Here is a 57,671-nt window from a genome sequence, read left to right as displayed (position 1 = left end):
CGGTGGTCCATTCAGCGCTACGCGCAGGGCTGACAATGCGACAATTTGGGTTGCACCCGTGCAGAAGTGCTGTTTTAACCGCTGATAGTTGGGTTTTGTCGAATATAAAACAACTCCTATTGATTGCAATACTAATTTTGTATTGATTAATTCCTAGGTTGATAATTGATTTTAATATCTCATGCTTAATAGCATTGGTATTGATAGATTCTTGTTTTCAGAATGATAAAGATGGAATTGCTGATTTGTGATGCCATTTTTTTGGCTCAAAAAAACATAAAAATTGGAATATATAAATAATTGACCTGATTTTAGAAAAAAGCACACATAAACACCTTTCATGCAACGAGAATTACAATTAGGCCGCAAGCTGTTGGCCGTGGTTGGCAAACAACGTTTCAATCACCTGCTGCGCACAGGAGCTTTGGCGTTGTTGCTGGCGGGCACGGGCCGGCAGCAGGCGGCTGCCCAGGCGGGCAAAAGTGGGGTTGGCACGATAGCTACTACCAATGCCATCGTGAACGAATACACTGCCCTGACGGCCAACGCGACTACGGGCGCTACTACCATCACGGTAGCCAGCAGCTTGCTGAACGCCAATAACCGCTTCGCCGCTCCGCTGGCGGCCGGCGACCTGCTGCTGCTGGTGCAGCCCCAGGGAGCCGCCATCAGCACCGCCGATGATGCTACCTACGGCACCGTGACGGCCCTCAACAATGCCGGCCGCTACCAGCTGGTTGAAGTTGCTGCAGTACCCACGGCCACTACTATTGCGCTGAGCTGCAAGTTATTCAGCTCGTACACCACGGCGGGCCATGCCCAGGTAGTGCGCGTGCCGCGCTACACCACGCTCACCGTAAACACCAACATCAGCGTGAAAGCGCAGGCCTGGAATGGTACTACGGGTGGTGTGCTGGCCATCGAAGCCACCGGCGACGTGACGCTGGCTACCGGCGCTACGCTCGACGTGTCGGCCCTAGGCTTTCGGGGTGGCGCGTTGGAGCAGAACACCGACGCGGCCCCCAACAATGACCTTGGCTACCGCTCGACGGCCAGTACCTACGCGGCTGAGAAAGGCGAGAGCATAGCCGGCACCATTGCCGAGTATGATGCGCTGAATGGCCGCTACGGGCGCGGTGCCCCGGCCAACGGCGGCGGCGGCGGCAACTCGCACAACGCGGCCGGCGGCGGCGGTGCCAACGTGGCCGTGGCCGGGGCCACCTACACCGGCACCGGCAACCCCGACCGGGGCGCCGGCAATGCCTACGACGCGGCCTGGAACCTGGAGGCGGCCAACTTTGCCACCTCAATATCTTCCGGTGGCGGGCGCGGCGGCTACAGCTACTCCAGCACCAACCAGGATGCCCTGACGCTGGCTACCGGCCAGGCGGCCTGGGGCGGCGACAACCGCCAGAACAAAGGCGGCTTCGGCGGCCACCCCATGGTGAGCAGCGGCCGGGCCTTCTTCGGTGGCGGCGGCGGTGCCGGCGACTCGAACAACAACAGCGGCACGGCCGGCGCGGCCGGTGGCGGCTTTATCTACCTGGTAGCGGGTGGGGCCGTAACCGGCGGCTCGCTGCTGGCCGATGGCGGCTCGGTGACGGTGGTAAGCAACAATGACGGCGCAGGCGGCGGTGGCGGCGGCGGCAGCGTGGTGGTGAACTCGACCAACCTGACTACCACGTCATTGCTGGTCCGGGGTGGCAAGGGTGGCAGCCAGAGCGCCCTTGCCGCAGAGGCGGAGGGCGCGGGCGGCGGCGGCGGCGGCGGCCTGGTGAGCTATACCAACGGCGCACCCACCACCGACGTTAGCGGCGGCCTGAACGGAACCACGCTCTCAGGGTCGCTCACTGAATTTCCGCCCAACGGCGGCACCCGGGGCGGCGCAGGTCGCGCCGATGCCGGTGCCTGCTCGGTAGCGCTGTGCCAGTCGGTGGCTGATGTGGCCACCAGCATCAGCTTCGGTACCAATCCCTTGCCCGCCAATCAGCAGGCGGTTATCAATGTGACTTTCATCAACAATGGCCCCGACGCGGCGGATAATGTGACGCGCTTCGTGCAACTGCCCGCCGGCCTGGGCGCGGGTGCCGTGACGGTGACCACCAGCACGGGTTCGGGTAGCTATGATAATGCGACTGGTCAGGTGACGTTCACCGCGGTAACAACCCTGGCCAACGGGGCCAATGCCAACGCGACCATCAACTACACGCCTTCCGTGGCGGGCACCGTCGCAATAACGTCCACCATCAGCACTACTACTTCGGAAGCGTGCCAGTTGGACGACGACAACTCGGGTACCAACAACTTGGTGGTGATTTACCCCGCCGATTTGAATGTGACGCTGAGCGGCCCCAGCACAGTGGCAGCGGCCTCCGCTGTTACGTATACGGCTATCGTGCAGAATATTACCCCGTCTGGTGGCTCCGGCACGGCCGATGCTACTAGCACGGTGCTCACGGTGCAGCTGGCCAAGGCCCTGCTCATCACGGATTTCCCGGCCGGTACGACGTATAATTTCGATACGGGTATTGCCACGCTGGCCATTGGGCAGGTGAACCGGGGCACGTCGCAGAGCTTCGCCTTCACCTTCACGCTGCCCAACAACAACCAGTCCGTGGCGGGCGTGGCTTCGGCCACGGCCTTTGAGCCCGACCCGGACGCGACCAACAACAACGGCGTGGCCAGCACTATGCGCGTGGCTACCACCGTAACCATGCCCGCCGGTACCGGCACCTGCGCCGGCACCACCTACGATGGCACGACTGCTACGCAGGGCCTGTATGCCGAATATTTCAAGGGCTATTTCAACGACGTCCTCACGTTCTTCGACTCGCCCAAAGTAGCTGATATGAAGCGCTCAGAGGGCAGTGTGAACTATACTGCCAGCAATGCCTGGGGCGATTTGTCGGCGGCTTTTGGCAGCGGCTCGGTCACCAACCCCGACCAGTACAGCGTTCGCTATCGGGGCTACCTCACCATTACTACGGCGGGTAGCTACACCTTTACCCTTTACAGCGACGATGCTTCTTACCTGTGGCTTGACAACTCGGCCCGCGCCACCCCGCTGGTTGCGGCCAATGCCGCAGTGAACGACGGCAATCTGCACGGCCCGAAATCGGTGACCAGTGTGGCCATTACTATGGGGGCCGGGGCGCACCCGCTGCTGGCCCTCTACGGGGAAAATACTGGCGGTAATGTGTTCCGTATTTCTTATTCGGGCCCCGATACGGGCAATGCCACGGTCGTGATTCCTACGAGCGCCATGTGCAACCGCCAGTTCAGCGGCCCGCTGCCGGTGACGCTCACTGCTTTCACGGCCAAGGCCGAAAGCCGCGCCGCCCGCCTGAACTGGAACACCGCCACGGAGCTGCACAACGACCATTTTGACCTGGAGCGCAGCCGCGACGGCGTGACTTTCCAGAAGTTGGCCGAAGTGAAAGGCGCGGGCTCCAGCACTATTTCGCATGACTATAGCTACCTCGATGCCAACGCCGCCGAAATGGGCGGGGGCAAGGTGTACTACCGCCTGCGCCAGGTGGACCTGGACGGCACCAGCGAATACTCGCCGGTGCGGACGGTGGCATTTGGCGTGGGTGCGGCGGGCTTCGTGCTGTTTCCCAACCCGGCACAGCAGCGCGTGGGCCTGCAGCTGAGCCTGGCCACGGCCGGCACCATCAGCCTCACCGATTTGGCTGGCCGCGTGGTAATGCAGCAGACCATTGAGGCCGGAGCCACCCAGCCTTCGCTCGACCTCAGCACGGTGGCCACCGGTATCTACGTGGTGCAGGTGGTGCAGAATGGCCAGCGCTTCACGCAGAAGCTGGTGCACACCGGCAACTAAGCAGAACGGTCATTCCGACGGAGGAGGAATCTGGGTAAAGCCGTTGAACGGTAATCATCAGATTCCTCCTCCGTCGGAATGACCGTTTTGCATTTAGGCACAAAAAAGGCCGTTTCCTCGTTGGAAATGGTCTTTTTTGTGCCTAAATGATTTCACCTGCCGCCGTATATCCGGTTAGCTCTCCGTTTTCAATAACACCACCTGCGTCTTATCGGCTACGCTGATTTTACGGCGGAAGTCGAGGTAGCCGGCGTAAGCGGTTTTGGGCAGGTGGCCGCGCTTCAGCTCCAGCCGGCGGATATACTGAATGGTGCCATCGGGCAGGGTGGCGTACTGGCTGGCGTAGGTGCCGTAAGCGGTGCTGAGCTGCACGGGGGCGGGCAGAGTTTCGGGCTGGAAGCCGGTGGGCAGGTGCAGCCGCACGGTATCGGCGTGCAGGCTGGCGTGGTCGAGCCACAGGTCGGACTGGCGCTCGCCCACTTGCGCGGGCAGGGCGGGCAGGCGGCTCAGCAGGTTGGGGTTGATGAACACCCGCTTGCCGCTGGGCAGGGCAAAGCCCGGCAGGGTCAGCGCCAGGTGCTCGACCACTCCTGGCAGCGGGCCGGCCGGCGCGGCGGCCAGGCTCAGCTTGGTAAGGGTGAACGTGGACAGCCGCAGGTGGTCGGTGACGTACTTTTTCTGTTCTACCGGCCCCAGCTCGTTCAGCAGGGCGGCATACAGGTCCTGCTCCTGGCCGGTGCGCAGGGTGCGGGCCGTGGCCGTGGCGCTGCCCGCAGCATCCAGAAACAGGTCGAGGCGGCGCACCTGGCGATTCTCGGCGGTGCCGTAGCGGGGCGTAGCCACCAGCTTGCCGCCCTCGGGCGTGAGCAGCAGCGCGTGGCGGTTGCCCGTGAAGCTGCCCATGTAGCCGAAGGCATTGGTTTGGCTGGTGCACTCCAGCCACAGCGTGTCGGCCCGGTCGCCTTTGGCCGGCGGCACGCACACAATAACGTGGTTGAACTGGGTGCTGGGAAAGTCGGCCCGGATATCGGGCTCGTCCGGCCCGGCTTTCACCAGGGCCACGCAGGCGGGTACGCCTGCCGCCTTCAGCAAGGCCACCGTGTAGTTGCTCAGGGCCTTGCAGTCGCCGTAGCCGTTGCTGGCCACCGAACTGGCCGGGAAGGTCTGCCAGCCCCCCAGGCCCAGCTGCACCGAGATGTAGCGGGTACTGCCCTGCAGCATTTCGTACACGCGCTGGGCGCGGGCGCGGGCATCGGGGGCGTCGCGCACCAGCGCCTGCACCTTGGCCAGGGTGGCGGGCGGCAGCACGTCGCGGCCGGCGTTCAGCTCGTAGCTCCACAGCCCAAGGTTCTGCCAGGAGGCCGCCGAACCTTTGTGGCCCTGCACCTCGAAGGTGCCGGGGGCCATGGCCACGGTCGGCGTCAGGTCGGCCAGCAGCGGAGCGGCTTCTTCCTCGTCCACGGCCGGCAGGTTGGCCAGGTGCCACTCGTAGGTTTCCTGGCCGCTGGTGCTGGTGTGGGCCACGGTGGTGCCGGCGGGCAGCTGCCGCTCCTGGTAGCGCAGGGGCAGGGCGGTGGGCGTGGTCACGCGTAGGGTGGCGCTTTGCACGGCCAGGCCTTCGGCTTCCTGCGGCTGCCAGTGCGGGTAGAATAATGCGTTGTCCGACACCGTTTCGTAGTCAAATTCTACGGTGTAGGGCGTTTGGGGCTGGCGCAGGTCGGCGTAGCGAATCCGGACATCGGTCATCAAATCGTTGCCGCCCACGCCCTGGTCGTGGATTTCGGCGGCCCGCAGCTGGTGCAGCAGGCGGCCGTCGGCGTCGTACACGGCCCCGTGCAGGTAGCTCAACGATTCGAGGTCGTAGTAATACTCGCCGTGCCGGCCAAAGTCGTCGCCGGCATCGCTGAGCACCGTCACCACGCGGTGTACGGTGTGCACCAGCCGCCCCGCCGATTTCACGGTCACTACCTCATCATTGGCCCGCAACACGGCGTTGGCCCCTTCGCGCAGGGCCGCCGGAATATCAGCCACCGCATATTTGGGCGCGGGCGCCGCCGGGCGCACCAGAAAGCTGCCAAGTGGCAGCACGGCCAGAAAAGAGAGCAGAGCTTTCATTGGATTGTGAGTTAAGGGTTAAGAGTTAAAGGTTAGGAGTTCAGCGTTAAAGGTTAGGGATTGCCGAGCGCAGTTTCAACTCTTAACTCATCTAGGCTTTCTTCTTGATAATGAGCTTCTCGCCTTGCTTTTCGAGCATCAGGCGGTAGAACTCGCGGAGCTGGGTGTATTCCTCGGCCGCGTACACGGGCTTGCGTAGGCTCATGCGACTCATGAGCTGCACCACGCCGGGCGCGCCGGCCGTGATGGTACACATGAAGCGCCCACCGTCCCCGGGCAGCTCCACAATGGCGGGCTTCGGCATTTCGGCCAGCTCGTAGCCGGCGGGCAGGGTCAGGGTTACCATCGTGGTTTCGTCCTGCGGCGCGCCAAAGTCCACGGGAAACAGCCGGTCATCGTGCCGGAAGGGGTTTTGCTCGGCGCTGAACTCGCGCAATGGGCTCAGATAGAGCAGGTCGGCGGTGGCGTTATCGTCGGCGGGCTGGGTGAATTCGTAGTCGAACGCCAGGGGTTTGTCCACGCTTTCGCGTTCGCCCACGGTCAGCTTGGGCACGGTCCAGCCGCTGTGCGGGCGGGTCATCTGGGCCAGGTATTTCTTCTCGCCCAGGCTGCTTAGCTCCTGGCGGGCCTCGGCGCCGGCGTAGCCGCCGTGCTCCTCGTGCACCTTGCCCGTGAGGCCGCCCTTAGCGTCCATGGTCAGGGCTACCTGCTGGTAGTGCACGTAGCGTTGGGCCGGGTTGAGGTCGACCCAGCGGTCATCTTCGGGTTTTTTCATGATGAGGCGGCCGGCCTGGTTCAGGCAGCGCTTGGGCAGCACACCGCAGGGGAGCAGGGGCTCGGTGGCATCCACCAACAGGTCTTTGCCATCGGCCAGCGGCACCAGCGCCATCACGTAGTTGAAGCGCGACAGCATGGGCTGGGTCTGGTCTACGCGGCCGTGGCTGCGGGTGCTCAGCAGCAGCGGATTGGCCGGAATGTCCGCCATGCGCAGGGCCGAGATAAGCAGCAGGTTCACATCGGCCGCCGTGCCGTGATGGGTATCAAAGGCTTTGCGTAGCGATGCCGTGGTGGCGTAGTGGTCGGTGCCGTCGTAGCGCACGGCGGCCATCACCACTTCGCGCACGGCGGCGGCGCGGGCCGCCAGGTCAGGGTATTTGGCCACCAGCGGCATAATCTGGTCTTTCAGAAAGCCACCCCGGTCCAGCTGCCCGCCAAAGTTATCCATGCCCAGCAGCTCCATGTCGATTTTGGCCCAGGTGCCGGATACATTTTTGTAGGCCTGATTCGGAAACTGCTCGCCGGCCAGCTGAAAGGTGATGCGGTCCAGGTAATCTTCCGACGTGGTCATGAACGGCTCGTCGCGGAAAGCCGGGACGTCCTTCATCACCCAGTCATAGTTGGTGGCGCGCGCCGACACGGCGTCGTTGGTAGCCGCCTCGCGGCTGGTCATCAAGCCGCTGCCTGAGAATCCCCCCGCCGTGTGTATCGTAAACTGTATCGCGCTCTCATTCCGGGTCTGCACGGCCAGCGGGTGGTAGCCCTGTTGCAGCATTTTGTAGTGGAAATACTCCGGAATGATGGCCCGAAACTCGCTCCAGCGCACGGGAATATCCCGCTGAAACGTCCAGTCCTGAAAATTGAACAGGAAGTCGGAAATAACCGTGTAGTTGTACTCAATCACCGAGCCCTCGCGCACATCGGGCAGCGTAAACTTGCACACCCGCACGTTGGCCGTCAGGTCCTCGGTGAAGGTGTTGGAGCCGTCCAGCTTGGTTTTCACTACCTGGCCATTCACCAGGTTGTAGGTGGTGCCGCGCAGGCCGGTGATTTTCTCCTGGCTGTCGCCGCGGTGGTAGAGCGATATTTCCACTGTGGCCGCGTCGTAGCCGGATTTTTTCAGGATTTTGATGCGCGTGGTACGCTCCGATATCAGCTGAAAATCGTTGTTGTTGTACTGGAAATTGGTGGTGCCGTAGTCGCAGAGTACCACGGCTGCGGCGGCCGAGTCGCCCACGAACGGCGCGGCCGTGAAGTCTTTGGGGTCGGGCTTACCGAATTTGATGGGTTCGGTCTGGGCCTGGGCCGTGAGGCTGGCCAGTACCATAGCGGCCAACGCCGCCGGGTAGCGTAACGAGTGCTTCATGAGTAGAAGGGGTGGGGGGAAAGTGATGGGAAATGATGGAGTTGTTTATTGAACGTCATGCTGAGCGCAGTCGAAGCATGACGTTCAATTGATTACAGATAGAAACCCGCTGCTCAGCTGCCAGCCTTCTTCTGAATGATGAGCTTTTCGCCCTGCTTTTCCAGCATCAGGCGGTACAGCTCGCGCAGGTTAGGGTACTGCTCGGCGCTGTACACGGCATTGCGGAGCGTGAGGCGGCTGGTGAGCGTCACCGCCCCCGGGGCGGCGGCCACGCTGCACATAAAGCGGCCGCCGCCCTCGGGCAGGTCTACCACGGCGGGCTTGGGCACGGCGGCCAGCTCGTAGCCGGCCGGCAGGGTCAGGTTGATAACCAGCGTTTCGTCCTGCGCCAGGCCAAAATCGACGGGGAAGTCCCGCTGCTCGCGCCGGAACGGGTTCTGGCCCAGGCCAAACTCGCTCAGCGGGCTCAGGTAGAGCGCGCCGGCGGCGGCGGGGCCCTCGGCGGGCTGCGCAAATTCGTAGTCCAGCACCAGGGGCTTCTCCACGTTGTCGGTTTGGGCCAGGGCGGGCTTGCTCAGCGTCCAGCTTTCGTGGCGCTGGGCGGCGGTGGCCAGGTATTTTTTCTCGCCCTGGCTGGCCAGTCGGGCGCGGGCTTCGGCCCCGGCATAGCCGCCGTGCTCGTCGTGCACCTTGCCCGTGAGGCCGCCCCGGGCATCCAGGGCGAGGGCCACCTGTTGGTAGTGCACGCGGCGCAGGGTAGGTGCCAGGTCCACCCAGCGGCTGTCTTCCGGCTTTTTGGTAATGAGGCGGGCCACCCGGTTGAGGCAGCGCTGGGGCAGCACGCCGCAGGGGAGCAGGGGCTCGGTGGCATCCACCAGCAAGTCTTTGCCATCGGCCAGTGGCACCAGCGCCATCACGTAGTTGAAGCGGTCCAGCAGCGGGTATTCCTTGCTCACGGAGCCGTGGTCGCGGGTGCTCAGCAGCAGCGGCTGGGCCTCGATGCCGGCCTCGCGCAGGGCGGCGATGAGCAGCAGGTTCACCTCGGCCGAGGTGCCCCGGTGGGCCTCGTAGGCCTTGCGCAGCGGTTCGGGCGCAAAGTAGTGGTCGGTGCCGTCGTAGCGCACGGCGGCCATCACGAGCTGGCGCACGGCGGCGGCGCGGTCGGTTATCACCGGGTATTTGGCGGCCAGGCCCTGCAATTGGGACTGCATGAAGCCGATGTGGCCCAGGCGGCCACCAAACTCCTCCTCGGCCAGCAGGCTGGCGTTGATTTTCTCCCAGGTGCCGGTCAGGTCGTGGTAGGGCGCGTCGGGCCACTGCTCGCCGGCGAGCTCAAAATCGAGCCGGGCCACGTAGTCCTGGGCCGTGGTCATAAACGGCTCTTCGCCAAAGGCTGCCACGTCTTTCAGGGCCCAGGTGTGCTCCGCAGTGGGCGCGCTCACGGTGAGCGTGCCCACCTTCTGGCCGGCGCTGATGCCCGCGCCCGCCGGAATCTTATCATCGATTACCAGGTTGGTCGAGCCCACCGTGGCCTTGTTCACGGCAAAAGCCTGCGCGCCCTGATAAATGATTTTGTAGCGGTAAAACGACGGGATGCTCACCCGGTATTCGCTCCAGCGCACCGGAATGTCGCGCTGAAACGTCCAGTCCTGAAAGTTGAACAGGAAATCCGACGTCAGGGTGTAGGCAAATTCCACCACCGAGCCCACGCGCACGTTGGGCAGCGTAAACTTCTGCACATTGACGGTGGGCGTGCGCTTTTCCAGAAACGCGCCGCTGGTTTCGAGGCGGGTTTTCTCCACGGCGTTGTTCACCAGGTTGTAGGTGAAGCCCCGCAGGTTCGACACCTTTTCCTGGTTGTCGTCGCGGTGGTAGAGCGGGATTTCGACGGTGGCGTACTCGTAGCCGGGCTTTTTGAGGATTTTGATGCGCGTCACCCGCTCAAAAATCACCTGGAAACCGCCGCCCTGTCCCTTCAGGCGCGACCGGCCAAAATCGCACAGCACCACGGCCGCCGCCGCGCTATCGCCCACAAAAGGCGCGGCCGTGAGGTCACGGCTATCAATCACCCCAAACTTAATGGGCTCATTCTGAGCACGGGCCGAATAGCCGGTAATCAGCAAAAAAGCCCACGCGAGGCCCAGCCAGCGGTCCGGCCGTAGAGATGCTTGCATGCAGAAAAAAGAATGGAGTAGACAATCTTTGAACCCCTAAAACTAAGGGAATCAAATCGAAAATCATCTATTTTTCATCTTCCTTTTTTTTCGAAGCTGTTCAAATCAGCAAAAGCTTTCACTACGATGTAAAGACGCAACTTTGCGCCTCGTCGCTAGCGCCTCAAATCCGGATTGTGTTGAACGGGAATGCCCGAACGGAGCGACCGACGAGCCACGAAGTGCTGCGTTGCCGCATCGTTTGGCCAGACCTTCGCGGCGCTATTACACCACTTCCTCGGCCGAAGGCTCGGGCACGGCATCGGCGGCGGCTGAGTGGCCGGCGGGGCGGTCGGCGGGCACCCGCAGCAGGTACCCCAGCGCCGCCAGCACGCACAGTAGGCTGAGGGCGTGCACGTAGGGCAGGTGGGTGGCGTGGTTGCTGAAAATCCAGCCCGCCGCCAGCGCGCCCAGCCCGATGCCGGCTTCGAGGGCGATGTACATGGTGGCCACGGCTCGGCCCCGGCGCAGCGGGTCGCTCAGGTCGATGGTCCAGGCGTAGAGGGTGGGCGAGTTCAGGCCCGTGCCCAGCCCAAACACCACCGCGCCCAGCAAAAACACCGGGATGGAGGGCGTCCAGACCAGGATGGCCAGCCCCACGGCCAGCAGCGTCGTAGACCAGCGCAGCACCGGCACCCGTCCGTATTTGTCCGACGACTTGCCCGCCACCAGCCGCACCACCAGCGAGGCAATGGTGTAGCACAGGTAAAACCAGCCCTTGTGCGAGCCCGTGAGGCCCAGCAGCCGGCTCTGGTCGGGAATCACGGTGAGCACCGCCCCAAACGGAAACAGGCACAGCAGCGTGGTGAGGGCCGCCGGCAGCACCCGGGGCTCCAGCACCTCGCCCCAGTTCAGCTTCAGCAGTCCGAAGCTGAACTTTTGCCGCTGGGCCGGGGGGAGGGTTTCGGTGAGGGTGCCCTGCACCGCCAGCGAGAGCAGCGCCACCCCACTCGACACGTAAAACATCACGTTCAGCGAGAATTGCGTGGCCAGCCACGAGCCCAGGGCCGGGCCGGCGGCCATGCCCAGGCTGCCCGTCACGCCGAGCAGGCCCATGGCCTCGCCGCGCCGTGCCACGGGCACGATGTCGGCGATGAACGCGGCCGTGCCCGTGGGCTTGAAGCCCGTGCTGAACCCGTGCAGCAGCCGCAGCCCCAGAAACCCCGTGACCGTGAGCGCCCACGGGTAGAAAAAACCGCAGATAAAGCACACCAGCGAGCCAAAGACCATCACTGGAATGCGCCCCACGGTATCGGCCAGCTTACCCGAAAACGGCCGGCTCAGCCCGGCGGTGAGCGTGAAGAGGGCAATGATGAAGCCCTTATACTCGCCCCCGCCCAGCCGGGTGAGGTGGTCGGGCAACTCGGGCAGCAGCAGGTTGAAGCTGAGGAAAAACAGAAACGACGACAGGCACATGAGCCAGAAGCCGAGCGTGTAGGGGCGGGAAGCAGCAGGAACGGGCATGGGTGCCGCAAAGGTCGGCATTGCGCGGGGGATGCTGGCGGTAGCTGGCATGGCTGGCGCGAGTTTAGCGCCGTCTAACTCGTGACCAGATTTCGGGCGAGGCTGTGCCTCGCATCAGAACGGTCCGGTAGAACGGTTCGGCCCCGGCTTGTCGCTGGCGCGGCAGGGGAGGCGCAGCCTCCCCGTCATGATTGGCCACGAGTTACGCGGCGCTAAACTCGCGCCAGATAGGGAGGTGGGGCTTCTTCGGAAAGATACTCCGCCTTTTCCTCGAACGCAGCACCCTAACTTGCGGCCCCGCCGGTGCCATTTTCGCCGGCCGAGCCGCTGGCATTCCGTCTTCCTCGTCCCTTCTGGCACCCGCCCAACCGGTTCAGGCCCGTGCCGTGACTACCCCGGCCGAAACCCCGCCCAGCCTAAGCCGCAAGGCCCGCCGCCCGCCCCATGACTATCCTCCTGAGCTGCCTGTTGTTTCTCAATCTGCTGTGTTTCCTGCTCTTTGTCCTGGATAAACGCAAAGCCCAACGGGGCCAGCGGCGCATTGCCGAAAAAACGCTGCACCTCGCCACGCTGCCGGGCGCGGCCCCCGGCGCGTGGGCAGCAATCTTACTGTTGCACCATAAAAACCGCAAAGCCGCTTTCTGGGGCGTTACCCTGGCGCTGACGCTGCTGCAAGGGGCGGTGCTCTATTTCGCGTGGCCCTATTTCCAGGTACCGTTTTAGCCGCGTCAACCGGCTGTCTGCGGGGAACTGAGCCTATAGCAGCGCCCGCATCGGTGGAATCATTCGTGCAAGGTTGGGGCTAGTAATAACTTTCGGCGGGCTGTGACACTAAGGAGCCTCAGCCGTTAGAGGGGCTGGGGCTTCGGGAGGATACCCCACTGGATGAATGATGCCTCCTCGCAGACGCGCGCCAGCGGGAGCTTTTTTTCGGGGGATAATTTGAACGCCTTTGTTTTTCAGAAAAACTACCGTTTGGCTGAACGGCCCTGCGGTACCTTAAAAAGCAATGCGCACTCGCAGCGTGTCCAAGGGAGCAAGCGTGAACGACTTATCGTATCTGCTTTTAACGCCTTTCTCATTCGTAATCTCCCAGAGCACCATTTCCTGTCGGTTGGCGAGGTAGCGCACGACGACGGTCGTGTCACGGGGTACGGCCAGGTACATCCCGCCGCCGCCCCAGCCCCATAGGCTAAACCACGCCCGGCTTTTGGGCAATTCATCCACCAAGTCGAGACGGACCCAGCCGGGAGCAGCAGCGGGCACGGCTACGCCTTCGTTTTTGGCACCCCCGCGCAGGCCCGGGGCAAGGGTCCAATCGGTGTAGTAGCCCAGCCCGCCATCCTCGGCCCGCAACACATACTCGTGCCCGGCCTCGGCCTGGAAGCCGAACGAAAACCGGCCCTGCCCGTCCACCGCCTGCGGGCTGCCCTGCGGGGCGTAGGTCCCCCCGCCACTGAGCAGGTTGCCCCCGCCAGTGGCCTGCGCCCGCTGCCAGAGCTGCACCTGCGGCGGGCGCGGCACGGCCTGCCCGCCGCCCTCGCCCACCACCTGCCCGCTCACCGTCGTTGGGCCCGAGGGGTCCTTGCCGCAGCCAGCCAGCAGCAACGCCGCTACGGCGAGGCAGCAATTCCAGGAAACAGGCGGCGGTGTCATTGGCTGGGGAAGGGTTCGGGGCAAATCTACACCGGCCCGAAGGGGCAGTCAATCTGAAAGTGCCAATCCAAGGACGCCGCACTGGCAAATAAACGACCATAACCGTCTAAACAAAAAATGATTAAGTGCACAAAAAAGGACTTTTCGACTACACTTTTTGGCTACTTTTGGTAAATTACTAGCAGGGCCTAAGAACCGAGTGGCCAACAAGCTGCTGTAATGCTTCAAAAGTTTAAGAAACTTGTCTACGAATCAACGTTTACGAAACGTCATGGAGACATGAGTTTCGTAAACGACAGTGTCTCCAAAAAACGTCCGTGTGCTGGAGACTTTTTGGCGCGCATAAGTAGGCGAATGGCTGTAGCGCGGACTACAAAGTCCGCGCTACAGGCTGCCAAAACGGCCGCCTCCCCAAACCCGGCCCCAACCTTGCCACCACCCCGGCAATGTTTGAATTCCTGAAATCCATTTCCGCCAAGAACCCCAACGCCTCGCGCGGCCCCGAAAAGCCCGCCGTGAGCGTGCGCGAGCGGGTATCGGCGTTGCGCCATTTGCCAGCGTTTCTGAAGCTCATCTGGCACACCAGCCCCGCGCTGGCGTTGGCCAATATTGCCCTGCGCCTTGTGCGGGCGTTTCTGCCGCTGGCCACGCTTTATGTGGGCAAGCTGATTATTGATGCCGTGGTGCAGCTCACCCGGCTGCCCGCGCCCGAGCGGCTGCTCACGCCTGTGCTCACACTGGTGGCGCTGGAGTTTGGCCTGGTGCTGCTGGCCGATGCCCTCGGGCGCGGCGTGGCTTTGCTCGATTCGCTGCTCGGCGACCTGTTCGCCAACCAGTCCTCCATCCGCCTCATGGAGCACGCAGCCGAGCTCGACCTCGACCAGTTCGAGGACAGCACTTTCTACGACAAGCTGGAGCGCGCCCGCCGCCAAACTCTCTCCCGCACCGTGCTCATGAGCCAGGTGCTGGCCCAGGGCCAGGATGCCGTGACGCTCGTGCTGCTGGCCGGCGGGCTCGTGGCCTTCCAGCCCTGGCTGCTGGGGCTGCTGCTGCTGGCCGTGGTGCCCGCCTTCCTGGGCGAGTCGCACTTCAACGAGCGCAGCTACTCCCTCTCGCACTCCTGGACGCCCGAGCGCCGCGAGCTCGACTACCTGCGCCAGACCGGGGCCAGCGACGAAACGGCCAAGGAAGTCAAGATTTTTGGCCTCTCGCATTTCCTCATCGACCGCTTCCGCGCACTGTCCGACGACTTTTACCGCCAGAACAAATCCCTCGTGCTGCGCCGCGCCGGCTGGGGCGCGCTGTTCGCCGGCATCGGCGCGGCGGGCTACTACGGAGCCTACGTCTATATCATTGCTCGCACCGTGGCCGGGCAGATTTCGCTGGGCCAGCTCACCTTTCTGGCCGGCTCCTTTGCCCGGCTGCGCTCGCTGCTCGAAGGCATCCTCAGCCGCTTCAGCTCCGTGGCCGATGGGGCGTTGTATTTGCAGGATTTCTTCGATTTCTTTGCCCTGCGGCCGCGCATTGTGCGGCAGGAAGTGAGCGGCGAAACGGCGCGGGCCTTTCCCCGGCCCATTCAGCAGGGGTTTGAGTTTGAAAACGTCGGGTTCCAGTATAAGAATGGCACAAAATGGGCCATCCGCAACCTGAGCTTTAAGCTACAGGCCGGCGAAAAGCTGGCGCTGGTGGGCGAAAACGGCGCGGGCAAAACCACCCTCGTGAAGCTCCTGGCCCGCCTATACGACCCCACCGAAGGCCGCATTCTGCTTGATGGGTACGATTTGCGCGAGTACGACCCCGCCGAGCTGCGCCAGGAAATCGGCGTCATTTTCCAGGATTTTGTGCGCTTCCAGCTGCCGGCCGGCCAGAACCTGGCCGTGGGTCGCATCGAGGAGCGCGACAATCGGCCCCGCATCGAAACCGCCGCCCACCAGAGCCTCGCCGATACCGTCATCGCCAAGCTGCCCGGCGGCTACGACCAGATGATTGGCCGGCGTTTCAACGGCGGCGTGGATTTGAGCGGCGGCGAGTGGCAGAAAATCGCCCTCGGCCGTGCCTACATGCGCGATGCCCAGCTTCTTATCCTTGACGAGCCCACGGCCGCCCTCGATGCCCGCGCCGAGTACGAGGTTTTCCAGCGCTTCAAGGAGCTGACGCAGGGCAAAACCGCCGTCCTCATCAGCCACCGCTTCAGCACCGTCCGCATGGCCGACCGCATTCTGGTCATCGAAAACGGCCAATTTGTGGAGATTGGCAGCCATGAGGAGCTGCTGGCCAAAGGCGGGCGCTACGCCGAGCTGTTTCAGCTACAGGCGGCCGGGTACCGGTAGGAATGGAGGGAACCCAGTAGGGTGCGGGGTCGTACCCGGTAGGGCTTGCCCCCGCACCCTACTGGGTTTCCATAAATCTTATTCCTGTTCCCCCAAAAAGCCTGCTGGAATCGGCGCTACGCCCGCTTCCTCATAAATCTGCACCAGCGTCATTATCAGATTCAACTTCGGGATAACAACGGCATCGGCGGCTTCGGCCAGGGCGGTGTGGCCCTACACGCCATGCTCGCTCAGCTGGTACCACTCCACCAGCCAGGTTTTTTGCGATACCAGCAGGTAGTGCCGTAGCGAGGGCCGCTTCTTGTACTGATTGAATTTCAGGCCCCGGTCGTAGGCTTCGGTAGAGGGCGAGAGCACCTCCACGATGAGTAGCGGGTGGTGCAGCCGCCGGCTCTCCTGCTGGTCCTGCGGGTCGCAGCTCACTACAATGTCGGGGTAGGTGTAGTGGCGGTTGGCTTCAACGGCCAGCTGCACGGTTTTCATTATCACCTGGCAGCGTTTGCCGCGCAGGACCGGGCGCAACGCCAATACAAAGTTCTGTGCAATGGTATTGTGGGCGATGCTCTCGCCCGTCATTGCAAATGCCTCGCCCTCGAAAAACTCGTGGCGGGTTTCTCCTTGTCCTTTCCAAGGCGAAGTATTCATCGGCCGTGTAGCGGCGCGTTTGTGGTTCGGGCTGTCCCATAGAAACCAAATATACCCCGCCGTGGCCCTGCGGAGGATAATTGTGTGCTGCCCCACCCCGCCGCTACCTTGCGGCCCACCGCATCGGCTTTTTTACGTTCTCTCCATCATGCCCAAACTCACCGAAATCGACCAGGCCAAGCTTTAGTTACTGTACCTGCTCAGCCCACTGGCTCCGAAAGCGGCCGCTAGCACCGCGCCTGCGCCTGTGCTGCGCATCGTCTATTATCCGGCACGGCGAGAAGCCTGCCGAGGGCGACAACCTTTCCTGCGCCGGCCTCAACCGGGCGCTGGCCCTGCCCGCCGTGCTCAACCAGCTGATGCCCTCGCCGCCCAACCTCACCTTCGTGCCCGTCATCGGCACCAACGACGAGGACACCACCCGCGTGCGAATGCTGCAAACCGTGATGCCCTACGCCGTGCAGCACAACCTCACCATCAATAGCGACTTTATGGTGGCCAACACCAAGGCCTTTGCCCGGCAGCTACGCCAGCTCCGGGGCACCGTGCTGGTGGTGTGGGAGCACAACAGCATCGTGGAGATTGCGCAGGATTTGGGCCTCGAAGACGTGTCGGACTGGCCCGATACCGATTTCGACAGCATCTGGACCATCAGCTTCAGCGGCGGCGGGGCCAAGGGCAAGGCCAAGCGCCCCGTGCTGAGCCGGTCCAGGCAGCACATTCACCCCTCGGCCATTTGCCCGGGCCAGGGTACCTGACGCGCTGCCTCTGGTGGAAGTGCCGGCCGCCCTGGGGTGTTCCAAAATCCTGCGGCCCTCGTTTGGCGCGGAAGCCCGGTTTTGGGGTTGGCAGCTGGCCGTTTGAGGAAGTAGCTCGGCCGAATCAGGGTCGGCCGAGGGTGGGGGCGCGCCGGGGGGTGCCTGCCGGAAGCTACCGGCGGGCGATAATCGCGGCTGGCAGGTCGTGAGGTAAATAATCATAATTTTTTCGCCTGTTTTAAACCCCTAAGTGCTTAAGGTTTCGTAAATTGGTAGTTCCATCGTCCACCGAGAATTCCCTTACGTATGAAGCCTACTATTACCTTATTGATGCTCGTTTTGCTGGCCCTGACGGGCTGCATGACCACCCGCGAAGCCCGGGTAGATTCGGATTATAGCTACCGGGGCAATTTTCGCCACTACCGCACCTACGATTTCATGACCGGCACCGGCCTCACCTCCGACACCAGCAGTCTGGGCGAATCTGTGCGCGAAGCCATTCAGCAGCGCTTCCTGGCCCAGGGCTACCGCCGGGTCAAGCGCCGCCCCGATATGCTGGTGAACTTCCGGCTGTACCAGGGCGACATGAAATTCCACGGTTTCCAGCAGGAAGACCTCAGCCAGTGGATTAAGCGCAACATCGAGGAAACCGACGACACCCCCCGGGAAGACCGCCAGGGCTACGAGCCCATTCGCCTGCTGCTGGCCGAAGGCACCCTCCTGGTTACCCTCATCGACGTGAAAACCAACCGCGCCGTCTGGAACGGCTACGCCTCAGGCGTGACCGTGCCCGAAGGCCCCATGGGCGAAGTCGTGCTCCGGCGCTCCGTGCGCTCCATCCTGGACCGCTACCGCATTTTCACCGAGGGGTTTGCCAACGGCAACCTGGGCGGTAACGGCGCCAGCGACACGGAGCAGTAGCCCGTAGTAGCGCGGACTTTTAGTCCGCGAGTAAGCAAAACGCCACGCATGATGACCCGCGGACTAAAAGTCCGCGCTACGCCACGCATGATGTGACCCGCGGACTAAAAGTCCGCGCTACGCCGTGCCTGAATCAGCTCGGCGGCGATGCTAATGGCAATTTCCTCGGGGGTCTGGCTCTGGATGGGCAGGCCGATGGGGCCGCGCAGCCGCGCAATCTCAGTTTCTGAAAACCCGGCTTCCCGCAGGCCCCGGCGCAGCTCGGCTACCTTCACGGTGCTGCCCATCACGCCCAGGTAGCGGTAGGGGCGGCCCTGCCGGGTACGACCCTGCCGGGCGCGGTGCAGCAGGTGGCGCAGCACCACGGCATCGGTGCGATAGCCCACGGTCATCACCACCACGTAGCGGTGCGGGCCGGCGGGGATTTCGGCCGCTATGTTTTCGTAGTCGATAACGCGCCGATGGTGCGCCGCCTGGTTGCTGTCGAGCGTGGGCAGGTTGGGGCGGTCGTCGAGCACGGTCAGCTCAAAATCCAGCGCGGCCGCCACGTTGGAAAGCGCCAGGCTGACGTGGCCGCCGCCCACAATGGTAAGCTGGTCGCGAAAGCCCAGCCGCTCGCGGTAGCCCCATGCCGCCCCCGCCTGGTAGTCACAGAAGCCGGCCAAGTCGGTTGCCGCCGCAGCAGTTGCTCCATCAGTCGCGGCTGTTGCGGGCGGCAGAAATCGGAGCCCGTTTGCCGCGCTCCATTCCAGAAAGCCGCCGCTGAGCGTCTGCAAAGCGCTTTCGATGGCCGTTACGGCGGCTAAATCAGTGGGCCGCAGTGGCCAGAGCAGTACGTCCTGCTCGCCCGAGCACATCATCCCGGAGCGGTCGGCGGGCGCCTCCCGGCGGTGCACCTGGGGCCGCAGCAGGGGCATCGCATCGCCGGATTGCAGGCGCTGGCGGGCCAGCTCCACCCATTTGTGCTCCATGATGCCCCCGCCAATGGAGCCGGCCACGGTGTCGGCCGTCACAGCCATCTTGAAGCCCTGGCGGCCGGGGCTGCTTCCCTCGCTACGCAGCACGGCCAGCAGGGCCACGGGCGTGCCGGCCCGCAGGCAGGCAGCAGCAAGAGTCCAGACGGGCAGGTCGCGGGGGGAGGAGGGCATTGGGTAGGTAAAAAGAATCGTCATGCTCATCTGGCGTCCATTGCTGCTACTTGTTCTGCGCCCCCTGATTAATCCAGCACGCAATGAGGTCGCGCTCCTCCTGGGTAATCTGGGTTTTGTTGTTCTGGGGCATCGTTTTCGTCACTACTACGCGCTGCATGATTTTGTCTTTCAGCCGAATAATATCCTCCGGCGTGTCATATACCACGCCGTTGGGCGGCGACTTGAACACGTCATCCGTCGGGTGCGCCGAGTGGCACTGGATGCAGCGCTTCTGCACAATCATGTTCACCTGGCTCATGGTTACCTGCTGGGTGCAGGCGCTGCCGCCGGCCGCGCTGCCCGATTGCACGGGCGGGGCCGTCACGAACACCACCGCCAGCAGCAGGGCCACGGCGGCGGGCAGTACCCATACGGCCGAGTCGGTCTGGTGCTTTTCGCGCAGGTTCAGCCAGTGCTTCACGCCGGCCGTGCCCAGCGTGATGGCCGCCAGAATGGCCCACGGATACGCGTGCCCGAAGGTGCTGGGAAAGTGGTTGCTCACCATCACAAACAGCACGGGCAGCGTGAAGTAATTGTTGTGCAGCGAGCGGGCCAAGGCATTTTTGCCCAGCTGCGGGTCGAGGGGCGTGCCTTCGGTGGCAGCTTTCACCATGGCTTTTTGGGCCGGAATAATGGTGAAGTACACGTTGCCCACCATCAGCGTGCCCAGCATGGCCCCAAAGTGCAGGTAGGCCGCTCGGGCGCTGAACACCTGCGCATAGAAAAACGCAAACGCCGTGGCAACAATAAACCCAACGACCATGAACCACTTGCTGCGCACAAGCGCCGTGCGGCTCAGTCCATCATAAATCAGCCAGGCCACCACAAACGAACCCACCCCGAGGCCCACGCCCGCCAGCGGCGAAATATCCAGCACGCGCGGGTCAATCAGCATCGAGCTGGCGTTGAAGTAGTACACCACAAACAGCAGGCTGAAGCCCGAGAGCCAGGTGAAATAGGCCTCGTACTTAAACCAGTGCAGGCTTTTGGGAATGACTTTGGGGGCCGACTTATACTTTTCGAGGTAATAGAAGCCGCCGCCGTGCACGGCCCAGAGGTTGCCGGCCAGCTCGTCGCGCACGTTCTCGGTGCGGTTGAGGGCGTTTTCGAGGAACACGAAGTAGAACGAGGCGCCAATCCAGGCAATGCCGAAGGTGATGTGCATGAGGCGCACCACGATATTGAGCCACTCCAGAATGTGGCCGGCCCAGGGCGTGTCGCGGGCCAGCACCCAGGCCGTGCCCACGGCGGCCAGCACCGCCAGCAGCATCAGCAGGTAGGAGTAGCCCGCCAGCGTCGAGCCATTCTCGCCCACCACGCCGCCATCGGGCCGGGTTTTGGCCGCACGCTGTAAGGCGAAAATGACGCCCAGCAGTAGCAAAAACGTGAGCAGCAGGGCAAACAGGGTAACGTATTGAATCATGTATGTAGGTGGGTAATGAGGAGTTTTGGGGTAGAAGGGGAGGTAGGCGGTAAATCATTCAGTATGACGTTCTTTCTGCTTTGTTAATCATAATCCCGCCAATTAATTAAACCGGGAAAAAGCTCCCAATTTAGCGCCAAATTCCGCTACTATGTCAACTCTTGCTTTGCGCAGCCAGCGCGTGGTCACACCCGAGGGCGAGCGCGCCGCCACCATCCTCATCGAAAACGGCCGCATCAGCGCCCTGCTGCCCTACGAGGCCGAAATCGCGGCCGATTCGGTGCTCGACGTGGGCCACCGCGCCGTGCTGCCCGGCATAATTGACCCGCACGTTCACATCAACGAGCCGGGCCGCACCGACTGGGAGGGCTTCGATACGGCCACCCGGGCCGCGCTGGCCGGCGGCCTCACCTCGCTGGTCGATATGCCCCTGAACTCGGCCCCGGTCACAACTTCGGTGGCGAATCTTGAATTGAAAAAAGCCGCTACCCAGGGCCAGCTACACTGCAACGTGGGCTTCTGGGGGGGCGTGGTGCCGGGCAATGCGGCCGAGATTGAACCGCTGATTGCGGCCGGCGTGCTCGGCTTTAAGGCCTTTCTCACGCACTCTGGGATTGACGATTTTCCCAATGCCACGGAGGAGGGTTTGCGGCGCGTGATGCCGATTCTGGCCCGGCACCGGCTGCCGCTGCTGGTGCACTGCGAACTATCCGAAGACAACGACGACTGGAAGAAAAACGACCACCGCTCGTACCCCAACTACCTGGCCTCGCGCCCCAAAAAGTGGGAGGATGATGCCGTGAATATGATGATTCGCCTGTGCGAAGAATTCAACTGCCCGGTGCACATCGTGCATTTGTCGTCGGCCAACTCCATTGCGCCCATTGCCGCCGCCAAGGTCCGGGGCTTGCCGCTAACGGTGGAAACCGGCCAGCACTACCTCTATTTCAACGCCGAAGATATTGCCGACGGCCAAACGCAGTTTAAGTGCGCCCCGCCCATCCGCGAGCGGGCCAACAACGAGCAACTCTGGGCCGCCTTGCAGGCCGGCATCATCGACTTCGTAGCCACCGACCACTCGCCCGCGCCGCCCGACTTGAAGCAGCTTGAAAGCGGCGACTTCACCACGGCCTGGGGCGGCATTGCCTCGCTGCAGCTGGCCCTGCCGGTGCTCTGGACGGCCGCCCGCCCGCGCGGAGCCACCCTGAGCGACATGGCCCGTTGGCTGAGCGCAAACCCGGCGAAGCTGGCGGGCCAAAGCGAGAAAAAGGGTCGGATTGCGCCCGGCTTCGACGCTGATTTAATCGTTTTTGACCCCGAAATGACCTTTGTGGTGAGCGAGGAGCTGCTTCAGCACAAACACAAAGTGTCGCCTTACATTTGCCAGGAATTGGCGGGCGTGGTGGAATTAACTTTTCTCATGGGCGAGCAGGTTTTTCAGCGTCCCGATTTCACTCATCTCAACCACGGCCAGTTTTTAATCCGGTAGCGGAATGCAGCACGAATACACAGCCCGCGCCGAGCAGATTATGCGGCGCATCCAGGAGCTGGCGGCCATCAGCGAAGACGCCGATAGCGTGACGCGCACCTTTGGCACGCCCGCCTTTCTGGAGGGCCGCGCCCTGGTGCAAAGCTGGTTTGAAGCCGCCGGCCTGCCCACCCGCGTCGACGGCATCGGCAACCTGCGCGCCCGGCTGGAAAGCCCGAACCGCGACGCCAAAACCTTCGTGCTGGCCTCGCACATTGATACCGTGGTGAACGCCGGTAAATTCGATGGCCCGCTGGGCGTGCTCATGGGCCTCGATTTGTTGGAAAACCTGATTGCGCAGAAAGCCGAGCTGCCGTTTCATATCGAGCTCATTGCTTTCAGCGACGAGGAAGGCGTGCGCTTCCACACCACCTACCTGGGCAGCCAGGTGGTGACCGGGGCCTTCGACCACGCCCTGCTGGCCCGGTGCGACGAGGCGGGCATCTCCCTCGGCCAGGCGCTGGAAGCCATGGGCGGCAATGCCTCGCAGCTCTCGCTGGATGCCATTCCGGCCGCCGAGTGGCTGGGCTATTTCGAGCTGCACATCGAGCAGGGCCCGGTACTGTGGGAACGCAACGTGCCGGTAGCGCTGGTGACGGCCATTGCCGGCCAGCAGCGCGTCGAGCTGACGTTTACCGGCATGGCCGGCCACGCCGGCACCGTGCCCATGGCCATGCGCCAGGATGCCCTCTGCGCTGCCGCCGAGTTTGTGCTCATCGCCGAGCAGTTTGCGCAGGTGCACGGCCGGGGTCTGGTGGCCACGGTGGGCAAGCTGGCCATCAGCCACGCGGCCAGCAACGTAATTCCCGGCGCGGTAACCTGTAGCCTCGACCTACGCAGCCCCGACGAGCAGGCCCTCACCCAGGCCTACGACTTCCTGCGCAGCCACGCTGAGGCCTTGGCCCTGCAGCGCAACGTGAAGCTGAGCTGGCAGCTCATTCAGCACACTGCGCCCGTGGCCTGCGACTCCGCGCTGAATAGCCTGCTGGCCCGGGCCATTGCCGAAACCGGCTACGAAACCATTGCCTTAGTAAGCGGTGCCGGCCATGATGCCGTGCCCGTCTCGTTCGTGGCCCCGGCCACGATGCTGTTTATTCGCTGCTACAAAGGCATCAGCCACAACCCGCTGGAAAATGTGGAGCTGCCCGATTTGGCTGCCGCCATCGCCGTGGCCGACCGCTTTGTTTCTGAATTAAAAATTAAAAATGAAGAATTGAAAATGAGCTGATAAAGAAGCTGTTTAGAAAGTTCCCGAACGGTCATGCAGCGCGCAGCGAAGCATGACCGTTTGAGTACCTTTTGTGACTTTCTAAACAACTCCAATGCTCAGAATCCTTCTAAAGCAATTTCTAATTCTTTATTTTTAATTTTTAATTCCATTCATGGAAATGTCTGCCCTGACGCGCTCGGTCACAAAGCGCAACCACGCCATCATTGCCCCCGACGGTTACATCAACAGCAACGTGCCCGGCTGGACCGGCTGCACCGTCAACGTCATCATCAACGAGCAGATGGGCGCCTGCCTGTGCCAGACGCTGGTCACCCTCACCGCCGCCGGCCAGCTGCTGGGCAAAACCGAGGCTTCGCAGATATTTTTCTACGTGGTGGAGGGTGAATGCCAGGCAGCCGTGGGCAGCGAAACCCGGATTCTGACGGCGGGCCAGTACGTGTATGTGCCCGTAGGTCAGGCGTATGGCTTCGCCAATGCCGCGCCCGATACGAAGATTCTGACGTTCCACAAGGTATATGAGCCGCTGACAGACCAGGCCACGCCCGCTATTCATTGGGGCGAGCGGGATTTGAGCAAAGCGCCCGTGTACATGAACGACGAGGCTCTGCGCATCCAGGAGCTGCTGCCCAATGAGCTGGGCTTCGACATGGCCGTGAACATCTTCACCTACGGCATCGGCGGCAACTTGCCCATGGTGGAAACCCACATCATGGAGCACGGTCTGATGTATCTGGAGGGCCAGGCCATCTACATGCTTGACCACTGCTGGTACCCGGTGAAAAAGGGCGATTCCATCTGGATGGCCCCGTATTGCCAGCAATGGGCCACGGCGATGGGGCAGGAGCCGTCGGTGTACATCTATTACAAGAACGTGAACCGGTTTCCGACGGTGCGGTAATTTCAGGAACGTCATGCTGAGCGTAGCCGAAGCATCTCTGCCGCACAAGTAATTTCTGCCGAATGAAATTTATTGAACGGTTGCTTTCTGCGCTGGCGTGGCTGCAAATCCTTGTTTCACCGGCTATTATTGGTGCAATTACTGGCACGCTTATCTGGCTTTCCTGGCGAAGCGTCTTGGGCGTTGCGTGCAGCTGTTGCAATAACGGGTTTAGTTGCTGGAGGTGCTTTCGCTGAAAAAACACGGCGTAACAAAGGCACTATTGAATTTATGTCACGTACCATAGCTCACCCAGAATTGTGCGAAAAAGAATTAACGAATGACCCTAGCCGAATTAAATAAGCTCCCCAAAACTGCCCTCGCCGCCGCCCTGCAAACCTGCTGTGGCTCCACCGCGTGGGTCGAAAACATGGTCGTCCGCTTCCCCGTTTCCGATGTGGAAACGCTGATGGACGAAGCTAAAACCCAGTGGAACAGCCTGGCCGAAGCCGACTGGCGCGAAGCCTTCACCCACCACCCCAAAATCGGCGGAGATGTGGAGGCGCTGCGCGCCAAATTCGCCAGCACCAGCACCTGGGCCGAGGGCGAGCAAGCTGCGGTGCAGCAGGCTTCGCAGGAAACGCTGGAAGCATTGGCGGCGGGCAATACCGAATACGAAAATAAATTCGGCTACATATTTATTGTGTGCGCCACCGGCAAATCGGCCGAAGAAATGCTGGCGTTGCTGCAAGCCCGACTAGCCAATAAGCCGGAAGATGAAATTTTAATTGCCGCCGGCGAACAGGATAAAATTACCCGTATTCGCCTCGAAAAAATCCTTGCCGCATGAGTCAGATAACAACCCATATTCTCGATACGACGAAAGGAAAACCCGCCGTGGGCGTGGCAATTGCCCTGTGGCAGCAGGTCGGCGATTATTGGCAGGAAATTGCGGGCGGGATGACCAACTCCGATGGTCGGATTTCCGATTTATTGCCGAAGGAAAAGCAGTTGGAGCCCGGCGTTTATAAAATGAAATTCGACACGCAGGAATATTTCGCGCAGGACGGTACCGCGAATTTTTATCCCTTCGTAGAAATCGTTTTTAACGTGACCGGCAATGAGCACTACCACGTGCCGCTGCTGCTGAACCCGTTTGGGTATTCCACTTACCGCGGGTCGTGAGCCCGTCATGCCGAGCGCAGCCGAGGCATCTCGCTCGCTTCGTTGCAATGCCATTGATTTACTGCTGCACGCGAGATGCCTCGGCTGCGCTCGGCATGACGTTCAGGTTGGGCGCGCCTGACAACCGAAAACTGACAACTGACAACCAGATTTCCACCATGAAACTCAGCTTACCCGAATCCGACAAAGCCGCCCTGCTCGACGAGCTGGGCACGGCCAACCTGGCCTTCCAGCGCATTTACCCCGGCGACCGGCCCGACCGCCAGCCCGTGCACACGGTGTACGGCGGCGCGAACCTCTTCAAGGCCGATACCTGCATGAAAATCGGCGATATCGCCCTCAATAATCTGCTCACCTACGCGCCCAACTTCGTGGAGCTGGCCCGCGTGCTCGAGCTGAAAAACCACGAGCACCTGCCGCACCTCGAAGCCGACGTGGCCACCCTAACCGCCAAACTCGATGCGATGAGCCCCGAGGACCGCAAGCAGGAGCCCGCCTGGCTGGCCTACTCGGTGTACAACAAGATTGTGGCGAAGCTGAAGCGCGAAGCCGTGGAAGACTTCCGCATCGACTTCGAAGATGGCTTCGGCAACCGGCCCGATGCCGAGGAGGACGAAACCGCCGTGCGCGCCGCTAAGGAAGTAGCTAAGGGCATGGAGCAAGGCACGCTCTCGCCGTTTATCGGCATCCGCATCAAGCCCTTCACCGAAGACCTCAAGCAGCGCGGCGTGCGCACGCTCGATATCTTCCTGACCACCCTGCTGGCCGAAACCGGTGGCAAGCTGCCCGCCAATTTCGTGGTGATGCTGCCCAAGGTCACCATCCCCGAGCAGATGACTACGATGGTGCGCTTGTTCGAGCTGTTGGAAAAGGCCAACGGCCTGGCCCCCGGCACCCTCAAAATGGAGACGATGGTGGAGGCCACCCAGATTATCATGGACGAGGAGGGACGCAACCCGCTCATGCGCATCATCCGGGCCAGCGATGGGCGCTGCATCGCGGCCCACTTCGGCACCTACGACTACACCGCCAGCTGCGGCATTACGGCCAAGTATCAGACCATGGGCCACCCCGTGAACGACTTCGCCCACCACATGACCAAAGTGGCCCTCGGCGGCACCGGCATCTTCCTCTCGGATGGCGCGACCAACGTGATGCCCATCGGCCCGCACCGCGGCGAGAACCTGAGCTTCGCCCAGCTGCGCGAAAACTGCGAGTCGGTGCATAATGCCTGGCGCCAGGCCTACCACCACAGCACCCACTCGCTCATCAACGGCTTCTATCAGGGCTGGGACCTGAATCCCGCGCAACTGCCGATGCGCTACGCTGCCACCTACAACTTCTTCCTGAGCAGCTACGACGACGCGGTGTTCCGCCTGCGCACCTTCGTGGAGCGCGCCGCCATCTCCACCCTCACCGGCGACATCTTCGACGATGCCGCCACCGGCCAGGGCCTGCTCAACTTCTTCCTCAAAGCCCTGAACTGCGGCGCGATTTCGGAAGAGGAGATTCTGGCCACTGGTTTGACGCTGGAAGAGGTGCAGACCCGCTCGTTCTTCCGCATTCTGGAGGGGCGGCGCGCCAAGGCGTAACCTCACCCCCGGCTCCTCTCCAAAAGAGAGGGGAGCCTGATGAACCGGACGAATGTGGCCAGAAGGCCGTCATGCTGAGCGCAGTCGAAGCATCTCTATCGCAATAGTAATCCTTGAAAATGGGTTAGTTATGCGGTAGAGATGCTTCGACTGCGCTCAGCATGACGGCCTTAGTTGAATGCGTAAACGTCTGCACGTCTGCATGACTGCTTAACGCTGACTTATATCAGCCGGGGCCATCAGCACTGCTCATGCCACTCTACAGCCAGGCTGCGCTCAGGGCGTAGGACACGGCCATGACCCCCGAAAAGACGGCGCTGGCCACGAAGCGGCGGCTGGTGGCCACGCGGTTCTGAATGTAGTAGTTGGCCGCCAGCGAAACCGGGGCGTTGAGCAGAAACGACCGGCCGGCGATGGGCAGCAGCGCCAGCGACAGCGACTCGGCCGCGCCCCCGAACACGCCCAGAAACACGTAGTGCCGGGCAATCCAGAGCGGGTTGAAGTAGAGCAGCGTCAGGGCCGCCCGGCCGGTTTTGCGCAGCTGGCCACCGTCGGCGCGCGACGGCACCCGCGCATCGAGCTAGCGGAAATAAGCCGGCACTTCGGTGGAGTACAGCAGGCCGCCCACCAGGGCCATGCCCAGCAGCCGCAGCCAGCTGAACTGGTGCAGCAGGAGCGCGGCGGCGGTGTCGCCGGCGGCGTAAATCAGAAAGCCCCGGACGTGGTTACCGAGTTGGAGTGGGAGGGTGAGTTGCAAACGGAGGGGGGGGTGGTCGTAAAATCGGGGTGCAAGATTACGAGAACCTTTTCCGGCGTCATAGGAGCGGAGAAAGAAATAGGCGTGTGGTTTTGAAATGCCCGCACTGGCTGCCCCAGTCTGGCGCGAGTTTAGGCGAAGCCGTAACTCGTGCCGATTATGTTGGGAGGCTGTGCCTCCCTGCCGCGCCAGCGGCAAGCCGGGGCCGGGCCGTTCTGTTGCGAGGCACAGCCTCGCCCGAATATTAGGCGCGAGTTACGGCTTCGCCTAAACTCGCGCCAGTAGGGGTGTGGTTTTGAAATGCCCGCACTCGCTACCCCTTCGATGCCGCTGCTAACCGGCCCGCACCCGCCCAACTCCTCCCCCAAAGCCCTGAGTTGCGGCAGAAACGAGAAGAGGCTGAAGCTACGGGAGCTTCAGCCTCTTCTCGTTTCTGTCATTCATTCTTATTGAATTTCCATAGAATTAACTGCTTCTTGTGAAGCGTTAAAATTTGCGTTTTTTGTCGCTGGCGCATCGGCTGTGTAACTGCAAAAAGCTTTGCACCTTTTCCCGCCAATTATCCAGATTTGCAACAAAGAAGAGCCTTTACGTTCAGTATAGTAAACAGCTTTTCGATTCGGTAAAGTAATTATTTTTGCTGTGGGATGATTCTCAATGGCGGACTGCAACTCCTCATTGATGCTAAAATCCGGTATTGTGTCGTGTGTAGCTCGGTACGCGGATATTTGGAATGCCCAACTTTGGTCTAGTGCCTCTGTGAAAGTGTAAATACCGTCTTCGGATTCCACTTGCCAAGATACTGGATAAGTTAGCTTGAACCATTTGTTGTCTGATTCAAATTGTTTTGTCTTTTGCATGTTGGAGCAGTTTGTAAATGCAGCCACAATGAGAAAGAAACATGCTGCTAGAATTAATGTTAATGCGGGAAAAATGCTTATATGCACAAACAGACGATTTGCAACAATGCGTCTTGGGATGCTTTTCGGCCACTGCTGAATCTCGCGCATCAATCTAACGCATTATTCCGCACAAGCTTTATTGTACGCTTTAACATTTTAGATATTTTGCCGAATCCTAAAGCTACCGATGTCACTGTTTTTTTCATTGGAGTTGTTTAGAAAGTCACAAAAGGTACTTAAACGGTCATGCAGCGCGCAGCGCAGCATCTTGCTCGCATCGTTGAACGGGCCTGAGGATGCGAGCAAGATGCTGCGCTGCGCTTTACATGACCGTTCGGGGACTTTCTAAACAGCTTCAGTATCTTATTTCTTTACAAGCAGCAACAGAATAGAATACGCTTCAGGGGCCATTTCCAGGCTTTCGGCACAAACTTCTACCTGTTCGTAAAAGTCGGCCGTTAGGGGAATCGCGTATTCGAAAAGCTGCGTCACCATGTGCTCAAAGGCTAAGCCCCGCTCCGCGTAGTCCCGATATTCCTGGGCGATAACAGCATCCCGGGCCGGCAGCCCCAGCCGCCCGGCTTCAATAAGTAGCTGCTTCACCAGTACGCTGGCCTTATCCGGCCCCAGCCACTTTCTTAACTGGTGCCACATAAGTCCAGCTAACTAGCGGCTGCCACCACAACTGCGGACTCTGCCACAAACTCCGGGTACAAGCTCACCAGCACCTTTTCCGGCGTCATCGGCGCGGAAAACGGCAGCGCCGTATGCCCCTGGAAGGCCCGCACCGCATCGCGCAGGGCGAAGTAGGTGCCGATGCCATACATGAGCGGCGGCTCGCCCACGGCCTTGGAGCGCAGGATGGCCTTGGGGTGGCCCGGCGTGTCGAGGAAATGCACGTCGAGCACCTGGGGGGCGGCGTAGATGTCGGGGATTTTGTAGCTGTTGAGCGAGTTGCTGAGCAGGCGGCCCTCGGCGTTGTAGGCCACTTCCTCCATGGTCATCCAGCCGATGCCCTGCACCGCGCCGCCCTCAATCTGGCCCCGGTCGATGACGGGGTTGAAGCTCTGGCCGAAATCGTGGGCAATGCGCAGAGCATCCACGGTATAGGTGCCGCGCAGGCAGTCCACCGTCACGCTGGTGAGGGCCGTGCCGTACACGTGGTAGGCGAAGGGGTGGCCGGTGTTGGTGGTAGCGTCGAAATGCAGGTCGGGAGTGGCGTAGTGGGCGTTTTCGGTGAGGGCCACGCGCTTCCAGAAGGCCGACGACACCAGCTTCTCCCAGTTGGCTTCGGCGGGCACGCCGGCGGCCAGCACCTGCTCGTCGTGGATTTCGAGGCCCTCGTAGTTGAGCGTGTATTCGAGGCAGGCGTGGGCGAGCAGCCGCTCGCGCAGGGCGGCGCAGGCCATTTCGGTGGCCTTGCCGTTGAGGTCGGCGGTGGCGCTGGCGGCGCTGGGCGAGGTGTTGGCCACGCGGGTGGTGTTGGTGGTTTCGATTTTGATGCGCGAAATCGAAATGCCCAGCGTGCGGGCCGCCACCTGCGCGATTTTCGTGTTCACGCCCTGGCCCATCTCCACCGCGCCCGTGCTGATGCCCACCGAGCCGTCGGAGTAGATGTGTACCAGCGCCCGCGTCTGGTTCATGGGCGTTTTGGTGAACGAGATGCCGAAGCAAATCGGCATCACCGCAAAGCCCTTCTTCTTCAGCTTATTCGACTGGTTGAACTGCTCAACATCGGCTCGGATACCCGCCAAATCGAACTCCTGCGCGGCCGTGTCCCAGGCCTGCTCGGCGTGGCACATCTCGGCCGGCTGGCGGTACGAGAAGAGGTCGCCCTCGCGCAGCAGGTTTTTGCGCTGCAGCTCGAAGGTGGGCAGGCCCAATTCTTCCGCCGCTTTGGCCAGGGCCGACTCCATCACAAACATGCCCTGCGGCCCGCCGAAGCCCCGGAAGGCCGTGTTAGGCGGTAAGTTTGTTCGGCACGAAAAGGCCGTGGCCGTCACGTTGGGCACGAAATAGGCGTTGGTGGCGTGGAAGAGCGTGCGCTCCAGCACGGCCGGCGAGAGGTCGGCGGCAGCCCCGGCATTCTGGAAGAAAGTGACTTCGTAGGCCACGATTTTGAGGTCGGCATCGAAGCCGATTTTGAAATCGGACGAGTAGGGGTGGCGCTTGCCGGTCATGCGCATGTCGGCCATGCGGTCGAGCACCAGCTTCACCGGCTTTTTGGTGAGGAACGCACCCAGGGCGGCCAGGGCGGCCCAGGGCGTGGCCTGGTCTTCCTTGCCCCCGAAACCGCCGCCGAGGCGCGTCACATCCACTTCTACCTGGTGCATACCCAGGCCCAGCACGTGGGCCGTATGGCGCTGCACGGCCGTGGGCCCCTGCGTCGAGGAAATCATCCGTACCCCGCCCATCTCGGTGGGAAAGGCATAGGCGCCCTGCGTTTCGATGTACAGATGCTCCTGCCCGTCGCTCTCGGCCACGCCCTCAAACACGTGCGCGCACTCCGCCCAAGCCGCTGCCGAGTCGCCGATTTTGAAGGTGCGCGGCGGCACAATCAGCTCGCCCTGGGCGGCCGCCACCCGCGGGTCGGTGATGATGGGCAGCGGGTCGATTTCGACCTTAATCAGCTTGAGGGCGGCGTGGGCCTGCGCCTCGGTGCGGGCCAGCACCAGCGCCACCGGCTGCCCCCGGAAATGTACGTGCCCCTCGGCCAGCAGCGGCTCATCGGCCACGATGCCGCCAATCTGGTTGACGCCGGGAATGTCGGCCGCCGTGAGCACGCGGGCCACGCCGGGCGCGGTCAGCGCGGCGCTGAAATCGAGGCGGCGGAGCACGCCGTGGGCCAGCGGGCTTTCAAACACGGCCGCGTACAGGGTGCCTTGCTGCACGGGCACGTCGTCGAGGTACTGCGATTCGCCGCGCACGTGGCGGTTGGGGTCGAGGTGGTTCATGGTTGGAGTTTCGTTCGGGCGGGGCGCCTCACTCCCTGACCCCCTCTCCGAAAAGGAGAGGGGGCACCGGCTATGCACGGACGGAAATCGTCAGGCTCCCCGCTCCTTTTCGGAGAGGGGCCGGGGGTGAGGCGAACGTTAGGCGCTACTTAAATTTAAATCAATTCATCCACCGCCAATTCCGGCGCTGCCTCCAGGAAATGCGCCCACAGCAGCTGGCGCAGCAGCAGGCGCTTGTAGTCGGCGGTGCCGCGCACGTCGGAAATCGGGCTGATTTCCTGCTGCATCACCGCATTGGCGGCAAGTACGGTTTCTGCCGTCAACTCCTGTCCCTGCAAAAACTCGCTGGTGCGGGCCAGCAGCAGCGGCACCGGTCCCACGCCGCCCGCCGAGATGCGGGCCGCTTGAATAACGCCGTTTTCGACCCGCAGCCAGGCGGCGGAATTCACGCTGGCAATGTCGAGGTGGGTGCGCTTGGATACTTTTTCGAAGTGGAAGAAGTCGCCGGCCAGCGGGGCGGGGAAGCTGATGTCGATGACCTGCTCGTCGGCCGCTTTCGCCAGCTTTTTGTAGCCCAGGTAGAGGTCGGGCAGGGCCAGCTCACGGGTGTTGCCAGCTGCGTCGAGCAGCGTGACGGACGCGCCCAGGGCCAGGAACATGATGGTGAGGTCGCCGATGGGCGAGCCGTTGATGAAGTTGCCGGCCACTGTGCCCATGTTGCGGATGGGCGTGCTGCTCACCAGCTTCAGGTATTGCGGCAGGTTGGGCAGCAGCCCGCGCAGCAGCTCCGATTCGAGCAGTTGGCTGGCCGTGGTGGCGGCGCCCAGCACCACGCGGCCGGTGGTTTCGCGCCGAATGCCGCGCCGGCCGGGCTGGTCGAAAATCAGCCGCACGCCCGGCTGCTCGCGCAATTCTTCGAGGCGCTGCACCAGCAAATCGGTGCCTCCTCCAATGAGTGGTGAGGTGGTGAGGTGGTGAGATGGTGAGTGGTCGTTCTGGCTTTGGGTGTGGCCGTTGGGCGAGCTTGAAACCGTGCTGCCGCCTTTGGCGTGGGGCGTGGTGGCCGCTGCTACTGAAGCAGCAGCAGTGGCTTGAGCAGCCTGCGGGGCAGCGGGGCGCAGGCCAGCCAGCTTGGCCGGGATTTCGGCAAAATAGCGGGGCACGAACTGCTTCTCGCTGAGCCAGGCCAGGGCGTTTTCGGCGGGGCGGCCGGCCAACTCGGCGGTTAGGGTAGCGGCGGCTCGCTCCAGGCTCTTGTAGCCGGTGCAGCGGCAAATGTTGCCGTCGATGGCCGCGATGGTGTTTTTCTCCGTAGCTGGCTGCCCGCTCAGGCTGTGGCCGGTGAGCGACATCACGAAGCCCACCGTGCAGAAGCCGCACTGCGCGCCGCCCTCGTCCACGATGGCCTGCTGCACGGGCGTGAGCTGGCTGCCGGCCGCGTTGATGCCCTCTACGGTGACGATGTGCTTGCCGGCGGCGTTGCCCAGCGGCGCGAGGCAGCTGGTCATGCTCTGGTAGCTCACGGTCTGGCCGTCGGCGCTCAGCTCGCCCACCAGCACGGTGCAGGCGCCGCAGTCGCCCTCGCGGCAGCCGATTTTGGTGCCCTTTAGCTGCTCGTGGTAGCGCACGAAATCGAGCAGGGCGCTGGCCGGCGCCTCGGCAGTGCGGATGGGCTGGTCGTTGAGATAGAATTCAATCATAGTAGCTTGATGCGATTCAGAAAGCACGTCATGTCGAGCGTAGCCGAGACATCTCGCGTGCAGTAGTAATCAATGTCTTTGCAACGAAGCGGGCGAGATGCCTCGGCTGCGCTCGGCATGACGTTCCGGAACGGTAGCTAATTACTAATACTCGGTCCGTCCTTCCAGTTCCGTCCAGGCCTTAAATCCAGCCAAAGCCTCATCGCGCAGCAGCTGCGTCATGGGCAATTTACGGCTTTCCATGGGGCGGTCCAGCTCTTCGTAGATGAACTGGTCGTCGAAGCCGATGGCGGCGGCGTCGGCCTTGGTGTTGCCGTAGAACACCCGGCGCGGCCGGGCCCAATAGATGGCGCCCAGGCACATGGGGCAGGGTTCGCAGCTGGTGTATAGGTCGCAGCCGTCGAGCTGGAAGGTGCCCAGCGCCTTGCAGGCTTTGCGGATAGCATCAACCTCGGCGTGGCAGGTGGGGTCGTGGGTGGTGGTGACCTGGTTGAAGCCGCGGGCAATGATTTGGCCGTCCTTCACCACTACTGCACCGAAGGGGCCGCCGTGGCCGGCCTTCATCTGGTCGATAGACAGGCGAATGGCTTCGCGCATGAATTCGGGGTTGGGAGCTTCCATGGGTGGGGTGGAAAAGTTGAGCGGCAGCTGCTGCGTAAAGTTTTGAAAAACGGGCAACAAAGAAAGCCATAGAAAGCCACATTCTGCGGTGGGGGTCCCGATGAAGCCCGCCGTGCCGCTACCAGACGGCAGTGGGCAAAAGAAAAGCGGTGCCGCATCCGGAAGATGCGGCACCGCTTCGGGGCAGCCGGAGCCTGCGCGGGCTACTTCGTGAAATTAGGAATGCGCAGCTGGAAGCCCAGCGAGGGCACCACTGTAATGCCGCTCAGCGAGGTGCTTTGGCCATTGAGGAGGGCGTAATCGCCGTAGTTCTGGTAGAAAAGCGACACGGCCGGGATGACGTAGAAATACCGATAGCCCAGCTTCAGATTGACAAAGCCGCCGAACGAGGAGAAGTTGCGGCTTTGCAGCGGCAGCTCGGGTACCTGCACCGAGCCATTATAGATTTTGGTGGGCGCGAAGCCGTAGCTCACCCAGCTGTGGGCATACACCAGGCCGTAGCTGATGGCCCCGATTTCCTCCTCCGGCCCAAACGACTGGCTGAAAGTGAGCGGAATAAGCAGGTCGTTGCGGTTGGCCCGGAAATTCAGCACCGAGTTGATGTCGGACAGGAAGGGCAGGCTGGGCAGCTTGGCCCGCTGGGTGGCAAACTGCAGGCCGATGCTGGCATAAGTGGTGCCACTCACCGCCCCCCGGCCGGGGTTTTCGGGGGTGCCGGTGGGGCCCAACAGCTGGTACTGCGTATCAAATACATAAGAGCCAAAGGCGTACTTAAAGCCAGCATCGAGGCGCGGCACGATGCCATAGCGGATGCTGAGGTCGGCGGTGGGCTGCACCGGGTCGAGGATGTAGGCCAGGGCGGCGGCCTGCAGCTGGGTAGTGGCGTCGGTGTAGTCTACTTTTTGCTGACTGGCGGCCTGACTGGCGGCTTCTTTCACCGCGCTGCCGGCTTTGGCCAGGGGGGCCGTGGCTACGTTGAAGCCCTGGTTGTACCCCACCCGAAACTCGCCCTGGGGCGTGACCTTGCCGGTGGCGATGATGGCACGCGGAGCCGAGCAGGCGGTGGCCAGCAGGAGGGAGCCAGCGGCCAAAGCAGTGCCCCAGGACCGGAATCTGGAGCGTAAAACAGCGATATTCATGGGTAATCTAAGAAGAGGTTGTGGCGGCATAAACGAAAACCGGGCCGAAAAGTCGGAACCCGGCCCGGCAGGCCGGTGTCTGGTAAATGCGTAGTTGCAGTGCTTGTCATTCCGACATTCCACGCATCAAGTGGAGAAAGGAATTCGGATAAAAGTAAGTGAACAGCTTTTTTCCGGCTCTCCCTGTTTCGGAATGACAAATTTCTGGAGTTATTTAGAAAGTCACAAAAAGTCCCCGAACGGTCATGCAGAGCGCAGCGAAGCATGACCGTTCGGGGACTTTCTAAACAGCTTTTCTATTTAAAAAGCCTTTCAAAATCTGCTTATGCCGCTTTTGCTACTCCTGCTGCTACATTTTTTTGGAATGAGTACGGCACCCGCGTTACGCATCACGGTTTATATTTTTCTGGCCGAAACCTGCCCCATCAGCCAGGCGGCCACGCTGCCGTTGCGGGAGCTGCACGGCCGCTACGGGGCGCAGGGCGTGCGCTTCGTAGGAGTGTTTCCGGCCCGGGAAACCACGCTGGCCGGGCTGACGGCCTTCGCTAAAACCTATCAGGTGGCTTTCCCGCTGCAAGCCGATGCCGGCCACCAGCTCACCAACAAGCTGCACGCCCGCGTCACGCCCGAAGCCGTGGTAGTGGCCGCCGACGGCCGCACCATCCTCTACCAGGGCCGCCTCGATGATGCCTACGCCGGCCTGGGCCAGCACCGCGCCGTGACGCGCCACCACGAGCTGGCCGATGCGCTGGCCGACGTGGCTGAAGGACGGCCTGTAGCCGTGCCGCGTACTGAGCCGGTGGGCTGTTTTATTGAGTAAATTTGAGAAGAGTCTCGGGGCTTAACTTTAACAAATAGAACGTCATGCAGAGCGCAGCGAAGCATCTTTACCGCTCAACGCAATTCAATCGACTGGATTAGTGGTGGCGGGCAAGATGCTTCGCTGCGCTCTGCATGACGTTCTACGATTCTTTCTTTTCAAACCTCATGAAACACCGCTTCTCCCCATTACTCCTGCTGCTGGCTTTGCTGATGACCGCGCCCCCGGCGCAGGCCCAGACCGCCCCGCAGTACACGTTCAGTCAGGACATTGCGCCGCTGGTGTACCAGCACTGCACCAGCTGCCACCGCACGGGCGAAGTAGCGCCGTTTCCGCTCACCACCTACGCCGAAGTGGTGAGCCACGCCCAGACCATTAAGTACGTGACCGGTACGCGCTACATGCCGCCGTGGAAGCCCGACCCCAACTACCGCCACTACCTCGACGAAAACACGCTGACCAACGCAGAAATCGCCAAAATCCGGGATTGGGTGGATGCCGGCACGCCGCAGGGCAACCCTGCCCTTACGCCGGCCGTGCCCACGTACCCCAGCCGCTCGCAGCTGGGCACGCCCGACCTGGTGATTCCGATGGCCCAGGCCTTCACGCACCTGGGCAATGGCCAGGACATGTACCGCATTTTCGTGCTGCCCGTGAACATGCCCGCCGACCGCGACATCGCGGCCATCGAGTTCCGGCCCGGCAATAAGGGCATCGTGCACCACGTCATCATCGGCATGGATACCACGCAGCAGGCCCAGGCCCTGGATGCGGCCGCGCCCGGCTACGGCTACACGCAGTTCGGCGGTTTCGGCTTCAATCCGCTGGAAACCAACTTTGCGGCCTGGGTGCCGGGCATGCAGTCGCGGTTTTATCCCTCGGGCATGGGCAAGAAGCTCTACCGCCGAGCCGCGCTGCTGGTGCAGGTGCACTACGGCCCCAACTACGTGACGCAGAAAGACTCATCGGTGGTGAACGTGTTTTTTGCCCGCCAGCCCGTCACGCGCTACATCCAGACGGTGCCGGCCATCTCGCCGGTCACGCTCAGCAACGGCCCGTTTATCATTCCGGCCAACCAGGTGAGCACCTTCCACGCCCAGCTCAACGTGCCGGTCGATGTCACCATTCTCAGTACCGCGCCCCACGCCCACCTGCTCAGCAAAAGCTGGAAGGTGTGGGCGGTAAAGCCCAACGGCGATACCATTAAGCTGATAAAAATCAATGATTGGGACTTCCGCTGGCAGGGTGTCTTCCGCTTCACCGCCCCGCTGAAAATCCCGGCCGGCTCGCGCCTCATGGCCGATGCCACCTACGACAACACCGCCCAGAACCCGCGCAATCCCAACAGCCCACCCGTCACCACCCAATGGGGCGAGAGCACGACGGCCGAAATGCTGCTCACCTATTTCGACCTGCTGCCCTACCGCGCCGGCGACGAAAACGTCGTGCTCAGCACCGCGCCCGGCGTGGCCACCACCCCCGGCACTGTGCAAATGGCCCTGTACCCCAACCCCGTGCACGGCAGCGGCAGCATCAGTTTCCAGCAGGAGCGGGCCGGCCCTGTCACGGTTTCGCTGCTCGATGCCACCGGCCGCCTGGTGCGCGCCGTGGTGCGCCAGAAAGCCTATCCGGCCGGGCCGCAGCAGCTGCCCCTGCCGCTGGCTGGCGTAGCGCCCGGCATCTACATCGTGCGGCTGGAGTCGAGCGAAGGCACCCGCAGTGAGAAGCTGGTGGTGGCCGAATAAATCACTGATTGACGCTGATTAACCGTTATTTCGTGATTGTTAAAGCCTTGACTCAGCCGAGTCAGGGCTTTTTCATGGGTTGCCCCGCCACCCGCTGGTTTTTCGGTTATTTGCCGATTAATCCACTTAGCCGCACCGTCCACAATCAACGAAATCACGGTCAATCAGCGTCAATCAGCGATGAAGATATTATACGGAGTGCCCGGCGAGGGCCTGGGCCACGCCACCCGCAGCAAAGTCGTTATCGGCCACCTGCTGGCGCAGGGCCACGAAGTGCGCGTGGTGAGCAGTAGCCGCGCCTACACCATGCTGGCCGCCGCATTCCCGGGCCGGGTGCACGAAATCCGGGGTTTCCATCTGGCGTATAATGGGTTGGCGGTGAGCAAGCTGCGCACGGCCGTGCGCACGCTGCGCACCGCCCCCGAGGATTTGCGCGTCAACTTCGCCCGCTACCGCGAGCTGCTGGGCGGTTTCGAGCCGGAAGTGGTGGTTTCGGACTTTGAATCATTCAGCTATTTATTCGCGAAGCTGCGCCGGCTGCCCATTGTCAGCATTGATAATATGCAGATTATCAGCCGTGCCAAGCTGAATGTGGCCGTGCCGAAGGCCGAGCGCGAAAACCACCAGCTGGCCAAAGCCATTGTGCGGGCCAAGCTGCCGCACAGCCGCCACTATTTCGTCACCACGTTCTTCAATCTGGAACTGGCCAAGCAGCGCACCACGCTGGTGCCGCCCATTATCCGGCCCGAAATTCTGGCCGCCGCGCCCACCAACGGCCGGCACGTACTGGTGTACCAATCGGCCACTACGCAGCAGAACCTGGTGCCGCTGCTGCAACAGCTGCCCGACCAGGAATTCCGCGTTTACGGCTTCAACAAGCAGGAAATCCACGGCAACGTGCAGCTCTGTGCCTTTTCCGAAGCCGGCTTTATTGCCGACCTGGCCAGCGCCCGCGCCGTGGTCACCAACGGCGGCTTTTCGCTGATTTCGGAGGCCGTGTTCCTGCACAAGCCCATCTGCGCTATTCCCATTCCGGCCCAGTTCGAGCAGTGGCTGAACGCCGCCGAAGTGCAGCAGATGGGCTACGGCCGGCATTTCGAGGCCATCACGGCTGATAACCTGCGGGCGTTTCTCTACGGCCTGCGCAATTTCGAAACGGCCCTGGCCGGCTACCAGCAGCACGGCAACGCCGGGCTGTTTGCCGGGCTTGATGCGCTGCTGAAAGACATCGGAACGGACTATTTGCCGACTGAAGCTGCCCCGCAGGAAGATTCCTGGGGCGGCGAGTAGCGCGTGCGTTAGTTTGCGCCCCGGTCCAGCCATTATTTCCTTTTGCCCCGTAAGCGCAAGCTAAAGCATACGCTACAACTCCCCTATGCCCATTCGCCTCCTACGTTTCTGGCCGCTGCTATTGCTGGCGGCTGCCTGCGCCCGCACGCCGCGCCCCAGCGCCGGCCTCGCCAACAAGTACCACGACGCCACCATTCGCCAAATCGGCACGGCGCAGGACGAGCGCAACACCGCCGCCATTCTGCCCTTCCTCACCGACGGCAACCCTACGTACCGGCGCGAAGCGGCCCTGGCGCTGGCCTCGGTGCAGGCCCCGGCGGGCGTGCCCGGCCTCATCCCGCTGCTGCGCGACGCCGACTCCGGCGTGCGCCGCGCCGCCGCCTACGCCCTGGGCCAGACCGGCGACAGCACCGCCGTGGACAGCCTGCGCGTGCGCGTCCTGTTGGAAAAAGACGGCACGGTGCGCCGCTACGTGCACGAAGCCCTGGGCCGCACCGTCACCCGCTACAGCCTACCCGAGCTCTGGCGCGTCGAAATTCTGAACGATACTTCCCGCGCCGCTGCCCTCGCCTGGGGCCTAAGCCGCGCTGCCCTGCGCGGCCTGGTTTCGCCCGAGAGCATCCGGCGTACCGTGCTGGTGCTAAACTCGCCCAAGCTGCCCGGGCGCGGCCGGTTGGCGGCCGTGGTGGCCCTGTCGCGCACCCGGGGGCTCGATGCTGAGCTGAAAAAACTGGCCGAGAGCACGTTGTTGCGCGTGGCTCAGAAAGACCGTTCGTATGCCGTACGAGCGGCAGCGGCCAGCACGCTGGGCAAAATTGCGGCTATTCCGCTGCCGGCCGATGTGCTGGTTGAGAAAGGGGTTGGCAGCCCGGCCGCCGTGCTCACCCGCCTCGCCACCAAGGACCCCGACTACCGGGTGCGGCTCAGCGCCATTCGGGTCTTGCCCTTTGATGCGGAAAACTACCCGGCCAGCCGCAAAGCCGTGTTCACGGCCCTCAACCGCGACCAGCCAGCCGTGGCCCTCACGGCGGCCGAATGGCTGCTGGCCCATGCCAAGGGCGAATCGGGCGCGTTGCTGGCGGCCCTGGCCGATGGCAACCGGCAGGCCTCCGTGCGGGTGCGGGCGGCCTTGCTGCGGGCGGCCGTGCGCCACGCCAGTCCGGCGGCTCGGCCTAGCTTGGTCGAAACCATTTCGAAGCGCTACCCGGCCGCGCCCACGGTGTACGAAAAAGGCTTTTTGCTGGAAGCGCTGAGTGAAGACCCGGCCGCATTTGACTTCGTGCGGACCGAGGCGTTTGCGGCGGGGCAGTCGCCGGTGGTAGCGGGCTACGCGCTGGGCGCACTGCTCACCATGCGCCGCAGTGCCGATTTCCCGGCCGGCCGCCAGGCCGATTTTGCCGCCGCCATGCGCCAGGCCCTGGCCAGCGGCGACGTGGCCCAGCTCGGCACCGCCGCCGAGGCCCTGGCCGACACTAAACTCTACCCCGAGCCCCGGCCCGCCGACCTCGCGGCCCTACGCCAGGCCCAGGCTAAGCTACAGTTGCCCCGCGAAATCGAAGCCTGGCAGGGCCTCCAACATGCCCTCGATAAGCTGGAAAAATCGCCCAAACCCACGTCCTCGCCGCTGGCCACGGCCGCGCAGCACCCCATCGACTGGGCCGTGGTGCAGGGCGTGCCGCTGGGCCAGCAGGTGCGGCTGCGTACCAGCAAGGGCATTGTTTTATTGGAATTGAAGCCCGAGGAAGCGCCCGGCGCGGTGGCCAGCTTCGTCACGCTCATCGGCCAGCATTTCTACGACAACCTGTATTTCCACCGTGTGGTGCCCAATTTTGTGGCCCAGGGCGGCGACCCGCGCGGCGATGGCAACGGCAGCGCGCCTTACAATCTGCGCTCCGAGTTTGGCGACCTGCGCTACGAGGAGGGCAGCGTGGGCCTGGCCTCGGCCGGCAAAGACACCGAGAGCTGCCAGTTCTTCATTACCCACACGCCCACGCCGCACCTGGATGGCCGCTACCCCATTTTTGCCCAGGTAGTGGGCGGCATGGACGTAGTGCACAAGCTCGACATCGGCGACCAGATTCTGGGCGTGGAGCTGGTGGCGGTGCCATAAGCAATTTCGACAACGGCTGTCATTGGAGTTGTTTAGCAAGTCACAAAAGGTCCCCGAACGGTCATGCTTCGCTGCGCGCTGCATGACCGTTCGGGGATTTTCTAAACAGCTTCATTATCAGCATTCTTTATTTTCTTTCAATTAATTATGAATCAACTGACTAGCTACGCCCGGCAGTTCCAGGATATCGTTGTGCTCTACCTGCCCCGCCTGTTCATGGCCGGGGTGGCGCTGATGGTGGGCTGGTGGCTCATTGGCTGGGCCAGCCGCGTTGTGGCCAAAGCCTCCCGGCACCTGGATGTGTCGTTGGCCTCGTTCCTGACCAGTCTGATTAACATCGTGCTCAAAGTGCTGCTGCTGATATCTGTGGCCGGTATGGTGGGTTTCGAAACTACGTCGTTTGTAGCAATTTTGGGGGCGGCGGGGCTGGCGGTGGGGCTGGCGTTGCAGGGCACGCTGGCCAACTTCGCGGGCGGCGTACTCATCCTCATTTTCAAGCCCTACGTGGTGGGCGATACCATTGAGTCGCAGGGTAAATCGGGCGAGGTGCGCGAAATCCAGATTTTCAATACCATCCTCGTCACCGGTCACGGCGATACCATCATCCTGCCCAACGGGGCCACTTCCAACAACGTCATCATCAACAAAACGGCCCAGAATAAGGCACTGGTCGAAATCGTGGCCGACCTCGAAAACCCCACCGACCTGGCCGCGCTACGCGCCTGGGCCATTCCGCTGATGGCGGCCGATGCTGACGTGCTGCCCACGCCCGCCCCGCAGGTCGTCGTCACGGCCCTCAAGCCGGGCGGCCTATCGGTAGCCTTCCGGGCCTACACGGCGGCCGGCTTCAGTGGCCCGGCCCAGGCGCGCCTCATCGAGCAGCTGCAGCAGGCGCTGGTTCGGTAGTGGGTGGGCTGCCCGGTACAACGGGTGTCGCAATGCTACGGGCCTCCAGTCATTGAAGAAGCTTCTGTGCCAGGAAAAAATCGGACGCTAAAGTCCGCAAGTGTGGTTATTCTCGTATCTATTAGCCTGGGGCTAACGGGCCGACTACTGCCCGGCTGAACCCCTTCTCGGCCAGTACCGCGCCCCCACTTGCCCAGGCAACGGCATTGTCGCTTACGCCGTTTTTATTCAATTACCGAAGAGCTTTTAGCTGACACATTCTTATGACCCGTGCCGAGCTCGAAGTGGCGTTAGCCCAGCAGAAAACTGTGAATGCGGCCTTGCGCGCCCAGCTGGCGGTAGCCACCATGCCCTCTAAGGCGGCCTATGTGCCGCCCAGCCTGCTGGCTTACGACGAGCAGCACACGGCTTTGGTGCTGACCAATAGCGCCGGCTATGTGCAGTGGGTAAACAAAGGCTTTACGAAGCTGTGCGGCCTGGAGCTGAGCGCGGTGGCCGGCCAAAAGCCAGACGCGTTCCTGCGCCCCAGCCTGCGCGATGAGGCCACGGTGGCGTACATCTGGGACAGCCAGATGCGTCGCGAGCCGTTTCAGTACGAGGTAATTAACCCGCGGCCGGGCGCTGATGGTTGGTTGCGCGTGAGCGTGCGGTCGGTGGCGGAGGCAGCCGATGGGGTGGTTCATTTCGTGGGCCTTCTCGAAGACATCACGGAGTGGAAACTGGCCCAGCTGCGGCTGGTAGACAGCGAGCGGCGCTTCCGCAACCTGGCCGAAAACGTACCCGGTGTGCTCTACGAGTGGCAAAAAAAGGACGATGGCTCATTCTTTTTTAATTATGTGAGCCCCAAGGTGCAGGAGCTGTTCGGAGTGGTACCGTCCGAGCTCGGCCGTATGACCGATTATATCCATCCGGACGAGCTGGAAGGGTTTCTGCAGACGCTCGACCATGCCACCCGCAACCGGGTTCCGTGGGAATACGAAGGCCGCATCGTCGTGTCCGGCCAGCCTGTCCGCTGGATGCGGGGTAATTCGATTCTGACCAGCTCCGGCCCCGACTGGGTAACGTACAGCGGAATTTTGCTCGATGTGACGCCCCTGAAACTAGCCGAAAGCGCCTTGCGCGAAAGCAGCCTGCGCCTGGAGCTGGCCATGCAGGGCTTCGGCGATGGGGCCTGGGAGATGAATCTGCATACCCGTCAAATTACCTTTTCCTCGGAATACAGAGCCATGCTGGGGTATACCGAGGACGGCTTTTCCGACGAATACGAAACCTGGCTCGGGCACGTACACCCCGGCGACCTGGCGCAGGTGCTGGAAACAGCGGGGGCCTACGTGCAAACCGGCGGCAAAAGGGCCATCACCGAATACCGGATGCGCTGCCAGGACGGCAGCTATAAGTGGGTGTTGAGCCGCGCCGCCATCACAGCCTGGGATAATACTGGCAAAGCACTGATTTTAAGTGGTTTGCAGAGTGACATATCGGCCCGAAAGGATGCCGAGGAGGCGCTCGATACCTCCAACCAGCAGCTGGCCACGGTGATTGCGCACTTCCAGGACGGCTTGGTGCTGGAAGATGAAACCCGGCGCATTGTGTTCACCAACGAGGCATTTTGCCAGCTGCTGGAAATACCCTTGGTTCCTGCCCGGCTCCACGGCCGCAACGGGGGCTGGCTCACCGAAAGCTCGCGCAAATATGTCAAAAAGCCGCATCAGTACGTGGCGCGCATTGCGGCGCTGCTGCGCCGCCGCCAGCCCACTACCGGCGACATTATTCCGCTGCACGACGGCCGTATCTTGTCCCGGGCCTTCACGCCCATCTTCGACGGTGACCGCTACATTGGCCACCTCTGGAAGTACGAGGACGTCACGGCCCGCATCAAAGCCGAAGAGGACCTGAAGCGCCGCGAGGAAAAATACCGGGGCATCATCGAAAACATGTCGCTCGGGCTGGTAGAGGTCGATTTGAACGACCACCTGCTCTACGCCAACCAGAGCTTTTGTGACATGACTGGTTACTGTACCGAAGAGCTGACCGGCCTGCCCCTGTCGCCGCTGCTGCTCAGCGGCCCCGACCTGGAGCTGGCGGAGAGCAAGCTGCTCACTCGGGAGCACGGCATCTCCGATTCTTACGAAGTGGTGGTAACCACCAAAACCGGCGAGCGCAAGTGGCTGCTGATGAGCGGTGCCCCGCTCTACGACGAATACCAGCGGCTTATCGGCTCCATTGGCATCTACCTCGATGTGACGCCCCAGAAAAATCTCGAAGCCAGCCTGCGCGAAGCCAAGGTGCAGGCTGAAAGCAGTACCCAGGCCAAGCAGGATTTCCTGGCCAACATGAGCCACGAAATCCGCACGCCCATGAATGCCATTCTGGGCATGAGCCAGCTGCTGGCCAAGACCCCGCTGGCTGCCCCGCAGGCCAGCTACCTGCACGCCATCACGGCCTCGGCCGAAAACCTGCTCGTCATCATCAACGACATCCTCGACCTGTCGAAGATTGAGGCTGGCCAGCTGGCCATCGAGCACATCGGGTTCAGCCCCGGGCTCATCTGTGCCCAGGTCGAAAAGACCCTGCTATACAAAGCGGAGGAAAAGGGCCTCACCTTCATCACCACCCTCGACCCAGCCCTGCCCGAAGTAGTCCTCGGTGACCCCTACCGCCTCACCCAGGTGCTGCTGAACCTGGCCGGCAACTCCGTGAAATTTACCGAGCAGGGCACGGTATGCCTGGGCTGTAGGTTGCTGGAGGGCGCTGATACGAAAGAATTGCTGGTCGAATTCACCGTGCAGGATAGCGGCATTGGCATTGATGCCGAGTACCTGAACCATATTTTTGATGATTTCAGCCAGGAAGATTCTACCGTGACGCGGCGGTTTGGCGGCACCGGCCTGGGCCTGGGCATCAGCAAGAAGCTGGTGCACCTACTGGGCGGCGAGCTGCACATCGAAAGCCTGAAAAACCACGGCACCACCAGCCGGTTCACCCTGCGCCTGCCCGCGGGCAATGCCCGGCACCTCTCGCCGAAAGACCACGGCGACCTCGACTGCATGCAACAGGCGCTACAGGGCAAGCAAATTCTGCTGGTTGAGGACAACCTGTTCAACCGCATGCTGGCCACCAGTTTCCTCACCAATGCCGGAATGACCGTGACGGAGGCCCCCAACGGCCAGGCCGCTGTAGAACTAGCCCGCATCCAGGCCTTCGACCTGGTTTTGATGGACGTGCAGATGCCCATCAAAAATGGCTACGAGGCCACCCGTATCCTGCGGCAGGAGCTGGGCCTCGCCGTGCCCATCATCGCCCTCACTGCCAACGCCATTACCGGCGAGCGGGCCAAGTGCCTGGCCGCTGGTATGAACGACTACCTGACCAAGCCCTTTCAGGAATTCTCCCTCCTGAAAATGGTGTACGACTGGGTCGTGGCGGCTCAGCGGAGTTCCAATGGGCTTGATTAATGGAGCCCTGTAAAAAACAACGACATGCTGCGCGTAGTGCAGCATGTCGTTTCATTGTTCAGGCCCAGCGCTAATAGCTGTGGCTGTGATGCCCCCTTAGCGGTTCACCAGTTTTAGGGCTCCCTCGCCGTAGCGGGCGCCCACCACCGGGTGGGCCGCCAGCAGAGCACGCAGCTGGTCCAAATCATCAGCGGTAAGCGCCACATCGGCCGCTGCGGCGTTCTCTTCGAGATATTTCGGCCGCTTGGTGCCCGGGATGGGGATGATGTGGCCATCCTGCGCCAGCAGCCACGCCAGCGCCAGCTGTGCCGTGCTGATGCCGCGCGCCTCGGCCAGCTGCCGCAGCCCGCCCACCAGCGGCGCGTTGGCATCGCCCACCTCGGCCCCGAAGCGGGGCATGCTGCGGCGCAGGTCCTTGTCGGCCAGCTGGGGGCCCACGGCGGTGAGCAGCCCGCGTCCGAGCGGCGAAAACGGGACCAGGCTAATGCCCAGTTCCTGGCACGCCGGCAGAATATCCGCCTCCACATCGCGGGTAAACATCGAATACTCCGACTGCAGCGCCGCGATGGGGTGCGTAGCTGCCGCCCGCCGCAACGAAGCCGCCGAAGCCTCCGACAGGCCCAGAAACCGCACTTTTCCGGCTTGTACCAGGGCGGCCATCGCGCCCACCATTTCTTCTACCGGTACGGCCGGGTCGATGCGGTGGGCATAGTACAGGTCGATGGTGTCGATGCCGAGGCGTTGGAGGCTGGCGTCGCAGGCGGCCGCTATGCGTTCGGGACGCACATCCACGGCCGAGCCGCCCGCCCCGTCGGCTACAAAGCCAAACTTGGTGGCCAGGAAAACGCGGTTCCGGTTGGGCACCAGCACCTGTCGCAGCAGCGTCTCGTTAGCCCCGAAGCCGTAGATGTCGGCCGTGTCCCAGAGCGTTACGTCCAGCTCCAGCGCCCGGTGCAGCGTAGCCACGGCCTCGCGCTCGTCGCTGGGGCCATAGGCATAGTCCGAGGCCATCGACATGCAGCCCAGGCCCAGGGCTGAAACGTGTTGGCCGGTGCGGCCCAGTTCGCGGGTTTTCATAAGGGTTATCAGCTGTTTATTTATCCTCGCGGCCGTGTACCTGGGCGGGCGGCGACGTCGCCTCTACGGCCGAAAAGCTTTCCAGAATTTTATAGGTGTGCTCCGTATTCTTGGGCACTACCCAGGAGTTGCCGGGCTCCAGCACCACCATCTGGCCGGCCAGGTGCAGCTCGGCCCGGCCGCTGAGCACGTAGCCCACGGTTTCGTATGGCCGCGTGGCCGGTGCTTTGGGTTCACCCGGCTGCTCGTTTTCCCACATGCGCATGGCGATGTGCGTGCCCGAGGCGAGGTATTTTTCGCCGTCGGGGCCGGTAGGGGAGTGCTGCGAATCGACTTTGGTGATGGAGGTATCGGCTGCCATGATGATGATGGAAAATGAGGGACGAAAAAAACAAGAGTATCTTTTGGCCCGGCGGCCGTAGCAGCCGGCGGGGTACTGGCTAAACGGCGAAGGCCGCCGCACCGTTGCGCCGCCGCCCAAAACCTTCCCCTGCCGCGCTGGTTAATTTTTCTGGTCATTTCGCTTATGTTTTCCGCTCCCGTGCTTCCCCATTCCTTTGCCGAAGAGTTGGCTCGCGCCCACTCCGTGGCCCCCGACGCCCTGCCCGGAGCCGCCTTCTGCGCCCTCGCCGACGGTCTGCTCGCCCTACTTTTCCCGCAGCGCGCCGAACGCCCCCTGCCCACTGCCGATGCCGTCGAGGCCGAATTGCAGTACTTTCGGGCCGAGCTGGCCGCCCTGCTGGCCGGCGTACCGGCCCTGCCCGCCTCACCCGCCGCCCTGGCCGATGAGTTCACCGCCCAGCTGCCGGCCCTGCGGGCCGCCCTGCTGCGCGATGCCAGCGCCATCCTGGCCAGCGACCCCGCCGCCCAGGGCCTGCCCGAAATCATCAGCTCTTATCCCGGTTTCTATGCCACGGCCCTCTATCGGTTGGCTCACGCCCTGCACCAGCGGGGCCTGCCGCGCCTGCCGCGTCTGCTAAGCGAGTACGCCCACCAGCGCACCGGCATCGATATTCACCCCGGCGCGCACATCGGCCCAGCCTTTTGCATCGACCACGGCACGGGCCTCGTCATCGGCGAAACGGCCATCATCGGGGCCAACGTGCAGATATACCAGGGCGTCACGCTGGGCGCACTCAGCGTCACCAAGGGCCTGCAGGGCACCAAGCGCCACCCCACCATCGAAGACCATGTGGTTATCTACGCGGGCGCTACCATTCTCGGCGGTAGCACCGTGGTAGGAGCGCATAGCATCATCGGCGGCAACGTATGGCTGACCGAAAGCGTACCCTCGCATTCGCGGGTGTATCACCGCGCCCACATCCAGATTTCGCGCAACGTTGACCCAGCCGCCGAGCTGGTATTTTCCATCTAGCAGTGAGTTGTGAGAAAGTGAGTAGGTGAATGATGGCCTTCAATCCATGCCATTATGTTCACCCTTACCTTTTTGCATTTCATCAACTTATTATCTCACAACTCACTAATTCACCACATGAAAGCCAATTCCATCCTCGATACCATCGGCAATACGCCACTGGTGCGCATCAACCACCTTTTTGCCGCCACCCGCCCCGATGTGGAGGTGTGGATGAAACTGGAACGCGCCAACCCCGGTGGGTCCATCAAAGACCGCATTGCCCTGAGCATGGTTGAGCAGGCCGAGAAAGACGGCATCATTACCAAAGACAGCCTGATTGTGGAGCCCACTTCCGGCAATACCGGCGTCGGCCTGGCTCTGGTGGCCGCCGTGAAAGGCTACAAGCTCACCCTCGTAATGCCCGAAAGCATGAGCATCGAGCGCCGCCGCCTCATGGTTGCCTACGGGGCCAGCCTGGAGCTCACGCCCCGCGAAAAAGGTATGAAGGGTGCCATCGAAAAAGCCCAGGAAATTGTGGCCAACACGCCCGGAGCTTGGATGCCCATGCAATTCTCCAATCCCGCCAACCCTCGTATCCATGCCGAAACTACGGCCCAGGAAATCCTGCGCGACGCGCCCGACGGCTTCGACTTTCACATCACCGGCGTGGGCACCGGCGGCCACATCACGGGCGTTACAGAAGTGCTCAAGCCGCATTTCCCCAATATGAAAACTTTCGCCGTCGAGCCTGAGACCTCGCCCGTCATCAGCGGCGGCGCCCCGGGGCCGCATCCCATTCAGGGCATCGGCGCGGGCTTCATTCCCGAAAACCTGCACGTCGACCTCCTCGACGGTACCATCCAGGTGTCGCAGGCCGAGGCCTACGAGATGACGCGCCGCGCGGCCCGCGAGGAAGGCATCTTTGTGGGCGTGTCGTCGGGCGCGTCGCTGGCCGCCATCGCCAAAAAGCTGCCCGATATGCCGCAGGGCAGCCGCGTGCTCACCTTCTGCTACGACACCGGCGAACGGTACCTGTCGGTCGAAGGCCTGTTTGTGTAGCCCCCACGTAGCCATCATAAAAAACGCCCCCGGAAATGATATCCGGGGGCGTTTTTATAGACTCAAACCTGAGATAAAGAAAAAGCCCATTCAGGAAACTGAATGGGCTTTTTCTTTATTCACTTCTTCAGTGGAGAATATCGGAGTCGAACCGATGACCTCTTGCATGCCATGCAAGCGCTCTAGCCAACTGAGCTAATCCCCCTGATTGGTCTTTTACCGCCGTGCCATTTGCGCTTTGGTTCGACAAAAGTACGGGCGAATATCGGTTTGGCAAGTCATGGGCGCATCTTTTTTGCTAAAAAGACGCAAGCATCAAATAATCAGCCACAAAAAAAGAGGGCAGGAATTTCTTCCTGCCCTCTTCGAGGCTACGCTAAGCCGGAAAGCTTAGTTAAAGATGTAGCGAACGCCCACCTGGCCCTGCCAGCGCGAGCTGATGCCAGTCACGTTGTCACGGAAAGTATCGGTCAGTTTCACACCGGGCGTTACGGTGTTATCAGCGTTTTTAACCGGATTGGTCAGATAAGGTAGCTCAAATACCGGCTGGCCGGCAGCATTGTAGCCATCAAACTTAAGCGGGTTGGTACGATTGGGCGACCTCAGGGTGCCCCAGTTCTTGTTCAACAGGTTGCCCACGTTGAAGACGTCGAGGCTAATCTGCAGGGTGTTGCGGTTTTCACCGATGTTGGTGAAGATGTCCTGCAGCAGACGGAAGTCCATCGTGTTCCACCATGGCAGCACAGCGCCGTTACGCTCGGCGTACTCGCCGCGGTGCTTGCTCAGGTAGCTGTCTTGGTTGATGAAGGCATCCAGGTCGGCAAACTGCTGAGATGCGGTATAAATGCCGCCACCCTGCGCCGTCGACAGGGTAATATCACGCAGGTTGATTTCGCCGGCGTTGCGTGGGATGTACATCAGGTCGTTTGAGTTCTGATTGTCACCGTTCATGTCGCCCGAGTACACGTAGGAGTAACGGCCGGCGGGAGCAGCCTGGTAAAACAGCGAGAGCGTAGTGGCCAGGTGGCCTACATACTCTTTGCGGTACGAAGCCGAGGCAATAACGCGGTGCTGCTGCAGGAAGTTGGAGTAGCTCAGCACGTTGGCATTCGGGTCACCCGAAATCGAACGGTCGCGGAAGATGGAGGTGGCAATCGAGCCCCCGTCGTTCACCGAACGCGAATCCGAGTACGTGTAAGCCGCGCTCAGGTAGAAACCACTGCTGAACGACTTCTGCACCTGGGCCGTCACGGCGTAGGAGTAGCCTTTACTGGTGTTCTTCATCAGGATAGCATCCGTGATGTTGGGGTTAGTGGCTGACAAGCCACCCGCACCGCTGTAGAGGCGGTAATTGGCAGTTTGCGCTGCCAAACCGTTAGTGACTGCGCCGAACGAATAGAAAATCGGACGGTTATCAGCGCCATTAGCACGGTTGAAAGGATTTGCCTCCGTGCCGGGCAGGTTCACGTTCTGGTGGTAAACGGAGTTGATGTCCTTCGTGTAGAAGGCTTCCAACGTACCAATTACGCCACCGAACAATTCCTGGTCAACGGCCAGGTTGGTACGCCAAACCTGGGGGAATTTGAAGTCTGCATCTGTTACCGCCAGGTTGTACGAGGAGTTAGCGGCCGCACTCTGCGGACGGTAAGTTTCTACGTTGGGGTTGAAGTATGAAGGCGTACCCTGGCCGGAAGCGGCGTTCAAAGTACCGGAGCCAGTGTAGCTATAAGAGCCGAACTGGACGCCGTTGTTGCTGGCCTGGTTCGAGAGCCACACAAACGGTACACGACCGGTGAAGATACCCGTACCACCACGCAGCTGCGTTTTGCGGTCGTCGTTCACATCCCAGTTGAAGCCGGCGCGGGGCGAGAACAGAACGTTTTTCTTGGGCACAGAGCCCGTGTTAATCTTTACACCGTCGCGGAAAGTGAGGTTGGCAGCTACAGTGTTCTGCGTCAGTTCCGAGGTCAGGTAGGGTAGGTCGGCCCGGATACCATAGGTCACTTTCAGGTTGCTGCGGGGCGACCATTCATCCTGTACATACAAGCCGAGCTGAGCGGCCGTGATGTCGGCGAAGGGGAACGAGCGGTCCGAAAGGGCCGAATACTGCAGGTTGTAGCGCTGCGGGCCGGGACGCGTGCCGGTGAGGGGCGAGGTAGAAGGTGCGTAGCCGTTCGTGGCGTCGCCGCGGGTGTAGTTGAAGCCTGCCGAGGCGTAGAAGTCCTCCAGCGAGTTGAAGGAGTAGTTGCCGTAATAGTTCGGGGCAAAGCCGTTGCGGAACTTGTAGTATTCGTTGTAGGTACCTACCGTCACGTTATGCTTACCGAGGTAAGCCGTGAAGTTGTCACCAATCTGGTACACATCCGAGTTCAGCACGTTGAAAGCCGAGAAAGGCTCGTAGCCGAAAGAAGTCAGCGAATTGGTAGCCGAGATGCCACCCGTACCGCTGCGGCCCTCGGAGGTACCAATGTCAACCAGCGGGAAGATACCTCCCGAGCTTTCGCGGGAGTCGCGGAATGCCGAGTAGCCGGCCGTCAGGTTGTTCGAGTATTTACCGCCGCCCAGCGTGCTGTTCAGCTCGGCAATAATCGAGTTCAGGTTGTTGTTGATGCGGTAGTATGACGACAGGTAGGGCAGGCCGTAATACGACTGCGAGCGCTGACCGGCAATGGCACCGGAAGTGCTTGGCGGAATATCGGCGTACGACTTCAGGTAGTTGTACTTAATATTGAAGCGGTTATTGTTGTTGATGTTCCAGTCGAGCTTAACCGTAGCCTTGTCGCTGTTCGACTTCAGCTGGTAGCCTTGGTACGGGCCGGGGTTGTAGCCGTACTGCGACTGCAGGAAGTTGCTGAGGAAGTCCAGGTCGGCACTTTTGGCCGTTGATACGGTGCCGCCCAGCGGGGGGGTAACACCAGGGTTGTTGTTGGCGGCGTAGTTGCCGGAAGGCGGGTCATTGCGACGCTCGCTTTCGCCGTTCACGAAGAAGAACAGCTTATCCTTGATAATCGGGCCACCTACGCGGAAGCCGATGTTGTTTAGGTTGAATTTGGAGTAGTCCGACGTTACATCGCCCACCTTACTACCTACCAGGTTCTGGTTGCGGTAGAAGTCGTAAACGGAAGCCTGAACCTTGTTCGAGCCCGAGCGGGTCACCACGTTGATACCAGCACCCGTGAACGAACCCTGACGCACGTCAAAAGGAGCAATGCTCACCTGAATCTGGTCGATAGCGTCCAGCGAAATGGGCTGGGCACCAGCCTGACCACCTACCGTCGACTGCAAGCCGAAAGCATTGTTGAAGATGGCACCGTCGATGGTGATGTTGTTGTAGCCGCTGCTACGGCCGCCGAAGCTCTGGCCGTTGGCCTGGGGCGTGAGGCGGGTAAAGTCGTTCAGCGAACGGTTCAGGGTGGGCAGACGCTCAATGGTTTCGCGCTGTACCGTGGTGCTGGCCCCAGTATGGTCGGCGTTCATCACCGGGTCGCGGCGGCCGCTCACCGTTACTTCGGTCAGCTCGGTGGTTGCGTCGTCCAGCTTCACGTCGAGACGCTGGTTCTGGCCCAGGCTCAGGGAAATGCCCTCACGGGTAACGTCCTTGTAGCCTACGAACGTTACGCGAACTGTGTAGGGGCCACCCACGCGCATGTTCTGGATGTTGAAGCGGCCATCGGAGTTGGTGGGCGCCACGTACTTCGTGTTGGTGGGCGTATGAATGGCAATTACGGTGGCACCGGGCAGGCCCGCGCCGGTCTTATCGGAGATAACTCCGCTCATAGCTGCTGTGGTCGCGCCTTGGCTCCAGCCCAGTCGGGCCGTTAGGAGCATCAGCGCCAGCAGTAGCAAGTGGCGTAAACGTAAATTATTCATGTTGAAAAAAGTTGGTGGAAACAGTGAGCTTTGTAAAAGCGGGACAAAGGTACGACAGTGCCGAAAAGGCCAATATTACGTAAATTTTACCATTGATTAATAGCCCCGGAATCAGGTGTTTGTCCGGCAAAGATAATGGCTGCATGCATCATAGCCGGGGCCGCACGGCCCGAATGAACCGGCTGAGGTAATAATCAGACTCCAGACTGTTTTCGACAACGCCCAGCGAAGTCGACGCGTGAATAAAATCGACACCTTCTTCGTCGGCTACCGTCACCATTCCCACGTGGGTAATAGTGCGGCTGCCGGGCGAGCCCCCAAAAAATACTAAATCGCCGGGCTGCAAATCGGTGGATTTCACGGGGTCGCCCCACACGGCCTGCTCATTAGACGAGCGCGGAATAGTGACACCGGCCTCGCCAAAAGATAATTGCAGCAGGCCCGAGCAGTCGAGGCCCAGGCGCGTGGTGCCGCCGTATAGATAAGGAGTGCCCTGATAGGAGCGGGCGGCCTCAATCACGGAGGCCAGGGTGCCGGTGGCGCTGCCCGCGCGGGCGGGGCGCTTGGTTACCACTTTGGTTTTGGCACCGTTGGGGGTGGCCCTTACGACCTTAGATTTGCCGGTCGGGCTTACCCGGCCGCCCTTTTTCAGGCGCACCATTTCGCGGGCCGAGCGGTATTGGCCGTCGCGATAGTTAAGCTTGCGGTGGCAGCTGGCTAACAAGGTCAAAGTCATCAGCAGCAGCGGTAGTATCTTCGTTGTCACCCTCCCCATTGGCCGCAAAGATAGTTTACACGGCCTTTCTAGCTTTACCGCTCATGAATTTTAACGCTCTTACCTCCGAATTAATTGTTGCTTTCGAGGCTATCGTCGGCCCGGCGCACGTTCTCACCGCCCAGCGCGCCGATGCCACCGCCACCGCCGATGCCTACGCCGACTACGGCCGCGACCACACCGAAGACCTTCATTTTGCGCCCGATGTGGTGCTGCGCCCCGCCGATGCCGACGAAATCAGCCTCATTATGCGCTTGTGCCACGAGCACCGTATTCCCGTTACGCCGCGCGGGGCGGGCACCGGCCTGAGCGGCGGTGCGCTGCCGCTGCACCACGGCGTGGTGCTGAGCACCGAGCGGCTCAACAAAATAGTTCAGATTGACGAGCGCAACCTGCAGGCCACCGTGGAGCCCGGCGTAGTGAACGAGGCGTTTCAGAACGCCGTGAAGGAAGTGGGCCTGTTTTATCCGCCCGACCCGGCCAGCAAGGGCAGCTGCTTTCTGGGCGGCAACCTGGCCCACAGCAGCGGCGGCCCCAAAGCCGTGAAATACGGCACCACCCGCGACTACGTGCTGAATTTGCAAGTGGTGCTGCCCACCGGCGAAATCATCTGGACGGCCGCCAATACCCTCAAAAATTCCACCGGCTACAACCTTACTCAACTTATGGTGGGTTCGGAGGGTACGCTGGGCATTATCACCAAAGTGGTGTTCCGGCTCCTGCCGTTCCCGCAGCAGAATATTCTGATGTTGGTGCCCTTCCGGCAGGTAGCGCAGGCGGCGGAGGCAGTTTCGGCCGTGTTCCGGGCCGGCATCATCCCCTCGGGCATGGAGTTTATGGAGCGCGAAGCCATTGCCTGGTCTTCGGATTATTTGAAAATTCCGCTCACTCTGCCCGAGGATATTCAGGCCCACCTGCTCATCGAGCTCGACGGCCAGGACCTGGACCAGCTTTACAAGGAAGCCGAGCAGGTGTACGGTGTGCTGGAGCACTACGATGTGGGCGAAATCCTCCTCGCCGACACCGCTGGCCAGAAGGACGACCTGTGGAAGATTCGCCGCAACATCGGCAATTCGGTGCGCTATAATTCCGTGTATAAGGAAGAGGACACCGTGGTGCCCCGCGCCGAGCTGCCCACCCTGCTCAAAGGCGTGAAGGAAATAGGAGCCCGCTACGGTTTCAAAACCGTGTGCTACGGCCACGCCGGCGACGGCAACCTGCACGTCAATATCATCCGCGGCGAGCTGGACGACGAGATGTGGAACGTGGGCCTGCGCCAACCCATCTCCGAAATTTTCGAGCTCTGCGTAAAGCTCGGCGGCACCATTTCCGGCGAGCACGGCATCGGGCTGGTGCAGAAAGGCTACATCGGCATCGCCCTGAAGGAAGCTAATTTGAACCTGATGCGCGGCATCAAAGGCGTGTTCGACCCGAATGGGATTCTGAACCCGGGAAAGATTTTTTAACATCTTGATAGTAAACGCCTGTCATCCTGAGCGTAGCGAAGGATGACAGGCGTTTACTTCTCATTACAAGAGCTTTACGCCTGCACCGTCGGTAAAAGCTTTGGAGCTGCCCGCTTGTGCGTGGCCTGCTCATAGGCATAGCCCAGCGCCAACAGCAGCCCTTCCTGATAAGCCGACCCCACAAACGACAGGCCCACCGGCAGGCCCAGTACCTGCCCCATGGGCACGGTGAGGTGCGGGTAGCCCGCCATGGCCGCCGGCGACGAAAAATCGACGCCCGTCGAGTAATCGCCGTTCACCCAGTCGATGCACCAGGCCGGGCCGGTGGTCACGCCGATAATGGCGTTGAGCTGCTGGGTTTTCAGCAGGCCGTCGATGGCCTGGCGGGCTCCGGTCACGGTTTTTTGCACGGCAGCCTTGTATTTGGGGTTATTCAGCCCGTCGGTAGCTTCGGCCCGAATGAGGGTTTCCTGCTGGAAGAACGGCATGGCCTCGGCGGCGTGGGCCTTGTTGTAGGCGATGACATCGGCCAGATTTTTCATGCTGGCCCCAGCGTTGGCCAGGTATTTATTCACACCGTCCTTGAATTCATAGAGCAGCACATCAAATTCGGCCTCGCCCAGCGGGTTCACCAGCTTGTTCAGCTCTACTTCTACAATGGTGGCGCCCTGGGCCTTTAGCGCGGCCACGGCTTCTTTCAGCAGGGCAGCCACGGCGGGCGGGCCGTTGAGGTGGGATTTTTCCACGCCCAGGCGCTGGCCTTTCAGCGCATCCGGCTTGAGAAAAGCCGTGTAGTCGGTCAGATTGCCCTGGGGAATGGGCAGCCGGGCCGGGTCGGCGGGGTCGGGGCCGGCCAGCGCGCCCAGCAGGATAGCCGCGTCGCGCACGGTGCGGGCCATGGGGCCGGCCGTATCCTGCGTGCTCGAAATCGGGATGATGCCGCTGCGGCTCAACAGGCCCACCGTGGGTTTGAGGCCCACCAGGCCATTCACCGCCGCCGGCGATACCACCGAGCCATCCGTCTCGGTCCCAATGGCCACGGCACACAAATTGGCCGATGCTGCGGCCCCTGAGCCCGAGCTGCTGCCGCTGGTGCTGCGGTCCAGCGCGTAGGGGTTACGTGTTTGGCGACCCCGGCTGCTCCAGCCGCTCACCGAGTGCGAAGACCGGAAATTAGCCCATTCGCTCAGGTTGGTTTTGCCCAGCAGCACGGCCCCGGCGGCCCGTAGCTTCTGCACGATGAAAGCATCCTGCTTCGCTTTGTGCCCAATGAGTGCCGCCGCTCCGGCTGTGGTCATCATCTGGTCGCCGCTATCAATGTTGTCCTTAATAAGGACCGGAATGCCGTGCAGCGGGCCGCGCAGCTTGCCGGCCTTGCGCTCCTTATCGAGGCCGTCGGCAATGGTCAGGGCATCGGGGTTGGTTTCGATGACGGCGCGCAGCATCGGTCCGGCCTCGTTCAGGGCCTTGATGCGGGCCAGGTATTTTTCGCTCAGGCTGCGGGCGGTTTCGGCGCCTTTGACCATGCGGTCCTGCAAATCGGCCACGGTCAGCTCCTGCAGCTCGAAATTGTCGGCCACACCGGTGCCAGCTGTTGTTTCCGCCGCCGGAGCGCCGGCGGGCGCATCAGTGGTGGGCTTGTCGGGAGTAGTCTGGCAGGCCACGGCGGGCAGGAGGGCAGCCGTAAGGGCCACGCGGGTACTTTGGTTGAGGAAAAGTCGACGGTCCATAAAGCGCAAAAACAGAGTAGGGGAGTAGCGGCCAGCTGCCGCCGGGTGGCAATAATACTGCCCGCCGGGAGCCCGACAACTATCGCTGTACCAACAAGTTTCTGGCCGGGCGTTTTCGGGTCAAAACAAAAGCCAGTCCCGTGAGGAACTGGCTTTCGCTATACCAATAGGATGAGGGTGATACCCTTTTAATAGAGCAGCTTATTTCGCCTGCTGGTCTTTCAGCTTATCCTCGCCGCCATAAGGCGTGCCGGCCTTGATATCGCCGCGCAGCCCGCCGTGGTCGGTGGTGCTGGGGGCACCGGTCTGGCTGTCGGTGGGTACTTCGCTGGCTTCCGTGGCCGTTTTGGCGGCACCGGTTATTTCGGCCGTTTTGGCGATGTAGCGCTGCTTGGCTTCTTCTTCCGAAACACCTTTAAACTGGTTCCAGGAGTCCCACTGGGCCTGCGAGAGGCCGGCGGGACCATTGGCTTGGTCGGCGGCGGTGGCGTCTACTTCGTCACTTTTCATGTTGACGTCGCCTTCGGTGGCCTGCTTATACAAGTCGTAAAGCTCGGTCATGTGCTGGGCGGCCACGTCGCCGGGGAGGTTGTTTACTTGCTGGGTAGCGGCCTGAAATTGCTCGTTGATGTCCATGGGGAGGGCTGAAAGAATGGTTGATTAACCGGTGCAAGGGGAGGAGTAGTCCGCCTGGCGGTGGGGAATAATGTTTTTTAGAAAGGCCGAATCAAAGGCAGGTTCGCCCACAAAATCCGCGAAATTCATTGAATCCAATAAATCCGCCGTTCAGACAATACCACGAGGCTGGCCTTTAGGTTGCGGGGTC

42 protein-coding genes and 1 tRNA gene are annotated in these 57,671 nt (G+C 61.7%); 20 read left to right on the top strand and 23 right to left on the bottom strand.

The window, feature by feature from the left end; translation table 11 throughout:
- Positions 1 to 340: 340 nt before the first annotated feature.
- Positions 341 to 3,841 carry a T9SS type A sorting domain-containing protein gene (locus KQ661_RS19065; RefSeq protein WP_216727773.1) on the top strand — a complete coding sequence of 1,167 codons (3,501 nt, stop codon included), beginning with the start codon at positions 341 to 343 and terminating at the stop codon, positions 3,839 to 3,841.
- Between the two features lie 174 nt (positions 3,842 to 4,015).
- Here KQ661_RS19065 and KQ661_RS19060 read toward each other — a convergent pair whose 3' ends face one another.
- From KQ661_RS19060 to KQ661_RS19045, 4 genes are all read right to left on the bottom strand, one after another.
- A complete protein-coding gene (locus KQ661_RS19060) occupies positions 4,016 to 5,956 on the bottom strand; it encodes a DUF3857 domain-containing protein (protein ID WP_216690019.1) in 1,941 nt (646 codons plus the stop codon).
- A gap of 91 nt (positions 5,957 to 6,047) precedes the next feature.
- Positions 6,048 to 8,099 carry a DUF3857 domain-containing protein gene (locus tag KQ661_RS19055; protein ID WP_216727772.1) on the bottom strand — a complete coding sequence of 684 codons (2,052 nt, stop codon included), beginning with the start codon at positions 8,097 to 8,099 and terminating at the stop codon, positions 6,048 to 6,050.
- Positions 8,100 to 8,212: 113 nt separating this feature from the next.
- Positions 8,213 to 10,273 carry a DUF3857 domain-containing protein gene (locus tag KQ661_RS19050; RefSeq protein ID WP_216727771.1) on the bottom strand — a complete coding sequence of 687 codons (2,061 nt, stop codon included), beginning with the start codon at positions 10,271 to 10,273 and terminating at the stop codon, positions 8,213 to 8,215.
- Positions 10,274 to 10,537: 264 nt separating this feature from the next.
- Positions 10,538 to 11,776 carry an MFS transporter gene (locus KQ661_RS19045; RefSeq protein ID WP_216727770.1) on the bottom strand — a complete coding sequence of 413 codons (1,239 nt, stop codon included), beginning with the start codon at positions 11,774 to 11,776 and terminating at the stop codon, positions 10,538 to 10,540.
- Between the two features lie 444 nt (positions 11,777 to 12,220).
- Here KQ661_RS19045 and KQ661_RS19040 point away from each other — a divergent pair, with 444 nt between their 5' ends.
- Entirely contained in the window at positions 12,221 to 12,499 is a 279-nt protein-coding gene (locus KQ661_RS19040; protein ID WP_216727769.1) for a DUF1294 domain-containing protein, read from the top strand.
- Between the two features lie 276 nt (positions 12,500 to 12,775).
- Here KQ661_RS19040 and KQ661_RS19035 read toward each other — a convergent pair whose 3' ends face one another.
- Entirely contained in the window at positions 12,776 to 13,432 is a 657-nt protein-coding gene (locus KQ661_RS19035; protein WP_216727768.1) for a hypothetical protein, read from the bottom strand.
- 446 nt (positions 13,433 to 13,878) lie between these two features.
- Between KQ661_RS19035 and KQ661_RS19030 the strand changes: the two genes are divergently transcribed.
- Entirely contained in the window at positions 13,879 to 15,762 is a 1,884-nt protein-coding gene (locus KQ661_RS19030; protein WP_216726748.1) for an ABC transporter ATP-binding protein, read from the top strand.
- A 213-nt stretch (positions 15,763 to 15,975) separates the two neighbouring features.
- Here KQ661_RS19030 and KQ661_RS19025 read toward each other — a convergent pair whose 3' ends face one another.
- Positions 15,976 to 16,407 carry a Uma2 family endonuclease gene (locus tag KQ661_RS19025; RefSeq protein ID WP_216727767.1) on the bottom strand — a complete coding sequence of 144 codons (432 nt, stop codon included), beginning with the start codon at positions 16,405 to 16,407 and terminating at the stop codon, positions 15,976 to 15,978.
- A gap of 344 nt (positions 16,408 to 16,751) precedes the next feature.
- Here KQ661_RS19025 and KQ661_RS19020 point away from each other — a divergent pair, with 344 nt between their 5' ends.
- Entirely contained in the window at positions 16,752 to 17,165 is a 414-nt protein-coding gene (locus KQ661_RS19020) for a histidine phosphatase family protein (protein ID WP_216690011.1), read from the top strand.
- 306 nt (positions 17,166 to 17,471) lie between these two features.
- A complete protein-coding gene (locus KQ661_RS19015) occupies positions 17,472 to 18,086 on the top strand; it encodes a DUF4136 domain-containing protein (RefSeq protein ID WP_216690010.1) in 615 nt (204 codons plus the stop codon).
- Positions 18,087 to 18,190: 104 nt separating this feature from the next.
- Here the strand turns inward: KQ661_RS19015 and KQ661_RS19010 are convergent, their stop codons facing one another.
- Complete coding sequence (locus KQ661_RS19010; protein WP_216727766.1) at positions 18,191 to 19,234, bottom strand: XdhC family protein; 1,044 nt, start codon at positions 19,232 to 19,234, stop codon at positions 18,191 to 18,193.
- A gap of 46 nt (positions 19,235 to 19,280) precedes the next feature.
- Complete coding sequence (locus tag KQ661_RS19005; RefSeq protein WP_216690008.1) at positions 19,281 to 20,699, bottom strand: urate hydroxylase PuuD; 1,419 nt, start codon at positions 20,697 to 20,699, stop codon at positions 19,281 to 19,283.
- A gap of 151 nt (positions 20,700 to 20,850) precedes the next feature.
- On the opposite strand from KQ661_RS19005, the gene allB reads away from it, so the two are divergent.
- From allB to KQ661_RS18975, 6 genes are all read left to right on the top strand, one after another.
- On the top strand, positions 20,851 to 22,188 hold the full coding sequence (gene allB / locus KQ661_RS19000) for an allantoinase AllB (protein ID WP_216727765.1): 1,338 nt from the start codon (positions 20,851 to 20,853) through the stop codon (positions 22,186 to 22,188).
- A 4-nt stretch (positions 22,189 to 22,192) separates the two neighbouring features.
- Positions 22,193 to 23,455 carry an allantoate amidohydrolase gene (locus tag KQ661_RS18995; RefSeq protein WP_216727764.1) on the top strand — a complete coding sequence of 421 codons (1,263 nt, stop codon included), beginning with the start codon at positions 22,193 to 22,195 and terminating at the stop codon, positions 23,453 to 23,455.
- A 160-nt stretch (positions 23,456 to 23,615) separates the two neighbouring features.
- The gene (gene allE / locus KQ661_RS18990; protein WP_235727019.1) at positions 23,616 to 24,356 is read left to right on the top strand and encodes a (S)-ureidoglycine aminohydrolase; all 741 of its coding nucleotides are present in this window, start codon (positions 23,616 to 23,618) and stop codon (positions 24,354 to 24,356) included.
- 319 nt (positions 24,357 to 24,675) lie between these two features.
- Positions 24,676 to 25,185, top strand: coding sequence for a 2-oxo-4-hydroxy-4-carboxy-5-ureidoimidazoline decarboxylase (gene uraD, locus KQ661_RS18985; RefSeq protein WP_216727762.1), 510 nt, complete (start codon positions 24,676 to 24,678; stop codon positions 25,183 to 25,185).
- Positions 25,182 to 25,520 (top strand): hydroxyisourate hydrolase, encoded by a 339-nt coding sequence (gene uraH, locus KQ661_RS18980; RefSeq protein WP_216727761.1) that lies wholly within the window; start codon positions 25,182 to 25,184, stop codon positions 25,518 to 25,520. Before uraD ends, uraH begins: the two co-directional genes overlap by 4 nt.
- 158 nt (positions 25,521 to 25,678) lie before the next feature.
- Positions 25,679 to 27,112 carry a DUF6986 family protein gene (locus KQ661_RS18975; RefSeq protein WP_216727760.1) on the top strand — a complete coding sequence of 478 codons (1,434 nt, stop codon included), beginning with the start codon at positions 25,679 to 25,681 and terminating at the stop codon, positions 27,110 to 27,112.
- Between the two features lie 259 nt (positions 27,113 to 27,371).
- Here KQ661_RS18975 and KQ661_RS18970 read toward each other — a convergent pair whose 3' ends face one another.
- From KQ661_RS18970 to KQ661_RS18935, 8 genes are all read right to left on the bottom strand, one after another.
- A complete protein-coding gene (locus KQ661_RS18970; RefSeq protein WP_216727759.1) occupies positions 27,372 to 27,680 on the bottom strand; it encodes a hypothetical protein in 309 nt (102 codons plus the stop codon).
- A 12-nt stretch (positions 27,681 to 27,692) separates the two neighbouring features.
- Positions 27,693 to 27,869, bottom strand: coding sequence for a hypothetical protein (locus KQ661_RS18965; RefSeq protein WP_216727758.1), 177 nt, complete (start codon positions 27,867 to 27,869; stop codon positions 27,693 to 27,695).
- A 446-nt stretch (positions 27,870 to 28,315) separates the two neighbouring features.
- Complete coding sequence (locus KQ661_RS18960) at positions 28,316 to 28,879, bottom strand: DUF3805 domain-containing protein (RefSeq protein WP_216727757.1); 564 nt, start codon at positions 28,877 to 28,879, stop codon at positions 28,316 to 28,318.
- A gap of 255 nt (positions 28,880 to 29,134) precedes the next feature.
- Entirely contained in the window at positions 29,135 to 29,425 is a 291-nt protein-coding gene (locus KQ661_RS18955) for a MafI family immunity protein (protein ID WP_216727756.1), read from the bottom strand.
- A gap of 8 nt (positions 29,426 to 29,433) precedes the next feature.
- The gene (locus KQ661_RS18950; protein ID WP_216727755.1) at positions 29,434 to 31,725 is read right to left on the bottom strand and encodes a xanthine dehydrogenase molybdopterin binding subunit; all 2,292 of its coding nucleotides are present in this window, start codon (positions 31,723 to 31,725) and stop codon (positions 29,434 to 29,436) included.
- 155 nt (positions 31,726 to 31,880) lie between these two features.
- Entirely contained in the window at positions 31,881 to 33,425 is a 1,545-nt protein-coding gene (locus KQ661_RS18945; RefSeq protein WP_216727754.1) for an FAD binding domain-containing protein, read from the bottom strand.
- Between the two features lie 144 nt (positions 33,426 to 33,569).
- Positions 33,570 to 34,046: a nucleoside deaminase gene (locus KQ661_RS18940; RefSeq protein WP_216727753.1), complete on the bottom strand. Its 477-nt coding sequence runs from the start codon at positions 34,044 to 34,046 to the stop codon at positions 33,570 to 33,572.
- A gap of 203 nt (positions 34,047 to 34,249) precedes the next feature.
- Entirely contained in the window at positions 34,250 to 35,185 is a 936-nt protein-coding gene (locus KQ661_RS18935) for a hypothetical protein (protein WP_216726737.1), read from the bottom strand.
- Positions 35,186 to 35,549: 364 nt separating this feature from the next.
- On the opposite strand from KQ661_RS18935, the gene KQ661_RS18930 reads away from it, so the two are divergent.
- The 6 genes from KQ661_RS18930 (at position 35,550) to KQ661_RS18905 (ending at position 45,511) form a co-directional block, all read left to right on the top strand.
- Positions 35,550 to 36,005, top strand: a complete 456-nt coding sequence (locus KQ661_RS18930) for a redoxin domain-containing protein (RefSeq protein ID WP_216689994.1) — start codon at positions 35,550 to 35,552, stop codon at positions 36,003 to 36,005.
- Between the two features lie 167 nt (positions 36,006 to 36,172).
- Positions 36,173 to 37,750: a T9SS type A sorting domain-containing protein gene (locus KQ661_RS18925; protein ID WP_216726735.1), complete on the top strand. Its 1,578-nt coding sequence runs from the start codon at positions 36,173 to 36,175 to the stop codon at positions 37,748 to 37,750.
- Between the two features lie 180 nt (positions 37,751 to 37,930).
- Positions 37,931 to 39,040, top strand: a complete 1,110-nt coding sequence (locus tag KQ661_RS18920) for a glycosyltransferase family protein (protein ID WP_216689992.1) — start codon at positions 37,931 to 37,933, stop codon at positions 39,038 to 39,040.
- Positions 39,041 to 39,125: 85 nt separating this feature from the next.
- On the top strand, positions 39,126 to 41,150 hold the full coding sequence (locus KQ661_RS18915; protein ID WP_216727752.1) for a peptidylprolyl isomerase: 2,025 nt from the start codon (positions 39,126 to 39,128) through the stop codon (positions 41,148 to 41,150).
- 147 nt (positions 41,151 to 41,297) lie between these two features.
- Positions 41,298 to 42,056: a mechanosensitive ion channel family protein gene (locus KQ661_RS18910; protein WP_216689990.1), complete on the top strand. Its 759-nt coding sequence runs from the start codon at positions 41,298 to 41,300 to the stop codon at positions 42,054 to 42,056.
- Positions 42,057 to 42,319: 263 nt separating this feature from the next.
- Complete coding sequence (locus tag KQ661_RS18905) at positions 42,320 to 45,511, top strand: PAS domain S-box protein (RefSeq protein ID WP_216727751.1); 3,192 nt, start codon at positions 42,320 to 42,322, stop codon at positions 45,509 to 45,511.
- A gap of 96 nt (positions 45,512 to 45,607) precedes the next feature.
- Here KQ661_RS18905 and KQ661_RS18900 read toward each other — a convergent pair whose 3' ends face one another.
- A complete protein-coding gene (locus tag KQ661_RS18900; protein WP_216726732.1) occupies positions 45,608 to 46,588 on the bottom strand; it encodes an aldo/keto reductase in 981 nt (326 codons plus the stop codon).
- 16 nt (positions 46,589 to 46,604) lie between these two features.
- Complete coding sequence (locus tag KQ661_RS18895) at positions 46,605 to 46,949, bottom strand: cupin domain-containing protein (protein ID WP_216689987.1); 345 nt, start codon at positions 46,947 to 46,949, stop codon at positions 46,605 to 46,607.
- Positions 46,950 to 47,129: 180 nt separating this feature from the next.
- Here KQ661_RS18895 and KQ661_RS18890 point away from each other — a divergent pair, with 180 nt between their 5' ends.
- Positions 47,130 to 47,963, top strand: a complete 834-nt coding sequence (locus KQ661_RS18890) for a serine O-acetyltransferase (protein ID WP_226915643.1) — start codon at positions 47,130 to 47,132, stop codon at positions 47,961 to 47,963.
- Between the two features lie 117 nt (positions 47,964 to 48,080).
- Positions 48,081 to 49,004 carry a cysteine synthase A gene (gene cysK, locus KQ661_RS18885; protein ID WP_216689985.1) on the top strand — a complete coding sequence of 308 codons (924 nt, stop codon included), beginning with the start codon at positions 48,081 to 48,083 and terminating at the stop codon, positions 49,002 to 49,004.
- 131 nt (positions 49,005 to 49,135) lie between these two features.
- Here cysK and KQ661_RS18880 read toward each other — a convergent pair.
- The 3 genes from KQ661_RS18880 to KQ661_RS18870 form a co-directional block, all read right to left on the bottom strand.
- Positions 49,136 to 49,209 (bottom strand) — tRNA-Ala (locus KQ661_RS18880).
- A gap of 185 nt (positions 49,210 to 49,394) precedes the next feature.
- Positions 49,395 to 52,874 carry a TonB-dependent receptor gene (locus KQ661_RS18875; RefSeq protein WP_216689984.1) on the bottom strand — a complete coding sequence of 1,160 codons (3,480 nt, stop codon included), beginning with the start codon at positions 52,872 to 52,874 and terminating at the stop codon, positions 49,395 to 49,397.
- A 148-nt stretch (positions 52,875 to 53,022) separates the two neighbouring features.
- Positions 53,023 to 53,610, bottom strand: a complete 588-nt coding sequence (locus tag KQ661_RS18870) for a C40 family peptidase (RefSeq protein ID WP_216689983.1) — start codon at positions 53,608 to 53,610, stop codon at positions 53,023 to 53,025.
- An 83-nt stretch (positions 53,611 to 53,693) separates the two neighbouring features.
- Here KQ661_RS18870 and KQ661_RS18865 point away from each other — a divergent pair, with 83 nt between their 5' ends.
- Positions 53,694 to 55,115, top strand: coding sequence for an FAD-binding oxidoreductase (locus tag KQ661_RS18865; protein WP_216727750.1), 1,422 nt, complete (start codon positions 53,694 to 53,696; stop codon positions 55,113 to 55,115).
- A gap of 74 nt (positions 55,116 to 55,189) precedes the next feature.
- Here KQ661_RS18865 and KQ661_RS18860 read toward each other — a convergent pair whose 3' ends face one another.
- Together KQ661_RS18860 and KQ661_RS18855 are read right to left on the bottom strand one after the other, a co-directional pair.
- Complete coding sequence (locus KQ661_RS18860; protein ID WP_216727749.1) at positions 55,190 to 56,845, bottom strand: amidase; 1,656 nt, start codon at positions 56,843 to 56,845, stop codon at positions 55,190 to 55,192.
- 201 nt (positions 56,846 to 57,046) lie between these two features.
- The gene (locus KQ661_RS18855; RefSeq protein WP_216727748.1) at positions 57,047 to 57,481 is read right to left on the bottom strand and encodes an acyl-CoA-binding protein; all 435 of its coding nucleotides are present in this window, start codon (positions 57,479 to 57,481) and stop codon (positions 57,047 to 57,049) included.
- Positions 57,482 to 57,671: the final 190 nt, after the last annotated feature.

It is taken from the genome of Hymenobacter siberiensis (assembly GCF_018967845.1).
GTDB lineage: Bacteria > Bacteroidota > Bacteroidia > Cytophagales > Hymenobacteraceae > Hymenobacter > Hymenobacter siberiensis.
This window is presented reverse-complemented; position numbering and strand designations above follow the sequence as displayed.

Excerpts from the sequence above, each read along its gene's own strand:
- KQ661_RS18915 (WP_216727752.1), top strand. The coding sequence starts at position 39,126 with ATGCCCATTCGCCTCCTACGTTTCTGGCCGCTGCTATTGCTGGCGGCT.
- KQ661_RS18930 (WP_216689994.1), top strand. The coding sequence starts at position 35,550 with ATGAGTACGGCACCCGCGTTACGCATCACGGTTTATATTTTTCTGGCC.
- KQ661_RS18955 (WP_216727756.1), bottom strand. The coding sequence starts at position 29,425 with ATGTGGCACCAGTTAAGAAAGTGGCTGGGGCCGGATAAGGCCAGCGTA.
- KQ661_RS19035 (WP_216727768.1), bottom strand. The coding sequence starts at position 13,432 with ATGACACCGCCGCCTGTTTCCTGGAATTGCTGCCTCGCCGTAGCGGCG.
- KQ661_RS19005 (WP_216690008.1), bottom strand. The coding sequence starts at position 20,699 with ATGATTCAATACGTTACCCTGTTTGCCCTGCTGCTCACGTTTTTGCTA.
- KQ661_RS19015 (WP_216690010.1), top strand. The coding sequence starts at position 17,472 with ATGAAGCCTACTATTACCTTATTGATGCTCGTTTTGCTGGCCCTGACG.
- KQ661_RS19025 (WP_216727767.1), bottom strand. The coding sequence starts at position 16,407 with ATGAATACTTCGCCTTGGAAAGGACAAGGAGAAACCCGCCACGAGTTT.
- KQ661_RS18935 (WP_216726737.1), bottom strand. The coding sequence starts at position 35,185 with ATGAATATCGCTGTTTTACGCTCCAGATTCCGGTCCTGGGGCACTGCT.
- KQ661_RS19050 (WP_216727771.1), bottom strand. The coding sequence starts at position 10,273 with ATGCAAGCATCTCTACGGCCGGACCGCTGGCTGGGCCTCGCGTGGGCT.
- allE (WP_235727019.1), top strand. The coding sequence starts at position 23,616 with ATGTCTGCCCTGACGCGCTCGGTCACAAAGCGCAACCACGCCATCATT.
- KQ661_RS18910 (WP_216689990.1), top strand. The coding sequence starts at position 41,298 with ATGAATCAACTGACTAGCTACGCCCGGCAGTTCCAGGATATCGTTGTG.
- KQ661_RS18925 (WP_216726735.1), top strand. The coding sequence starts at position 36,173 with ATGAAACACCGCTTCTCCCCATTACTCCTGCTGCTGGCTTTGCTGATG.
- KQ661_RS18895 (WP_216689987.1), bottom strand. The coding sequence starts at position 46,949 with ATGGCAGCCGATACCTCCATCACCAAAGTCGATTCGCAGCACTCCCCT.
- KQ661_RS18920 (WP_216689992.1), top strand. The coding sequence starts at position 37,931 with ATGAAGATATTATACGGAGTGCCCGGCGAGGGCCTGGGCCACGCCACC.
- KQ661_RS18950 (WP_216727755.1), bottom strand. The coding sequence starts at position 31,725 with ATGAACCACCTCGACCCCAACCGCCACGTGCGCGGCGAATCGCAGTAC.
- KQ661_RS18865 (WP_216727750.1), top strand. The coding sequence starts at position 53,694 with ATGAATTTTAACGCTCTTACCTCCGAATTAATTGTTGCTTTCGAGGCT.
- cysK (WP_216689985.1), top strand. The coding sequence starts at position 48,081 with ATGAAAGCCAATTCCATCCTCGATACCATCGGCAATACGCCACTGGTG.
- KQ661_RS18875 (WP_216689984.1), bottom strand. The coding sequence starts at position 52,874 with ATGAATAATTTACGTTTACGCCACTTGCTACTGCTGGCGCTGATGCTC.
- KQ661_RS19010 (WP_216727766.1), bottom strand. The coding sequence starts at position 19,234 with ATGCCCTCCTCCCCCCGCGACCTGCCCGTCTGGACTCTTGCTGCTGCC.
- KQ661_RS19060 (WP_216690019.1), bottom strand. The coding sequence starts at position 5,956 with ATGAAAGCTCTGCTCTCTTTTCTGGCCGTGCTGCCACTTGGCAGCTTT.
- uraH (WP_216727761.1), top strand. The coding sequence starts at position 25,182 with ATGAGTCAGATAACAACCCATATTCTCGATACGACGAAAGGAAAACCC.
- KQ661_RS18940 (WP_216727753.1), bottom strand. The coding sequence starts at position 34,046 with ATGGAAGCTCCCAACCCCGAATTCATGCGCGAAGCCATTCGCCTGTCT.
- KQ661_RS19040 (WP_216727769.1), top strand. The coding sequence starts at position 12,221 with ATGACTATCCTCCTGAGCTGCCTGTTGTTTCTCAATCTGCTGTGTTTC.
- KQ661_RS18860 (WP_216727749.1), bottom strand. The coding sequence starts at position 56,845 with ATGGACCGTCGACTTTTCCTCAACCAAAGTACCCGCGTGGCCCTTACG.
- uraD (WP_216727762.1), top strand. The coding sequence starts at position 24,676 with ATGACCCTAGCCGAATTAAATAAGCTCCCCAAAACTGCCCTCGCCGCC.
- KQ661_RS19030 (WP_216726748.1), top strand. The coding sequence starts at position 13,879 with ATGTTTGAATTCCTGAAATCCATTTCCGCCAAGAACCCCAACGCCTCG.
- KQ661_RS19065 (WP_216727773.1), top strand. The coding sequence starts at position 341 with ATGCAACGAGAATTACAATTAGGCCGCAAGCTGTTGGCCGTGGTTGGC.
- KQ661_RS18905 (WP_216727751.1), top strand. The coding sequence starts at position 42,320 with ATGACCCGTGCCGAGCTCGAAGTGGCGTTAGCCCAGCAGAAAACTGTG.
- KQ661_RS18975 (WP_216727760.1), top strand. The coding sequence starts at position 25,679 with ATGAAACTCAGCTTACCCGAATCCGACAAAGCCGCCCTGCTCGACGAG.
- KQ661_RS19055 (WP_216727772.1), bottom strand. The coding sequence starts at position 8,099 with ATGAAGCACTCGTTACGCTACCCGGCGGCGTTGGCCGCTATGGTACTG.
- KQ661_RS18870 (WP_216689983.1), bottom strand. The coding sequence starts at position 53,610 with ATGACTTTGACCTTGTTAGCCAGCTGCCACCGCAAGCTTAACTATCGC.
- KQ661_RS18960 (WP_216727757.1), bottom strand. The coding sequence starts at position 28,879 with ATGCGCGAGATTCAGCAGTGGCCGAAAAGCATCCCAAGACGCATTGTT.
- allB (WP_216727765.1), top strand. The coding sequence starts at position 20,851 with ATGTCAACTCTTGCTTTGCGCAGCCAGCGCGTGGTCACACCCGAGGGC.
- KQ661_RS18995 (WP_216727764.1), top strand. The coding sequence starts at position 22,193 with ATGCAGCACGAATACACAGCCCGCGCCGAGCAGATTATGCGGCGCATC.
- KQ661_RS19045 (WP_216727770.1), bottom strand. The coding sequence starts at position 11,776 with ATGCCCGTTCCTGCTGCTTCCCGCCCCTACACGCTCGGCTTCTGGCTC.
- KQ661_RS18900 (WP_216726732.1), bottom strand. The coding sequence starts at position 46,588 with ATGAAAACCCGCGAACTGGGCCGCACCGGCCAACACGTTTCAGCCCTG.
- KQ661_RS18945 (WP_216727754.1), bottom strand. The coding sequence starts at position 33,425 with ATGATTGAATTCTATCTCAACGACCAGCCCATCCGCACTGCCGAGGCG.
- KQ661_RS18855 (WP_216727748.1), bottom strand. The coding sequence starts at position 57,481 with ATGGACATCAACGAGCAATTTCAGGCCGCTACCCAGCAAGTAAACAAC.